This window comes from Paraburkholderia panacisoli, assembly GCF_008369935.1.
Classification (GTDB): domain Bacteria; phylum Pseudomonadota; class Gammaproteobacteria; order Burkholderiales; family Burkholderiaceae; genus Paraburkholderia; species Paraburkholderia panacisoli.
The window spans coordinates 56,672-113,835 of the sequence record NZ_VTUZ01000024.1; the positions used below are offsets into that span (position 1 = coordinate 56,672).

At 63.6% G+C, this 57,164-nt stretch carries 52 protein-coding genes, 1 tRNA gene and 1 pseudogene; 24 read left to right on the plus strand and 30 right to left on the minus strand.

Annotated features, from left to right (window positions below):
* Positions 1 to 223 precede the first annotated feature (223 nt).
* The 11 genes and pseudogenes from FVF58_RS30000 to mpl form a co-directional block, all read right to left on the minus strand.
* Positions 224 to 1,222, minus strand: a complete 999-nt coding sequence (locus tag FVF58_RS30000) for an arabinose ABC transporter substrate-binding protein (RefSeq protein WP_149673402.1) — start codon at positions 1,220 to 1,222, stop codon at positions 224 to 226.
* A gap of 133 nt (positions 1,223 to 1,355) precedes the next feature.
* The gene (locus FVF58_RS30005) at positions 1,356 to 2,132 is read right to left on the minus strand and encodes an SDR family oxidoreductase (protein WP_149673403.1); all 777 of its coding nucleotides are present in this window, start codon (positions 2,130 to 2,132) and stop codon (positions 1,356 to 1,358) included.
* A complete protein-coding gene (locus FVF58_RS30010) occupies positions 2,129 to 2,809 on the minus strand; it encodes a 2-dehydro-3-deoxy-6-phosphogalactonate aldolase (protein WP_149673404.1) in 681 nt (226 codons plus the stop codon). Before FVF58_RS30010 ends, FVF58_RS30005 begins: the two co-directional genes overlap by 4 nt.
* A gap of 36 nt (positions 2,810 to 2,845) precedes the next feature.
* Entirely contained in the window at positions 2,846 to 3,907 is a 1,062-nt protein-coding gene (locus FVF58_RS30015; protein WP_149673405.1) for a 2-dehydro-3-deoxygalactonokinase, read from the minus strand.
* Positions 3,904 to 4,863 (minus strand): IclR family transcriptional regulator, encoded by a 960-nt coding sequence (locus FVF58_RS30020; RefSeq protein WP_149673406.1) that lies wholly within the window; start codon positions 4,861 to 4,863, stop codon positions 3,904 to 3,906. Before FVF58_RS30020 ends, FVF58_RS30015 begins: the two co-directional genes overlap by 4 nt.
* A 445-nt stretch (positions 4,864 to 5,308) precedes the next feature.
* Positions 5,309 to 5,731: pseudogene (locus tag FVF58_RS30025) on the minus strand (citrate-proton symporter); the annotation flags it as partial.
* 23 nt (positions 5,732 to 5,754) lie between these two features.
* Positions 5,755 to 6,477, minus strand: coding sequence for a monofunctional biosynthetic peptidoglycan transglycosylase (mtgA, locus tag FVF58_RS30030; RefSeq protein ID WP_149673407.1), 723 nt, complete (start codon positions 6,475 to 6,477; stop codon positions 5,755 to 5,757).
* 49 nt (positions 6,478 to 6,526) lie between these two features.
* Positions 6,527 to 7,390 carry a shikimate dehydrogenase gene (gene aroE / locus FVF58_RS30035; RefSeq protein ID WP_149673408.1) on the minus strand — a complete coding sequence of 288 codons (864 nt, stop codon included), beginning with the start codon at positions 7,388 to 7,390 and terminating at the stop codon, positions 6,527 to 6,529.
* Complete coding sequence (locus FVF58_RS30040) at positions 7,387 to 9,504, minus strand: ribonuclease catalytic domain-containing protein (RefSeq protein ID WP_149673409.1); 2,118 nt, start codon at positions 9,502 to 9,504, stop codon at positions 7,387 to 7,389. The genes aroE and FVF58_RS30040 overlap by 4 nt, the downstream gene beginning before the upstream one ends.
* 211 nt (positions 9,505 to 9,715) lie before the next feature.
* Entirely contained in the window at positions 9,716 to 10,318 is a 603-nt protein-coding gene (locus FVF58_RS30045; RefSeq protein ID WP_149673410.1) for a YqiA/YcfP family alpha/beta fold hydrolase, read from the minus strand.
* On the minus strand, positions 10,315 to 11,709 hold the full coding sequence (gene mpl / locus FVF58_RS30050; RefSeq protein WP_149673411.1) for a UDP-N-acetylmuramate:L-alanyl-gamma-D-glutamyl-meso-diaminopimelate ligase: 1,395 nt from the start codon (positions 11,707 to 11,709) through the stop codon (positions 10,315 to 10,317). The genes FVF58_RS30045 and mpl overlap by 4 nt, the downstream gene beginning before the upstream one ends.
* 201 nt (positions 11,710 to 11,910) lie before the next feature.
* On the opposite strand from mpl, the gene FVF58_RS30055 reads away from it, so the two are divergent.
* The 10 genes from FVF58_RS30055 to FVF58_RS30100 all read left to right on the plus strand — a co-directional run bounded on the left by FVF58_RS30055 (position 11,911) and on the right by FVF58_RS30100 (position 20,180).
* Positions 11,911 to 12,564 carry a UDP-N-acetylmuramate--alanine ligase gene (locus FVF58_RS30055; protein ID WP_149673412.1) on the plus strand — a complete coding sequence of 218 codons (654 nt, stop codon included), beginning with the start codon at positions 11,911 to 11,913 and terminating at the stop codon, positions 12,562 to 12,564.
* 11 nt (positions 12,565 to 12,575) lie between these two features.
* A complete protein-coding gene (locus FVF58_RS30060; protein WP_149673413.1) occupies positions 12,576 to 13,124 on the plus strand; it encodes a TlpA family protein disulfide reductase in 549 nt (182 codons plus the stop codon).
* Between the two features lie 194 nt (positions 13,125 to 13,318).
* The gene (gene aroQ / locus FVF58_RS30065) at positions 13,319 to 13,774 is read left to right on the plus strand and encodes a type II 3-dehydroquinate dehydratase (RefSeq protein ID WP_149673414.1); all 456 of its coding nucleotides are present in this window, start codon (positions 13,319 to 13,321) and stop codon (positions 13,772 to 13,774) included.
* Positions 13,775 to 13,842: 68 nt separating this feature from the next.
* Positions 13,843 to 14,310, plus strand: coding sequence for an acetyl-CoA carboxylase biotin carboxyl carrier protein (gene accB, locus FVF58_RS30070; protein WP_149673415.1), 468 nt, complete (start codon positions 13,843 to 13,845; stop codon positions 14,308 to 14,310).
* Positions 14,311 to 14,425: 115 nt separating this feature from the next.
* Positions 14,426 to 15,793: an acetyl-CoA carboxylase biotin carboxylase subunit gene (gene accC / locus FVF58_RS30075; RefSeq protein WP_149673416.1), complete on the plus strand. Its 1,368-nt coding sequence runs from the start codon at positions 14,426 to 14,428 to the stop codon at positions 15,791 to 15,793.
* 3 nt (positions 15,794 to 15,796) lie between these two features.
* On the plus strand, positions 15,797 to 16,699 hold the full coding sequence (gene prmA / locus FVF58_RS30080; RefSeq protein ID WP_149673417.1) for a 50S ribosomal protein L11 methyltransferase: 903 nt from the start codon (positions 15,797 to 15,799) through the stop codon (positions 16,697 to 16,699).
* A 48-nt stretch (positions 16,700 to 16,747) separates the two neighbouring features.
* On the plus strand, positions 16,748 to 18,070 hold the full coding sequence (locus FVF58_RS30085) for a zinc-ribbon and DUF3426 domain-containing protein (RefSeq protein ID WP_149673418.1): 1,323 nt from the start codon (positions 16,748 to 16,750) through the stop codon (positions 18,068 to 18,070).
* 72 nt (positions 18,071 to 18,142) lie between these two features.
* Positions 18,143 to 18,643 (plus strand): thiol peroxidase, encoded by a 501-nt coding sequence (gene tpx / locus FVF58_RS30090; protein WP_149673419.1) that lies wholly within the window; start codon positions 18,143 to 18,145, stop codon positions 18,641 to 18,643.
* Between the two features lie 96 nt (positions 18,644 to 18,739).
* Entirely contained in the window at positions 18,740 to 19,678 is a 939-nt protein-coding gene (locus FVF58_RS30095; protein ID WP_149673420.1) for a carbohydrate kinase family protein, read from the plus strand.
* Between the two features lie 25 nt (positions 19,679 to 19,703).
* A complete protein-coding gene (locus FVF58_RS30100) occupies positions 19,704 to 20,180 on the plus strand; it encodes an outer membrane lipoprotein (protein WP_149673421.1) in 477 nt (158 codons plus the stop codon).
* Between the two features lie 322 nt (positions 20,181 to 20,502).
* On the opposite strand, the gene FVF58_RS30105 is transcribed toward FVF58_RS30100, so the two are convergent.
* From FVF58_RS30105 to FVF58_RS30135, 7 genes are all read right to left on the minus strand, one after another.
* Positions 20,503 to 21,135 (minus strand): histone H1-like DNA-binding protein, encoded by a 633-nt coding sequence (locus tag FVF58_RS30105; protein WP_149673471.1) that lies wholly within the window; start codon positions 21,133 to 21,135, stop codon positions 20,503 to 20,505.
* 30 nt (positions 21,136 to 21,165) lie between these two features.
* The gene (locus FVF58_RS30110; RefSeq protein WP_149673422.1) at positions 21,166 to 21,483 is read right to left on the minus strand and encodes a hypothetical protein; all 318 of its coding nucleotides are present in this window, start codon (positions 21,481 to 21,483) and stop codon (positions 21,166 to 21,168) included.
* 86 nt (positions 21,484 to 21,569) lie between these two features.
* The gene (locus FVF58_RS30115; protein WP_149673423.1) at positions 21,570 to 22,793 is read right to left on the minus strand and encodes a ribonucleotide-diphosphate reductase subunit beta; all 1,224 of its coding nucleotides are present in this window, start codon (positions 22,791 to 22,793) and stop codon (positions 21,570 to 21,572) included.
* A gap of 652 nt (positions 22,794 to 23,445) precedes the next feature.
* Positions 23,446 to 26,448: a ribonucleoside-diphosphate reductase subunit alpha gene (locus tag FVF58_RS30120; protein ID WP_149673424.1), complete on the minus strand. Its 3,003-nt coding sequence runs from the start codon at positions 26,446 to 26,448 to the stop codon at positions 23,446 to 23,448.
* Positions 26,449 to 26,977: 529 nt separating this feature from the next.
* Positions 26,978 to 27,574, minus strand: a complete 597-nt coding sequence (gene ampD / locus FVF58_RS30125) for a 1,6-anhydro-N-acetylmuramyl-L-alanine amidase AmpD (RefSeq protein ID WP_149673425.1) — start codon at positions 27,572 to 27,574, stop codon at positions 26,978 to 26,980.
* Positions 27,571 to 27,861: a PP0621 family protein gene (locus FVF58_RS30130; RefSeq protein WP_149673426.1), complete on the minus strand. Its 291-nt coding sequence runs from the start codon at positions 27,859 to 27,861 to the stop codon at positions 27,571 to 27,573. The genes ampD and FVF58_RS30130 overlap by 4 nt, the downstream gene beginning before the upstream one ends.
* A gap of 9 nt (positions 27,862 to 27,870) precedes the next feature.
* The gene (locus FVF58_RS30135) at positions 27,871 to 28,788 is read right to left on the minus strand and encodes a cytochrome C assembly family protein (RefSeq protein ID WP_149673427.1); all 918 of its coding nucleotides are present in this window, start codon (positions 28,786 to 28,788) and stop codon (positions 27,871 to 27,873) included.
* 81 nt (positions 28,789 to 28,869) lie between these two features.
* On the opposite strand from FVF58_RS30135, the gene ffh reads away from it, so the two are divergent.
* Positions 28,870 to 30,237 carry a signal recognition particle protein gene (ffh, locus tag FVF58_RS30140; protein WP_149673428.1) on the plus strand — a complete coding sequence of 456 codons (1,368 nt, stop codon included), beginning with the start codon at positions 28,870 to 28,872 and terminating at the stop codon, positions 30,235 to 30,237.
* Between the two features lie 140 nt (positions 30,238 to 30,377).
* Positions 30,378 to 30,929, plus strand: coding sequence for a hypoxanthine-guanine phosphoribosyltransferase (locus FVF58_RS30145; protein ID WP_042320806.1), 552 nt, complete (start codon positions 30,378 to 30,380; stop codon positions 30,927 to 30,929).
* A gap of 159 nt (positions 30,930 to 31,088) precedes the next feature.
* Here FVF58_RS30145 and FVF58_RS30150 read toward each other — a convergent pair whose 3' ends face one another.
* Entirely contained in the window at positions 31,089 to 31,688 is a 600-nt protein-coding gene (locus tag FVF58_RS30150; RefSeq protein ID WP_149673429.1) for a MarC family protein, read from the minus strand.
* 12 nt (positions 31,689 to 31,700) lie between these two features.
* Positions 31,701 to 33,437, minus strand: coding sequence for a proline--tRNA ligase (locus FVF58_RS30155; protein WP_149673430.1), 1,737 nt, complete (start codon positions 33,435 to 33,437; stop codon positions 31,701 to 31,703).
* A 302-nt stretch (positions 33,438 to 33,739) separates the two neighbouring features.
* On the opposite strand from FVF58_RS30155, the gene FVF58_RS30160 reads away from it, so the two are divergent.
* Both FVF58_RS30160 and FVF58_RS30165 read left to right on the plus strand, forming a co-directional pair.
* A complete protein-coding gene (locus FVF58_RS30160) occupies positions 33,740 to 34,480 on the plus strand; it encodes an RNA pyrophosphohydrolase (protein ID WP_149673431.1) in 741 nt (246 codons plus the stop codon).
* A gap of 76 nt (positions 34,481 to 34,556) precedes the next feature.
* Positions 34,557 to 35,114 carry a CNP1-like family protein gene (locus FVF58_RS30165; RefSeq protein WP_149673432.1) on the plus strand — a complete coding sequence of 186 codons (558 nt, stop codon included), beginning with the start codon at positions 34,557 to 34,559 and terminating at the stop codon, positions 35,112 to 35,114.
* 123 nt (positions 35,115 to 35,237) lie between these two features.
* Here FVF58_RS30165 and proB read toward each other — a convergent pair whose 3' ends face one another.
* The 4 genes from proB to rplU all read right to left on the minus strand — a co-directional run bounded on the left by proB (position 35,238) and on the right by rplU (position 38,390).
* Positions 35,238 to 36,356, minus strand: a complete 1,119-nt coding sequence (gene proB, locus FVF58_RS30170) for a glutamate 5-kinase (protein WP_149673433.1) — start codon at positions 36,354 to 36,356, stop codon at positions 35,238 to 35,240.
* A 71-nt stretch (positions 36,357 to 36,427) separates the two neighbouring features.
* Positions 36,428 to 37,549, minus strand: a complete 1,122-nt coding sequence (cgtA, locus tag FVF58_RS30175) for an Obg family GTPase CgtA (RefSeq protein ID WP_149673434.1) — start codon at positions 37,547 to 37,549, stop codon at positions 36,428 to 36,430.
* A gap of 240 nt (positions 37,550 to 37,789) precedes the next feature.
* Positions 37,790 to 38,053 carry a 50S ribosomal protein L27 gene (gene rpmA / locus FVF58_RS30180; RefSeq protein WP_149673435.1) on the minus strand — a complete coding sequence of 88 codons (264 nt, stop codon included), beginning with the start codon at positions 38,051 to 38,053 and terminating at the stop codon, positions 37,790 to 37,792.
* Positions 38,054 to 38,078: 25 nt separating this feature from the next.
* A complete protein-coding gene (rplU, locus tag FVF58_RS30185; RefSeq protein ID WP_007180329.1) occupies positions 38,079 to 38,390 on the minus strand; it encodes a 50S ribosomal protein L21 in 312 nt (103 codons plus the stop codon).
* Positions 38,391 to 38,629: 239 nt separating this feature from the next.
* Here rplU and FVF58_RS30190 point away from each other — a divergent pair, with 239 nt between their 5' ends.
* The 9 genes from FVF58_RS30190 to yacG all read left to right on the plus strand — a co-directional run bounded on the left by FVF58_RS30190 (position 38,630) and on the right by yacG (position 46,789).
* Positions 38,630 to 39,622 carry a polyprenyl synthetase family protein gene (locus tag FVF58_RS30190; protein WP_149673436.1) on the plus strand — a complete coding sequence of 331 codons (993 nt, stop codon included), beginning with the start codon at positions 38,630 to 38,632 and terminating at the stop codon, positions 39,620 to 39,622.
* Positions 39,623 to 39,670: 48 nt separating this feature from the next.
* Positions 39,671 to 39,747 (plus strand) — tRNA-Pro (locus FVF58_RS30195).
* A gap of 194 nt (positions 39,748 to 39,941) precedes the next feature.
* Positions 39,942 to 41,240 (plus strand): HlyC/CorC family transporter, encoded by a 1,299-nt coding sequence (locus FVF58_RS30200; RefSeq protein ID WP_149673437.1) that lies wholly within the window; start codon positions 39,942 to 39,944, stop codon positions 41,238 to 41,240.
* 147 nt (positions 41,241 to 41,387) lie between these two features.
* On the plus strand, positions 41,388 to 42,674 hold the full coding sequence (locus tag FVF58_RS30205) for a GspE/PulE family protein (protein ID WP_149673438.1): 1,287 nt from the start codon (positions 41,388 to 41,390) through the stop codon (positions 42,672 to 42,674).
* Positions 42,671 to 43,900, plus strand: a complete 1,230-nt coding sequence (locus FVF58_RS30210) for a type II secretion system F family protein (protein WP_149673439.1) — start codon at positions 42,671 to 42,673, stop codon at positions 43,898 to 43,900. Before FVF58_RS30205 ends, FVF58_RS30210 begins: the two co-directional genes overlap by 4 nt.
* A gap of 27 nt (positions 43,901 to 43,927) precedes the next feature.
* Positions 43,928 to 44,869 (plus strand): prepilin peptidase, encoded by a 942-nt coding sequence (locus tag FVF58_RS30215; RefSeq protein ID WP_149673440.1) that lies wholly within the window; start codon positions 43,928 to 43,930, stop codon positions 44,867 to 44,869.
* A 3-nt stretch (positions 44,870 to 44,872) separates the two neighbouring features.
* Positions 44,873 to 45,475: a dephospho-CoA kinase gene (gene coaE / locus FVF58_RS30220; protein WP_149673441.1), complete on the plus strand. Its 603-nt coding sequence runs from the start codon at positions 44,873 to 44,875 to the stop codon at positions 45,473 to 45,475.
* Positions 45,476 to 45,697: 222 nt separating this feature from the next.
* Positions 45,698 to 46,453: a cell division protein ZapD gene (gene zapD / locus FVF58_RS30225; RefSeq protein ID WP_042320771.1), complete on the plus strand. Its 756-nt coding sequence runs from the start codon at positions 45,698 to 45,700 to the stop codon at positions 46,451 to 46,453.
* Positions 46,454 to 46,591: 138 nt separating this feature from the next.
* Entirely contained in the window at positions 46,592 to 46,789 is a 198-nt protein-coding gene (gene yacG, locus FVF58_RS30230) for a DNA gyrase inhibitor YacG (RefSeq protein WP_149673442.1), read from the plus strand.
* Between the two features lie 74 nt (positions 46,790 to 46,863).
* Here yacG and mutT read toward each other — a convergent pair whose 3' ends face one another.
* The 5 genes from mutT to ltrA all read right to left on the minus strand — a co-directional run bounded on the left by mutT (position 46,864) and on the right by ltrA (position 54,326).
* Positions 46,864 to 47,286, minus strand: a complete 423-nt coding sequence (gene mutT, locus FVF58_RS30235; protein WP_149673443.1) for an 8-oxo-dGTP diphosphatase MutT — start codon at positions 47,284 to 47,286, stop codon at positions 46,864 to 46,866.
* Positions 47,283 to 48,152 carry an ATP-binding protein gene (locus FVF58_RS30240; RefSeq protein ID WP_149673472.1) on the minus strand — a complete coding sequence of 290 codons (870 nt, stop codon included), beginning with the start codon at positions 48,150 to 48,152 and terminating at the stop codon, positions 47,283 to 47,285. Before FVF58_RS30240 ends, mutT begins: the two co-directional genes overlap by 4 nt.
* A gap of 54 nt (positions 48,153 to 48,206) precedes the next feature.
* Positions 48,207 to 49,448 (minus strand): bifunctional glutamate N-acetyltransferase/amino-acid acetyltransferase ArgJ, encoded by a 1,242-nt coding sequence (gene argJ, locus FVF58_RS30245; protein ID WP_149673444.1) that lies wholly within the window; start codon positions 49,446 to 49,448, stop codon positions 48,207 to 48,209.
* Positions 49,449 to 49,600: 152 nt separating this feature from the next.
* Entirely contained in the window at positions 49,601 to 52,423 is a 2,823-nt protein-coding gene (gene secA, locus FVF58_RS30250; protein ID WP_149673473.1) for a preprotein translocase subunit SecA, read from the minus strand.
* Between the two features lie 202 nt (positions 52,424 to 52,625).
* Entirely contained in the window at positions 52,626 to 54,326 is a 1,701-nt protein-coding gene (ltrA, locus tag FVF58_RS30255) for a group II intron reverse transcriptase/maturase (RefSeq protein ID WP_149673445.1), read from the minus strand.
* Positions 54,327 to 55,544: 1,218 nt separating this feature from the next.
* On the opposite strand from ltrA, the gene FVF58_RS30265 reads away from it, so the two are divergent.
* Positions 55,545 to 56,030 carry a DciA family protein gene (locus FVF58_RS30265; RefSeq protein ID WP_149673447.1) on the plus strand — a complete coding sequence of 162 codons (486 nt, stop codon included), beginning with the start codon at positions 55,545 to 55,547 and terminating at the stop codon, positions 56,028 to 56,030.
* Between the two features lie 84 nt (positions 56,031 to 56,114).
* On the opposite strand, the gene lpxC is transcribed toward FVF58_RS30265, so the two are convergent.
* Complete coding sequence (gene lpxC, locus FVF58_RS30270; protein WP_149673448.1) at positions 56,115 to 57,032, minus strand: UDP-3-O-acyl-N-acetylglucosamine deacetylase; 918 nt, start codon at positions 57,030 to 57,032, stop codon at positions 56,115 to 56,117.
* Positions 57,033 to 57,164: the final 132 nt, after the last annotated feature.

Below are 57,164 nucleotides of genomic sequence, written 5' to 3' on the forward strand. Positions count from 1 at the left end.
GGAGTTAGCGCTTTAGCGCTTACTCCTGTCCCATGCAAGATAGTTGCTGCTTCATATGAACCGCGCCTCGCCGTGTCTCGTACCTCATCCCTCACGGACAGACGCAAAGCATGGCTTGCCTCTACTGCTGATCTTTTTTTTGCTGCCGCCGGCGCATCGCCCCCCGAATCGTTCGGAGAACCGCGCGCCGGCAGTTCACTTCATCGCACTGCGTCGCACACGCTTAATTCGCAGCGAGCCCCATCTTCTGGCGCACGTCGCTCACGTTCTCACGCGTGGCCAGCATGCCGGTCGTCAGCGTGAGCATCGGCGGTTCCTTGCCTTGCGTGATCCAGTCGTACATCAGCGTCGAGGTTTCTTCGCCGTGGCGCTTCGGGCTGATGATGACCGTGCCGTAGAAGCCCGTCGGCGTCGGCTTCTTGAACTCGTTCAACGCCGAGTCCGAACCGCCAATGCCGATACCGATCATGTTGTCCGCCTTGAAGCCGCGGCCTTCCGCTGCACGCACCGCGCCGAGCACGCCTTCGTCGTTCAGCGCGTAAGCAACCCAGTGTTTGTACTGCGGGTTCTTCGTCAGTGCGATGTTGGCGGCGTTGAACGCGTTTTCCGTGTCGGTCTTCGCTTGCGGCGCGGCGACGATGTTCGCCTTCGGGAAGCCGGCGGCCACCAGCGCGTCGGTCGCGCCGGTCGTGCGGTCATGAGCGGTCGGCAGCTGTTCGTAGGTCACGTCGATCGCGCCGACGTCCTTCATGTCCCAGCCGCGCTTCTTGATTTCCGCAGCCAGCCCGTCGCCGACCTGCTTGCCGATGTTGTACGCCGAGATGCCCATGTGCGGCACCGATGCGATCGGCTTGCCCGACCCATCGACCAGACGGTCGTCCACCGTCATCATCTTCAGGCCGTCGGCCTTCGCCTTCGCGACGATGCCCGGTCCGAGCTTGACGTCAGGGGTGCAGATCACGAAGCCTTGCGCCTTCTGCGCCGACAGATTGTCGATTGCGCTCATTACCTTCTCGCCCGATGGCGCGCCGATCTTCACCAGCGTGAAGCCCTTTTCCTTGGCGGCGATTTCGGCGAACTTCCATTCGTCCTGGAACCAGGGTTCTTCAGGCTGCTTCACGAGGAAGCCGATCTTGACCGGGTCGGCGGCTTGCGCGACCGGCGCGTTGAAGAGCACACCCGTCGCCGCTGCTGCCAGCGTGAGGAAAATTCTACGTTTCATGATGCGTGTCTCCTGACTAATTGATAACGAGAAGGTAAGCGGCCGCGTCTTCTTGTACCGGTGATGACACACGCGGCCAGCGCGTCGTCCGGTGTACTCTTTGCGCCCCTGCGCAACCTGCGTACTGCAAAAATCAGTCGTGATACAGCGCCGAGCGGCCGCCATCCACGGTGATGCAACTGGCGTTGATGAACGGTGCTTCGTCCGACGCGAGAAACACCGCGGTCATCGCCACTTCTTCCGGGCGGCCGATGCGCTTCATCGGTTGCAACTCGAGCGTCGCCTGCTGCGCGGCGGCCGGATCGGCTTGCTGGTCCCACCATTCGTGCGTCAACTGCGTTTCGATGTAGCCCGGCGCGATCGCGTTGACCCGCACGTTGCGCGGCGCGTATTCGATGCCGAGCGCGCGTGTCAGGCCGATCACACCGTGTTTGGCGACCGGATACGGGAAACAGCCCGGAATGATCTTGAACGCGTGTGTCGACGCGATGTTGATGATGCTGCCCGCACCGCGTTCGACCATGCCCGGCAACACCGCGCGGCAGCCGTTCCACACGCCGTCGAGATCGACCGCGAAGCAGCGGCGCCAGTCGTCGTCGGTCATGGTCAGCGGATCGCAGAACACGTTGATGCCGGCGTTGTTCACCAGCACGTCGAGCGCGCCGAAGGCCTGTTCCGCCTCGCTCACCGCCTGCCGAACCGACGCCGACTGCGTCACGTCCGTGTGCAGCGCGAGCACGCGTGCGCCGGTTTGCGCCTTGATGTGCTCGGCCGTCTGCTGCGCAGTGTCGATATCCAGCTCCGCCAGCAAGACCGACGCGCCCTCGCGTGCGAACGCGAGCGCGATCGCCGCACCGATGCCGCGCCCGGCGCCGGTGATCAACGCGGCTTTGCCGGCTAGCCGCTTCATTTCTTCACGCCCGCGCGGGCGATGCGCAAACCGTTGATGAACGCCTTCGCATGCGAGGCGGTCACAGCCGCGCTCTGACCCGGCTTGTACAGCGCCGAGCCGAGGCCGAAGCCGTTCGCGCCGGCGCTCAGGAACGGCCCCATGTTGTCCGGGTTGATGCCACCGACCGGCACCAGCGGCACCTGCGCCGCGATCACCGCGCGCCATGCCTTCACGACCTGGCAGCCGAGCTGTTCGGCGGGGAACATCTTCAGCACATCCGCGCCGTTCTTCAGCGCGATGAACGCTTCGGTCGGCGTGGCGACGCCCGGCGCGCAGGCGAGTCCCTGCGCTTTCGCGGCGATCACGACCTCAGGGTCGCTATGCGGCATCACGATCAGTTGGCCGCCCGCCTGCTTCACGTCGTTGACGAAACCCGGATGCAGCACGGTGCCCGCGCCGACGATCGCATCGGCCGGCAGCACCTTGCGGATCGCGGCAATGCTGTCGAATGGCTGCGGCGAATTCAACGGCACTTCGACGATGCGAAAGCCTGCTTCGTACAGCGCCTGACCGTGATCGGCCGCATCGGCGGGCGTCACGCCGCGCATGATCGCGATCAGCGGACAGACTTCGAACGCCGCGATCAGGCCCGCGTGCGGCATGTACGGGGCGGGCAGATTGATGTGAGGTTGCATGTCGGTTCCTTGTTTCGTGAGCGGCGGTGCGCCCGGTCAGCCCGCGCGCGCCGCGTGGGCGGCCGGATTGACGAGTCCCGCCTGCGAGGCGACGCGCCACAGGCCGCGCTCGGTGGCCTGCTTCACCAACGTCGCCTGGGTGCAGCCGAATTGCGCGAGCGCGAGACGATAACGCTCGCACAACGCTTCATTGCCGATCAGGCGCAGACTCTGCGCGGCAAGCGTGTTCTGCTGTTGCGTCAGCACGGCTTCGAGGCCGGCCAGTTCATGTCCGATCAGCAAGCCCGACAGATAGTCGGGCTGCGCGTCGCGCGCAAGCTGTCCGGTGAGGCCGAGCGTGCGCGTGCTGAAGACGGTCGCGAGCAGACCCGCCTGGCCCTTCTCGCGGGCAATGCTCACGCCATGCAGGAATGCTTCGGTATCCGGACGATCGGGCGTCACCATCGTGCGCCCTAGGATCGTATGCTCGCGCAGCGCCGCGAACACTTCGCCGGTCATGAACGTATGAAAACGCTCGATGCGCCCCGCCTGCACCACCGCCCATTTCGCGTGCGTGCCGGGCAGGCCGATCAGCGCGCGCTTGCCGATGTCGACGGCGTTCGCGTCCTCGCAGAGCGCACCGAAAATCTGCGTCTCTTCGCCGCGCATCACGTTGGGCAGTTCGCCGCGTTGCAGGACGCCCGGCACGATATGCAGCGTCGCACCGCACGCCGCCCTCACGCGGACGAGGCCGGCCACCAGCGCATCGGCGTTGGCCGGCGCGTCGACATACGGCGCCTCGACCCAGCCCTGCGCGCTGCCGACCATCCCCGCCGCGATCACCGGCACGGCCGGAGCGTATTGGAGCCACACGCCGCACGCGTCGTCGAAGGCCGCGTCGAAGCCGCCCTGTTCCGCGCGGCGCGGCAAATTCATGATGCCGGCCGTCGACGCACGCGTTGCCAGCACCTGGCCGTCGGCGTCGAAAAGATAGGCGCGCAGCGACGTCGTGCCCCAATCGAGCGCGATCAGCGCGGCGTGCGCAAAGTCAGCAGCGGCGTCGGCGACGCCTGCAACCGGGTGAACGCTTGCCGGTGTGGGAGAACCCGCTCGTTTCATCGCTTGATCCTGCGGGTGGTCGGTTGCGGAGCGCGCCAACCGAGTTCTTCCGAGATCGCGCGCGCTTCGCGCTGCACGACCGGAATCAGTTCGTCCATGCGTTCGAGCGGCATGTACGGGATCGTGCTCGCCACCGACAGCGCCGCCACCACCGAACCCGACGCATCGCGCACCGGGGCCGCGACGCAACGGATGGCCGCTTCGTTCTCTTCGAGGTCGAAGGTGTAGCCGCCGGCCGCGTAGTTGGTCATGCGCTGCATGAAGGTCGGCGCGTCGGGACGGTTGTCCGGCTTGAACGTGACACTGGCGAGCGCGCGACGCGACGCGTCGAAAAGCGACTGCCAGACATCCGGCGTGAGGTCGAGCATCATCGCCTTGCCGATTCCCGTCGACGCCAGCGGCATCCGGTGACCGACGCGCGAGCGCATTTCAAGGCCACGGGTGCCGGGAATCTTGTCGATGTACAGCACGTCGTCGCCGTCGCGCACGCCGAGGTGGATCGTGTCGAGCGTCTGCTCGGCAAGCGACTCCAGATGCGGACGCGCAACCGCGGTCAGCGGCATCTGTTCGAGCGCGATGGTGCCGAGCTCGATCAGCTTCGGGCCGAGCAGGTAGCCGCCTTGCACCTGACGCAGATAACGCGCCTGCACGAGGCTGCTGACCAGCCGGTGCGTGGTGCTGCGGGTCGTGCCGAGCGCGGCGCCGAAGGTGCGCAGATCACGCACGCCGGCGGCAGCGGCTTCGAGAATCGCCAGGCCGCGCAGCAGCGTTTGCGTGCCGGCCTGTTGCGGCGTGACGTCCAGCAGCGTGCTAGGCAGCGCGATGCCGTCGACGGCGGGCGGTTGAGCGCCGGCGCGCGGCGTCCTGGCCGCGGCGGGAGCCGGATGCGGCGCGGCGCTGGTCGCTTGATCGGCTTCGGACGTGCTCTCGGCGTGAGGGGGCATCGCTTTGTTCATGGCGATTGGCTGTGGGTGGTTTTTGCGCTTACAGCGCGGGGCCGGAGGAAAGGCCGTGAAGGTTCGTGCTGCTGCGGGCGCAACGGCGCCGCCTTTGGCTGGTAGGCATGGTTTGGCCTCGTCTCCGGTTTTTTTGCTTGTCGCTGTTCGCGTGGTCAGATTGCTGGGTTCTCTGACTCGCGTTGCATAGTGGTTTGGATTGTAGGGCTGTTTTTGAGAAATCTCCAATATGTGAATGTGAGATTCATATAATGGGATTTGGTGATTTTGAGGGATTCAGGGCCGCGAATTCCGGCATCGTGCGAGCGCCGTTGGTTTGTCCGTCTGGAACGCAAAAAAGCCCGCACGGAAGGCGGGCCGGCTTGGCTGGCGGCGCAGTTGCAGCAGAAGCTGCCGCCGGATTGGGGTGGTCCGCTGGCGCGGCCGTCGACGTGGATTTCGCGGGTTACGTCGACCTCACACCACCCCGCCAGCTGCTTCCCACCCCACCCCGCCGATAAAGCACCACCGTTGCGACCAATCCGCACACAGCCGCGAAGCTGAGCCAATACCCAGGCGCTGCCCAGGCGCCCGTCACCTGAATGAGATAAGTCGACACCGCCGGCGTGAAGCCACCAAAGATCGCCGTAGCAAGACTGAACGCGAGCGAGAAGCCCGCCACACGAACGTTCTCCGGCATCACCTCGGTGAGCGCGGCAACCATCGCGCCGTTGTACATGCCGAAGAAGAACGAAAACCACAGCAGCACGATCAGCATGCGCACGAAGCTCGGCGCCGCCAGCCACCACAGCGCCGGATACGCGGTCAGAATCGCGAGCACGGTAATGGCGATCAGAATCGGCCGGCGACCGATGCGATCCGACAGCGCGGCGCGGCCCGTGCAAAAGACGTTTATTCCGGCAGTTCGGCCGCGCCCATGCGCCGCGCGATCACGCGCGCGCGTTGGGCCAGATAGGCGGATCCCCGGTGCTCGTCGAAATATTTGGGCCGCGGCAGCATCACCGCGAGGCGCGCGGACTGCGCCGCGTTCAGCTTGCTCGCCGATGTCTTGTAGTAATACTGAGCGGCGGCCTCGGCCCCATACACGCCGTTGCCCCACTCGACGGAGTTCAGATAGATCTCGAAGATGCGTTCCTTATCCATCAAGGTTTCGAGCATCCACGTGATGATCAGCTCCTGGCCCTTGCGGATATAACTCTTCTCACGCGACAGAAACAGATTGCGCGCGAGCTGCTGGGTGATCGTCGAACCGCCGCGCACGATCCTGCCCTTCGCCTTGTTGCGCTCCCACGCTTGCAGGATCGCGTCGGTCTCGTAGCCGTTGTTGTTGACGAAATTCGCGTCTTCGGAAGCGATGATCGCGCGCTTCAGATTGCGCGAGATCTGCTCGTAGGGCACCCACGTATGCTGCACCGACAGATCCGGCCGATCCTGCGACAGGCGCCACGCGTCCGAGCGCATGAACGCGGTCGAGCGCGGATTCACGTAATTCCAGACCGCGATCTGTGTGAAGTAGAACGCCTGCGTCGCGAGCCACGCGATCACCAGCACGGCGCCCAGATAAACCATCCATCGCACCGGACTGGGCCGGCTTGCGCGCCGCGTTGCTGTCATCGTGCGTCCAGTCTTCGAGTGAGTGAGTTCCGCCAGGCGCCGCGCCGGTCTAGGGGTGCGACGGCGCCGTCAGCAGCGCCCGCAGTTCGGCCAGCACCGGCGCGCCGTCCGGCCGCACGCCGCGCCACACGTAAAACGATTCGGCGGCCTGCTCGACCAGCATGCCGAGACCGTCGGCGCTGCGCGCGCCGAGCTTGCGTGCGTGTTCCATGAAGACCGTCGGATGCGCGCCGTACATCATGTCGTACGCGAGCGTGCCGGTGCCGAACGCACGGTCGTCGCACTCGGGCAACGACGCGTCGAGGCTTCCCGCCGTCGCGTTGACGATCACGTCGTAGCTGCCCGCTTCGATCGCGCGCGCGCTGCCGCCCGTCAGACGGCACGCGGTGTCGCGCGCGGCCTGCGCGAACTGATCGACCAGCGCTTCGGCCTTCGCCGCAGTGCGGTTGACGATCGTCAGCGTGTGCGGCGTGCGCTCCAGCATCGGCAGCACCACGCCGCGTGCGGCGCCGCCCGCGCCGAGCAACAGAATGCGTGCGCCCTTGAGCGATACGCCGAGATTCACCTCGATGTCGCGCACCAGACCGAAGCCATCCGTGTTATCGCCGTAAACGCCGTGCGCGTCGATGCGCAACGTGTTCACCGCGCCGGCCGCCGCCGCGCGCGGCGAAAGCGTGTCGGCGAAAGCGTGCGCGTCGAGCTTGAACGGCACGGTCACGTTCAGGCCGCGCCCGCCCGCTTCGATGAACGCGCGCACGTGCGGCACGAACGCGTCCACCGGTGCGAGCAGGTGCCCGTATTCGACCGGCTCGCCGGTTTGCGCGGCGAAGCGGCCGTGAATGAACGGCGACTTGCTGTGGCCGACCGGGTTGCCGATGACCGCGTAGCGGTCGAGGGTTGCGGTGGTGCTCATCGTCCCGGCTCCGCCATGTGCTGATCAGCGGCGGCGCTGCCGCCGTCGGCGGCGTCCGCGGCGGTTGCGGCGGCGGCGGTGCCGTCCAGTTCGGCTTCGGCCTGGGCCTCGGCTTCGCCTTCGGCGCTGGCATCGGGTGCGTCGATGATTTCCTCGTCGCCTTCATCGCCCTCGTCGGCTTCCTCGGCTTCGCCGCCGCTCGTCACGGTCGGCGCGTCGAGCACGTGCAAGAGACGCACGGACGCTTCGACCGTCAGCTCGTCGAGCGACATCACTTCCATCTGCAAACGCGTGCCGCGTGCGTGCACGCCGAGACCCGGCACATGCAGCAGCAACGGAATCTCTTCGAGGCGCACCAGATCGCCCTTCACCACCGACGCCACCACCTGCTTGCGGTTCTCCTGCTTCAGCCAGCGCAGACACCAGAAGTACTCCATGCGGCGCTGATGATCGGCGTACGCGGTGTAGGTGTCGTCGAAGCCTTGCACGACGGCGAACAGATCGGCGTCTTTCGGCTTGAACGGCGCGGCCAGCTTCGCGGTCACGCCGTGCTGCACGCAGGCGATCAGCTGCCACTGGTTCACCAGGTCGACGTAACGGCGCAGCGGCGACGTGCTCCACGCGTATTGCGTGACGCCGAGGCCTTCGTGCGGCGCGGCGTTGGTCTGCATGCGCGTGCGCTTCGGCCCGCTCGGCGCGCCGAACGCGCGCTGCGTGCGGTAGATGCCCGGCACACCGTGGTCATGCAGGAACGCGCCCCACGACGAGTTCGCGAGAATCGCCAGCTCGGCGACGATCGTGTCGAGCGGCGAACCGCGCCGGCGCGGCGTGATCGTGATGTGCTCGCCTTCCACGTAGAAATTGAAATCCGTATTGCGCTGCACTTCGCGGCGCAGACCGTAGCCGGCGCGCGCGGCCTGGCGCTTTTCGAACAGCGCCTGCGCGAACGGCCACAGCACCGCGATGTCGTCCTTGTGCGGATAGTCGCCGGTGCCGGCGGCGAGCGCCTCTTCGGTGACGAGTTCGTCGAGCGTGTTGTGGCGCAGATTGTTCTTCACGAACACGCGCTCGGCGCGCGTTTCGCTCGCGACGATCTCCTGCGTCTCGCGATTGACGATCACATACAGCGAGAGCGCCGGCCGCAAGCCGCCTTCAGCCAGCGTGAACGCTTCGACGACGCTGTCGGGCAGCATCGTGATCTTGTCGCCCGGCATGTAGACGGTGGACAGACGCGTGCGCGCGATCGCGTCGACCTCGTCGCCACGCTGGATGCCGAGCGCCGGCGCGGCGATGTGCACGCCGATCCGCACGCGGCCGTCGGCCAGGTGCTCGACGGAGAACGCGTCGTCGATTTCCGTGGTGGTGATGTCGTCGATCGAGAACGCCTCGACGTCCGCTTGCGGCAGATCTTCCGGCAAGCCGCCGACGCTGACCGGCGCAAAGCCGGTGCCGTGCGGGAAGAATTCGGCGAGGAACTTCGCCTCGTGCAGCGCACGCGCCGACGGAATCGCGCCGCATTCGAGCATCAGGCGCGCCTGCGAAATGCCGCGCGACGCCGCCGCGCCTTCGAGCGCCTTGTATTCGATCGTGTTCTTGTCGGGCTTGGTGAGCAACGCGAGCGCGGTCTTGCCGATAAAGGCTTCGGGCAGCCGGCCGGCTTTCAGTTCGTCCTCGTAGCCCTGCTGCACCAGCGCCTGCTGACGCTTGCGCTCCAGACCGGCGAGCGCCATCTTCAGCTGTTCCTGCGGCGCGCGCTGATACATTCCGCGGCCCTTACGGCGGAAGTACACCGGCGCGCCGTGCATGCGCAGCACCAGCGCGGCGCGTTCGATCGAACCGAAGCTTTCGCCGAAGTACTCGGCGCCCAGCGTGGCGAACGGGAATTCGTCGTCAGGCGCGCATTCCCACAGGAAATCCAGGTCGATGTCCTGCGCGGCGGCGTCGGCCTGCTGCATCAGTTCGGCCGCGCTCGGCTTGTCGAATTCGATCAGCACGTCTTTGGCGCGCACCTTCGCGCGCCGCCCGCCCGGCAATTCGACCTGAAACGCGTCGCCCTGGCGCGACAGCACGCTGCCCGCCTTGAAACTGCCCGATTCCTCGAAGAAAACGTTCACTCAATACTCTCGTTCTGACTTGCATCTGCCGGCGCGCCCGATCCGTTTCAGCGATCGGTCACTGCGTGCGCGGCACGGCAACGTGTTCGTGGTAGTGGATCCGCGGCGCGATACGCGCGCGCCGGCGGGTTGAATCTGGTGACGGGCTGCAGCCTGCGAGGACCGCTCGCCTTAGTTTGCGTCTGTTTGCGTCTAGTTGCGTCGCTTCGCCTCAGGCCGCCTCGCACGGCGCCGGCGGCTCGACGTCTTCGGCGTCGCAAAAGGCCAGCACTTCGTCGACGTACTGGGCGAACTCGCTGATCGCGTGGTCGCTTCCTTCGATCAGCGTAGTGCGTGCGCCCGGATAATGGGCGAGCATTTCGCGGTAGTCGAGCACTTCGTCGCCGGTGGCGGCCAGCAAATAATACCGTTCGGGCCGCGTGATCGACGCGACGCCGAGCGCGCGCAGCTCGTCCAGATGATATGGCTCGACGACGATGCTGCCGCCGCCGTGCCACAGCGGCTGCTCGCCGAGATACGCGCTCAGATCGCGCTGCGGTACGACCGCCGGGTTCAGCAGCACGGCCGGCCAGCCGTGCTTCTCCGCCAGATGCGTGGCGAAATAGCCACCGAGCGAGCTGCCGATCAGCGTCACGCGATTCGTACCGGCAGCAGCCACCAGCGATTCGGCGAGCGCCACCGTCTCGAACGGCGAGACGGGCAGCAGCGGGCAACACCATTCGTCGGCGCGGCCCAGTTCGGCCAGACGCGCCGCCAGCAGGCGCGCCTTGAACGAATTGGGTGACGAGCGGAAACCGTGCAGATAGAGAATCACGAAGTGCCTCGCGCGGAAAGGGCGTCGAGCAGTTTCTGATGCACGCCGCCGAAGCCGCCGTTGCTCATCACCAGAAGCTGATCGCCGGGGCGCGCTGCGTGGACCACTGCTTTGACGAGCGCGTCGAGATTGTCGAAGGCCTGCGCCTTGCCGCCGAGCGGCGCGAGCGCTTCGCCAAGATTCCAGCCGAGCGCGTCGCGTCCGCTCGGCGCGCCGTAGCCGAACACGAGATCGGCGTCGGCGAGGCTGGCGGGCAATTGCGCTTTCATCACACCCAGCTTCATCGTGTTCGAGCGCGGCTCCAGCACCGCGAGAATCCGCGTGTTGTCGCGGCCGACGCGCGCGCGCAGGCCGGCTACCGTGGTGTCGATCGCGGTCGGGTGATGCGCGAAATCGTCGTACACAGTCACGCCGTCGACGCTGCCGCGCACTTCCATGCGGCGCTTCACATTACGAAAGCTCGCCAGCGATTTCGCGGCCTGCGCCGGCGGCACGCCGACGTGACGCGCGGCGGCGATCGCGGCCAGCGCGTTCATGCGGTTGTGCTCGCCCTGCACCTGCCACTCGACCACGCCGACGCGCTCGCTGTTGTGATACACCGCGAAGCGCTCGTCGACCGGCACGCCGGTTTCGGCGGGCAAGGTTTCCCAGCCGCCCTGCACGCCGAAGCGCTCGACTCCGCTCCAGCAGCCGCGCGTCAGCACGCGCTCCAGCGCGTCCTCGCGGCCGTTCGTCACCACCCGGCCGATGCTTGGCACCGTGCGGACCAGGTGATGGAACTGCGTTTCGATCGCGGCCAGATCCGGGAAGATGTCGGCGTGATCGAATTCGAGGTTGTTCAGCACCGCGGTCTTGGGCCGGTAATGGACGAACTTCGAACGCTTGTCGAAGAACGCGGTGTCGTACTCGTCGGCTTCGATCACGAAGAAGCTCGAATCGGTGAGCCGCGCCGACACGCCGAAATTCAGCGGCACGCCGCCGATCAGGAAGCCCGGATTAAGGCCGGCGTCTTCGAGCAGCCAGGTGAGCATCGAACTAGTGGTGGTCTTGCCGTGCGTGCCGGCCACTGCCAGCACCCACTTGCCGTTCAGCACGTGCTCGCCGAGCCACTGCGGGCCGGACACATACGGCAGACCGCGGTCGAGGATCGCTTCCATCAGCGGGTTGCCGCGCGAGACCACGTTGCCGATCACGAACAGATCCGCGTTCAGGCCGTTCAACTGGTCCGCGTCGTAACCCTCGATCAGACGGATGCCTTGCGCTTCGAGCTGCGTGCTCATCGGCGGATAGACGCCGGCGTCGCAACCCGTCACGGTGTGGCCCGCGCCGCGCGCGAGCACCGCGAGACCGCCCATGAACGTGCCGCAGATGCCGAGGATGTGGATGTGCATAAGCCTGTCGTGCCGCGCGGGCGTTTTTTTGCGAGGGATGGAGGTGCAAAAACGGCCGGAACGACCGTCTGCAAAGGACGCTATTGTAACCGACAGCTCCCGCTCGCCCATGAACGCGCGCCCGCGCCGCGCTGCCCCGGCGCTCGTCCCGTCCCGCCCCGCCCAGAAAGGCGCATCGTCAATCTCTAGTATGATTGACGGATGATTCGCAAATCACATTTCGATCCGCAGCGCGTGCGCGAGGAAATCGCTATCGCGGCTGCGCGCATGATCGCCGAAGACGGTCTGGACTACGCTACGGCCAAGCGCAAAGCGGCCCGGCAAGTCGTCGGCGAGACTCGTGTTGCCGGCGAATGGCTGCCGGATAACGACCAGATCGAGGAAGAAATCCGCGAGTATCAGTCGCTCTTCCAGGGCGACAGCCAGCCGGCGCTGTTGCGGCGGCTGCGCCTCATCGCGATCGACTGGATGGAGCGGCTCGCGGCGTTCAACCCCTATCTGACCGGCGCGGTGCTGGGCGGCACGGCGGGCGAACACTCGGATGTGCATCTGCAGGTGTTCTGCGACAACCCGAAGGAAGTCGCCATCTATTTCCTGAACGCCAACATTCAGTACGACGTGTCGGAAACGCGGCATTTCGCCGGACGCGGCTATGTCGAGACGCTGAGCTTCCTGTGGCGCCCGGAGAACGAAGGGCGTGATGCGGAATCGGCCGGCATTCACGTCGCGCTGTACGAAACCGACGACCTGCGCGGCGCGGTCCGCGCCGACGCGCGCGGCCGCACTGCCCGGGCAAACCTGCAGGCGGTCCAGGCGTTGCTCAACAGCGGCGAAGTCACCCCTTCAACTAATTAGACAGACCAACAATGAACACGAGACGGATTCTGGCGGGCGCGCTGGTGGCAATCGTCGCTGCGGGCGGCGGCGTGCTGGCCAACCATTGGCTCAACGGCGGCACCGAAGTGGCCCACGCGGCCCAGGCCGGTTCGCAGCAAAGCGCGGTCGAGCAACTGTGGAGCGCGCCAGTCACGAGCGTCGACGGAAAGGCGCAGTCGCTAAGTTTGCTCAAAGGGCACCCAATCGTCGTCAACTTCTGGGCGTCGTGGTGCGGTCCTTGCGTCGAGGAAATGCCTGCCCTGTCGCAACTTCAACGCGAGTACGCGAAAAAAGGCATCCAGTTCGTCGGACTTGGTGTGGATTCCGGCAAGAACGTGCAAGCCTTCCTGCAGAAAGTGAAGGTGGCCTACCCGGTCTACGTGACCGGCTTCGGCGGCGCCGACCTCGCGCGCGCGTTCGGCAACAATGCGGGCGGCCTGCCGTTCACGGTCGTGATCGACGCCAAAGGCAATGTGCGCTCGACAAAATTAGGCCAGATCGACCCCGCAGCCCTCAGACAGACGCTCGACGCGCTTTAAATTCCACATTCTATTGACGTTCAAATCCGCGCGGAACGCGCAAAAATACGCGCACTTCAAGCGAAATTGAGAGAAGATGGGCGCCCCGACTGATGGCGGTCGGACGCCAGAATCGCTCCACACGTGCGGGAAACTAGACAAGTTTCTCTAATCAGCGCTAAAGTGCGCCCAATTCCACGGAAAAAGAAGCGACCATGACGCGACTGCTGGTACTGCACGGACCCAACCTCAACCTTCTCGGCACCCGGGAACCCGAGGTCTACGGTCACGTGACCTTGCCGCAGATCGATCAAGCGCTGGCCGACCGCGCGACGGACGCCGGCGTCGAGCTCGCGTCGTTCCAGAGCAATCACGAAGGCGCTCTGGTCGATCGCATCCAATCCGCGCGGACTGAAAAAACCGATTTCATACTGATCAATCCCGCCGCGTACACGCACACGAGCGTGGCCATTCGGGACGCACTGGCGGGGGTCGGCATCCCGTTCGTCGAGATTCACTTGTCGAACGTGCATCGTCGTGAACCGTTCCGGCATCACTCGTATTTCTCCGACCAGGCTGAAGGCGTGATTTGCGGCCTCGGCTGGAAGGGATATCTGTACGCGCTCGAATTCGCGCTCGACCGGCTCGCGGCCGGCTCGTCGCGCGGCTGAATCCAAATACGTCTAATTTGAGCCGGCTCTCGCACGTGCCGGCACTACGCATTGAAAGGGGCTTCCTGATGGATCTACGTAAACTGAAAACTCTGATCGACCTCGTCTCGGAGTCCGGTATTTCCGAACTCGAAGTGACCGAGGGCGAAGGCAAGGTGCGCATCGTCAAGAACGCGCCGCCGGTTTACGTGCAGCCGTCCGCCTCCTACGCGCCGCAATACGCGCAGCCGGCTCCGGCCATGGGCGCTGAAGCGCCGGCTGTCGCCGCCGCCCCGGCTGCGCCGGCGGTTGCCGCGCCGCAGGGCCATGTGGTGACCTCGCCGATGGTCGGCACCTTCTACCGCGCGCCGTCGCCGGGCGCGGACCCGTTCGTCCAGGTGGGCGACACCGTCAAGGAAGGCCAGACGATCTGCATCATCGAAGCGATGAAGCTGCTCAACGAAATCGAGTCGGACAAGTCCGGCGTGGTGAAGGAAATCCTCGTCGAAAACGGCCAGGCGGTCGAGTACGGCCAACCACTGTTCGTGGTCGGCTAACGCGGCACTTATTGTTCGCCGCCCGCGCGCCGCTGTCGAGAGGCGCGCGACCGATCCTCTGAGGCGGCCGGTGTTGTGAGCAACCCGGCGCCCATTGATGAGTCGAAAACCCGCTATGTTTGAAAAAATCCTCATTGCCAATCGTGGCGAGATCGCGCTTCGTATTCAGCGCGCCTGCCGCGAACTCGGCGTCAAGACGGTCGTCGTCTATTCGGAAGCCGACAAGGAAGCCAAGTACGTCAAGCTCGCCGACGAGGCGGTTTGCATCGGCCCGGCGCCGTCGAATCTGAGCTATCTGAACATGCCCGCGCTGATCAGCGCGGCTGAAGTCACCGACGCCGAAGCGATCCACCCCGGCTACGGCTTCCTGTCGGAGAACGCCGACTTCGCCGAGCGCGTCGAGCAGTCCGGCTTCACCTTCATCGGCCCGCGCCCGGAAACGATCCGGATGATGGGCGACAAGGTTACGGCCAAGCAGACCATGATCAAGACCGGCGTGCCGTGCGTGCCGGGTTCGGAAGGCGCGCTGCCGGACGATCCGAAAGAGATCGTGAAGATTGCCCGCCAGGTCGGCTATCCGGTCATCATCAAGGCCGCCGGCGGCGGCGGTGGCCGCGGCATGCGCGTGGTCCACACCGAGGCGGCGCTCGTCAACGCGGTCAACATGACGCGTGAAGAAGCCGGCCGCGCGTTCGGCAACCCGCAGGTCTACATGGAGAAATTCCTGGAGAACCCGCGGCACATCGAAATCCAGGTGCTGTCCGATTCGTTCAGGAACGCGATCTGGCTCGGCGAGCGCGACTGCTCGATGCAGCGCCGTCACCAGAAAGTGATCGAAGAAGCGCCGGCGCCGGGCATCGCGCGCCGTCTGATCGACCGTATCGGCGATCGCTGCGCGGACGCCTGCAAGAAGATGGGCTATCTGGGCGCGGGCACGTTCGAGTTCCTGTACGAAAACGGCGAGTTCTACTTCATCGAAATGAACACGCGCGTGCAGGTCGAACACCCGGTGACCGAACTGATCACGGGCGTCGACATCGTGCAGGAGCAGATCCGCATCGCAGCCGGTGAAAAGCTCGCGTTCCGTCAGCGCGACATCACGTTCAAGGGTCATGCGATCGAATGCCGGATCAACGCCGAAGATCCGTTCAAGTTCATTCCGTCGCCGGGCCGTTTGACCTCGTGGCATATGCCGGGCGGCCCCGGCATCCGTGTCGATTCGCACGCGTACAACGGCTATTTCGTGCCGCCGAACTATGATTCGATGATCGGCAAGCTGATCGCTTACGGCGCCACGCGCGAACAGGCGATCAAGCGGATGCGCATCGCGTTGTCGGAAATGGTGGTCGAAGGCATTCAGACCAACATCCCGTTGCACCGCGAGCTGATGCTCGACGCGAAATTCGTCGAAGGCGGCACCAGCATTCACTACCTCGAAAACCGGTTGGCCGCGAAGCTGCAGGCCGCGCCGGAAGAAGCGTAAGTCATGAGCTACCGGGAATTGATCGCCGAGCTGGCACGCGAGCACGCGGAGGAGTTTTCCGACGCGTTGCTCGAGTTGGGCGCGTTGTCCGTATCGGTCGAAGACGCGGACGCCGACACGCCCGACGAACAGCCGCTGTTCGGCGAGCCCGGTCTCACGCCGGATCGCACGGCGTGGCAGCGTTCGCGCGTGATCGCGCTGCTCGCGCCGGAACACGAGCCGGCAGTGCTGCTGACCGCCGCGGCGAACGAGGTCGGGCTGGATGCCGCGCCGTCGTTCACTGTGCGGGAAGTCGAAGAGCAGGACTGGGTGCGGCTCACGCAGTCGCAGTTCGATCCGATTCCAATCGGCGAACGGATCTGGGTCGTGCCGTCATGGCACGATGCGCCGGACCCCGAAGCATTGGTGCTGGAGCTGGACCCGGGCCTCGCGTTCGGCACCGGCAGCCATCCCACCACGCGCCTGTGCATGGAATGGCTGGAGCAATCGGTCAAGCCCGAGCAGTCCGTGCTCGACTACGGTTGCGGCTCCGGCATCCTCGCGATCCTCGCGAAGAAGTGCGGCGCGAATCCGGTGTATGGCATCGACATCGACCCGCAAGCGGTCGAATCGGCGCGTCACAACAGCGAGCGCAACCGCGCCGAGGTGACGTACGGTTTGCCCGACGAATGTCCCACCGGCGAATTCGATATCGTGGTCGCCAATATCCTGTCCAATCCGCTCAAGCTGATGGCGTCGATGCTGTCGTCGAAGGTCAAGCCGGGTGGCCGGATCGCGCTGTCCGGCATTCTGGCGCGGCAGGCGGAGGAAGTCGCGCAGGTGTACGCGCGCTGGATCGATATCGGCGTATGGCGCGAACACGAAGGTTGGGTGTGTCTGACGGGAACACGTCGCGAAAGCCATTAGAATAAGGCGTATTGTCTAACCAACGGCCTACCGGCTTATCGGCTCAATATGCTCCTGGCGACGCGTTGCCCCTTCTGCGAAACCGTCTTCCGTCTTCAGCCGGCGCAGCTCGCACTGCGCCGCGGCCTCGTGCGCTGCGGGCATTGCCACGAAGCTTTCGACGCATCGAGCAGCCTGTTCGACATCACCGAGGGCGGTGACTTTTCCACCGCCAAACCGGTGGCCGCTGCCGCGGCGATCGAGGCGCTGTCGGGCGTGCGTCAGACAGGCCCCGACTTCAGCGCGGAAGGATGGAACCCCGGGGCGCCCACGCCCGACGCGGCCATCGACAATCGTCTGCTGCACAACGCCGGCAATGTGCCGCTAACGCCGGTCTCGACCGACGCGGGCGTCGCGCTTACGCCGGGCCACGCCGCCGAGCCGGAATTGCCGCCCGGCGCTTTCACGACGCTGCTGCCTCCCGACGACGAACCCGTGCTGGCCGACGCGCCGCTCGAACCTTTTGCGTATCAGCCCGAGGAAGAGCCGACGGTGGAAGAAGCGCCGCAGGTTTGGCACAAGACCGAACGCTCCTCCGAACCCGCTGTGGGCCAGACAGCGCGGGCACATGGCATCCCTGATAACGAACCGCATTTTGGCACGGCCGGTCTAGGCACGGCCGGTGTCGGAGCCGCTGGTTTGGGCGCGACGGCTGCAGGCTCGGCTGCGAACTCGGCTCCCTTCGGTGCCACCGCCGCCGCCGGCGGCTCGGGCACCGGCGGTCCCGGTGGTCGCGGCGTCGGCGGCCCGGCTTTCGCCGCTGCCAGCGGCGAGCCCTTCTCCGTCAATCCCGTGAACGACGGCAACGATCCGTTCCCCGTGATGCGCGAAAGCCGCCCCGGCGAAGCACGGCGCACCGGCTGGGCGATCGCCGCGTCGGTGGTGGGACTGCTGTTGGTCATCGGGCTGCTCGTGCAACTCGCGTGGTGGCAACGCGAAACGGTACAGGTGTACTTCCCGCGCTCGCAGACGCTGTATGCGAAGGCCTGCGCACAGCTCGGCTGCGAGGTGATGCCGCCGCACGACATCGACGGCTTGCAGGTCGAGCCGTCCGATCTGCGGCAGATCGACGGCCCGCACAAGCTCGAACTGAAGATGCCGCTGCACAACCGATTCAACATCGCGCTGGCCTACCCCGCCATCGAACTCACGCTGCTCGACGAACAGAACAACGTCGCGGTGCGGCGCGTGCTGTGGCCTCAGGATTATGTGCCGCCCGGCACGTCGATCGCGGCCGGGCTGCCGGCACACACGACGCAGACCATGATCGTGCATCTCGACACGGGCACGGCGATCGCATCCAATTTCCGCGTACAGATTTTTTATCCGTAACGCGCCCTCGCGCGCCCGGCCATGACCGGGCGCTTCACCGTCATTTCTGACGATTTTTCGGAGCACAACAACATGAGCCAAGTCACTCTGGGCGGCAACCCGATCGAAGTAGCCGGAACGTTTCCGTCAGTGGGCCAGAGCGCGGCCGCTTTCTCGCTGGTCGGCAAAGATCTGAAGCCCGTGTCGCTCGCCGATTTCGCCGGCAAGCGCAAGGTGCTGAACATCGTCCCGAGCCTCGACACGCCGACCTGCGCCACCTCGACCCGCAAGTTCAACGAAGCGGCCGCCAAGCTGACCAACACCGCCGTGATCGTCGTGTCGGGCGACCTGCCGTTCGCGGCCTCGCGCTTCTGCACGACCGAAGGCATCGAGAACGTCGTCACGGCCTCCACGTTCCGCGGCCACGAGTTCGCCCAGGCTTACGGCGTCGACGTGACGAGCGGTCCGCTGACCGGCCTGACGGCGCGCGCCGTGGTGGTGATCGACGAGAACGACAAGGTCGTGCACGCCGAGCTGGTCGGCGAAATCAAGAACGAGCCGAACTACGACGCAGCACTCGCCGCGCTGAAGTAAGCCTTTTGCGCACGAGCGACGGCGCCTCGCCTCGTGCGCGGCGCCGTCGCATCGTCACGCCCCCTCTCTCCAACGCTTTTTACAGGAACGCTCGCCTTGGCTACGCTCATTTGCGGCTCGCTCGCCTACGACAACATCATGACTTTCGAGGGACGCTTCCGGGAGCACATCCTGCCGGAGCAGGTCCACATCCTGAACGTCAGCTTTCTCGTGCCGACGATGCGCCGCGAGTTCGGCGGCTGCGCGGGCAACATCGCTTACGCGCTGCATCTGCTCGGCGGCGACGCACGCATCATGGGCACGCTCGGCTCGGTCGACGCGCAGCTTTACCTCGACCGCTTCGAGCAACTCGGGCTGTCGACGCAAAGCGTGCTCGTCGTGCCGGACGCCTACACGGCGCAAGCGATGATCACCACCGACCTGGAAAACAATCAGATCACCGCGTTCCATCCGGGCGCGATGATGCAGTCGCATCTGAACCGCGCAGACGAAGCGAAGGGCATTACGCTCGGCATCGTCGGACCGGACGGCTACGACGGCATGATCCAGCATTCGGAACATCTGGCGGCCGCCGGCGTGCCGTTCATCTTCGATCCTGGCCAAGGTTTGCCGCTCTTCGACGGCGATACGCTGCGCCGCATGATTGAACTTGCCACGTATGTAGCTGTCAACGATTACGAAGCCAAGCTGGTGAGCAACAAGACCGGCTGGTCGATCGAACAGATCGCCGGCAAGGTCGAAGCGTTGATCGTCACGCTCGGCGAACAAGGTTCGCAGATCCATCATGCCGGCGGTATCGAAGCGATTCCGGCGGTCAACGCAAAGCAGGTGCTCGACCCGACAGGCTGCGGCGATGCCTTCCGCGGCGGCTTGCTCTACGGCATCGAGAACAAGCTTGGCTGGGCCACCACGGGGCGCCTGGCAAGCCTGATGGGTGCACTGAAGATCGAGCATCAGGGCCCGCAAAACTATGCGCCCAGCCGGGCGGAAATCAACGAGCGGTTCGAGGGGGCATTCGGCTACAGCCTGCCTTAACACCGCGAGCCATGGGAGCTAGGGAATGAGGACAACGAATCGCCTGATAGTCGCCGCCTTGATCGCCGGGTCGCTGGCGATGTCGGGATGCGCGAGCAACAGTAGTTCTCCCAACGTCTTCACGGCGTCGCAGGCACAGCGCGAACAAACGGTCCGCATGGCTACGGTCGACAGTGTGCGCGCAGTGCGCATCAGCTCGAACAACGGCCAGCCGAGCGGCCTGGGTGCGGTTGGCGGCGGTGCCCTCGGCGCGCTGGCTGGCAGCTCGATCGGCGGCGGCCGCGGCTCGGTCGCCACGGGCATCATCGGCGGTATCGGCGGTGCGGTCGCCGGCAATGCGGTCGAGAACCGCGTTGCGATGCGCGACGGTGTCGAGATCACCGTGCGGCTCGACAACGGCGACATGCGTGCGATCACACAAACCACCTCCGGCGAAATCTTCCGCGCCGGCGATCGCGTGCGGCTCCTCTCCAGCGGCGGCGTCACGCGCGTCACGCACTAAAATTTCCCCTCTCGCGCGGCAGCCTACGGGTCGCCGCGACGACCTCACACGCATGCCCTCCCCTGTGCATGCGTGTTTTTTCGTCTGCATCTCGTCTGCATCTCGTCTGCATCTCGTCTGCCTGCTCGTCTGCCTGCTCGTCTGCCTGCTTCCAGCCAAACCGCTTTCAGCCGGTCGCGCACGCCCGCGCAAAAACCGCGGGCAAAAAAAATCCCGTCGCCGAGAACCGGCCACGGGATTCTGAACGAGTAGCGCTCATCACTGCCTGAGCGCTACCCGATCATCGGACACATCGTGCGACGTGTCGAAGTACTGCTACTGCTTACGGACGGCTGCCCGTCGGGAACGGCCATGCCGCTGCCGGGTTCAGCGCGGTCTTCACCGTCGCCGCCGGTGCGCTCGAGACAGCAGTCGCAGCGGGTGCAGGCGCAGCCTTCTTGGCGACAGCCTTCTTCGCAGGCGCAGCCTTCTTAGCAGGAGCGGCGGCCTTCTTCGCGGCAGCCTTCTTGGCAGGCGCAGCCTTTTTAGCAGCAGCCTTTTTCGCAGGCGCAGCCTTTTTAGCAGCGGCCTTTTTCGCAGGCGCAGCCTTCTTCGCTGCGGCCTTCTTCGCCGGTGCTGCCTTCTTCGCCGCGGCCTTCTTCGCCGGTGCTGCCTTCTTCGCTGCAACCTTCTTCACTGCAGCTTTCTTGGCCGGCGCTGCCTTCTTGGCCGCGACCTTCTTCACAGCGACTTTCTTCGCTGCGACTTTCTTGGCTGCAACCTTCTTGGCCGGCGCAGCTTTCTTCGCTGCAACCTTCTTAGCCGGCGCTGCCTTCTTCGCTGCAACCTTCTTCACTGCGACCTTCTTGGCAGCGACTTTCTTCGCCGGAGCAGCCTTCTTTGCCGGAGCAGCCTTCTTGGCTGCGACCTTCTTCGCTGCGGGTTTCTTAGCGGCGGCTTTCTTTGCGGTTGCCATCATTTTCTCCTTCAGGTTTTCAGATGAGAGTCAGTTCAAACTACACCCTTCGTCAAAACCCGCTTCCCGCGGACGCTTCTCAGGGCGCGCGCTACGAAGCGGGCTATTCATCGGCGTACGCAGGTGCTGCGCGCTTACGCTAATGAATGCGGTAAGGCGCGCCGTGCCAACAGGCACCGCGCGCCAGATCTGGTCGGCGTTGCACCGCAACGCCGGCAATTGCTTGATCGAGCCGCTGGCGGTGACGCCAGCGGCTTTTTCCGGGGGGAAGTTTGCCCATCCCACTGAAGGGTCCGCAAAGTGCCTGTCATGTTTGTGGGCCGCTAAGGCACCGGGCACGCTTTGCATCAGGCGGTTCTGCTCCTAACCAAATTTGCCGCGACCGAAGCCGGCGGCATCCCCATCGATGAATGCATCTGCGACACGAACCCGGCTTACTCCCAGGTCAGCGCACCGCCAGTTTGATATTCGATCACTCGCGTCTCGAAGAAGTTGCGCTCCTTCTTCAGGTCGATCATCTCGCTCATCCACGGGAACGGGTTTTCCTCGTTCGGGTACAGCGGATCGAGACCGATCTGCTGGCAACGGCGGTTGCAGATGAAGCGCAGATAGCTCTTGAACATCGACGCATTGAGGCCGAGCACCCCGCGCGGCATCGTGTCTTCAGCGTAACGATATTCAAGTTCGACCGCTTGCTGGAAGATCTCGCGGATTTCCGCGCGGAACTCAGCCGTCCAGAGTTGCGGGTTTTCGAGTTTGATCTGGTTGATCAGGTCGATGCCGAAGTTGCAGTGCATCGACTCGTCGCGCAGGATGTACTGGTACTGTTCCGCCGCGCCGGTCATCTTGTTCTGGCGGCCGAGCGCCAGGATTTGTGTAAAGCCGACGTAGAAGAACAGGCCTTCCATCACACAGGCGAACACGATCAGCGAGCGCAGCAGGGTCTGGTCTGCCTCGAGCGTACCGGTCTTGAAGGCCGGGTCGGTCAGCACGTGGATGTACGGAATCAGGAATTCGTCTTTCGCGCGGATCGAGGAAACCTCGTGATACGCGTTGAAGATTTCGCCTTCGTCGAGGCCCAGCGATTCGACGATGTACTGGTAAGCGTGCGTGTGGATCGCCTCTTCGAACGCCTGGCGCAGCAGAAACTGGCGGCATTCGGGCGCCGTGATATGGCGGTAGGTGCCCAGCACGATGTTGTTGGCGGCCAGCGAGTCGGCCGTCACGAAGAAGCCCAGGTTGCGCTTGACGATGCGGCGCTCGTCTTCGGTCAGCCCGTTCGGGTCTTTCCACAAGGCGATGTCGCGCGACATGTTCACTTCTTGCGGCATCCAGTGGTTGGCGCAACCAGCCAGATACTTTTCCCAGGCCCACTTGTACTTGAACGGCACCAACTGATTGACGTCGGTCTGGCCGTTGATGATGCGCTTGTCGGCGACATTGACCCGCGCTTCGGAAACGGCAGCCGTTCCAGCAGCGTGAGTGACGGGAGCGACAGCGATGTCGTTCGCGAACACGTCTTGAGCCGAGGGAGCATGAGGAGCGGAACGCGTTCCGATTTGCGAACCGACAGCCGATCCCGCTGCGTTGCGCAACGCATTCTGTTGCGCGCCGCTCGAGGGAGTTACGGCAGTGATCTCGTCATCCCAGTTGAGCATAAATGTCACCATCAATTTAGAACGGTTTGTACCATCTTTTCACGAGCGATAAAAGAGTTCGCTGATGAAAAATCCTGTTTTCGATTCGCGTTGCTACGTTCATACAACACTTTGTTCAACGGACTCTGTGTCACGCATGAAGTGACGCGTGTTGAACGTGTGTTGTCGGCGTGCTTCGCGATCTCGAAGAGCAACGTGTCGAAGTGACATTTCGCTGCTCTATCTATCTGTATTGCGGAGCGAGTCTGCAGCGTCTTGCGGTTGCTGACTGTGTTGCCTCGCGTGGTTCGTCGCTGTGCTTCGCGCAGCGCCGCGTTAGCCGCGCTGTCTGCTTCAACGGCGCTCGCGAGGTGAAGCCCGATGCGATGGCGAGCGATGCATGCGGCCGGTCAGGTTGATCGGCCCATCGATCGAAGCGTTTGCTACGCGCACTGTGTCGCGCGCTTCGTCTGGTGCTGCTGACGACTCCTGCCTGGCTTCGCTGCTGTCGATGAGCGGCGCGACTTCAGATCCCATCGCTTGCTTCGGTCCCACTCGCCGCTCACCGGCTCTGCTTCACTTCTGCCGCATCTATATAGATACGCGGATCGCTGCATGCGGGTCATCACCTACGACCCGTCAGCAAGCAGCGATCCTGCTGCTTGCCGCGTGCTTACTGGCAAGCCTCGCACTCTTCAAAGCCAGGGTCGCCCGGGCGCATCATGCAGACCGGACCATCCGCTTCGGGCGCTGCTTCGACCGCGACTGCCGGCGCTGCCGCGGCAGCCTGGATGCCGCCCACCGCGCCACCCGCTGCGCCGCCGCTGACGCCGAAGCCACCGGCCGCGCCGCCTGCGTCGCCACCCGAGCCCGCGCCACCTGCGCTCACCGCGTTCAGCGCGCCGTGCGCGACCGTCGACTTCTCGACGTGCGTCGCCGCCATCGTGCGCAGGTAGTAGGTGGTCTTCAGACCGCGCACCCATGCGAGCTTGTAGATCTCGTCGAGCTTCTTACCCGATGCGCCGCCCATGTAGATGTTCAGCGACTGCGCCTGGTCGATCCACTTCTGACGACGCGAGGCCGCCTCGACCAGCCACACCGGATCGAGTTCGAACGCGGTCGCGTAGATCGCGCGCAGGTCGGCCGGGATGCGGTCGATGCGCGAGAGCGTGCCGTCGAAGTACTTCAGGTCGGCGACCATCACCTCGTCCCACAGGCCGCGCGCCTTCAGGTCGCGCACCAGGTAGTCGTTGACCACCGTGAATTCGCCCGACAGGTTCGACTTCACGTACAGGTTCTGGAACGTCGGCTCGATGCAAGCCGACACGCCGATGATGTTCGAGATGGTCGCCGTCGGTGCGATCGCGACGCAGTTCGAGTTGCGCATGCCGTAGGTGGCGATGCGCGAACGCAGTTCGGTCCAGTCCATCGACTCGCTCGAATCGACTTCGACATAGCCGCCGCGTGCGTCGGCGAGCAGCTTCACCGAGTCTTGCGGCAGGATGCCGCGATCCCACAGCGAGCCGCGGTAGCTCGAGTAGCGGCCGCGCTCTTGCGCCAGTTCGGTCGACGCGTAGTAAGCGTAGTAGCACACCGCTTCCATCGACGTGTCGGCGAAAGCGACCGCCTCTTGCGACGCGTACGGCGTGCGCAGCAGATGCAGGCAGTCCTGGAAGCCCATGATGCCGAGGCCGACCGGACGGTGCTTCAGGTTCGAATTACGCGCCTTGGCGACCGCGTAGTAGTTGATGTCGATCACGTTGTCGAGCATGCGCATCGCCACGCTGACGGTGCGCTTGAGCTTGTCGTGGTCGAGCGCCAGCGTGCCGTCGGCCTGTTCCTTCAGGTGCGCGACGAGGTTCACCGAGCCCAGGTTGCAGACGGCGATTTCGGCGTCGCTGGTGTTCAGCGTGATTTCCGTGCACAGGTTCGACGAGTGGACGACGCCGACGTGCTGTTGCGGCGAGCGCACATTGCACGGGTCCTTGAACGTGATCCACGGATGGCCGGTTTCGAACAGCATGCCCAGCATCTTGCGCCACAGTTGCGCCGCCGGAATCTTCTTGAACAGCTTGATCTCGCCGCGTGCGACCTTGTCTTCGTAAGCCGTGTAAGCCGCTTCGAACTCGGCGCCGAACTTGTCGTGCAGGTCCGGGCACGTGGACGGCGAGAACAGCGTCCAGTCGCCGCCTTCCATCACGCGCTTCATGAACAGGTCGGGAATCCAGTTCGCCGTGTTCATGTCGTGCGTGCGGCGCCGGTCGTCGCCGGTGTTCTTGCGCAGCTCGAGGAATTCTTCGATGTCCAGGTGCCACGTTTCCAGGTACGCGCACACCGCGCCCTTGCGCTTGCCGCCCTGGTTCACGGCGACCGCCGTGTCGTTGACGACCTTCAGGAACGGCACGACGCCTTGCGACTTGCCGTTGGTGCCCTTGATGTGCGAGCCGAGCGCACGCACGCGCGTCCAGTCGTTGCCGAGGCCGCCGGCGAACTTCGACAGCAGCGCGTTTTCCTTCAGCGCTTCGTAGATGCCGTCGAGGTCGTCGTCGACCGTGGTCAGGTAGCACGACGACAGTTGCGAGCGGCGGGTGCCCGAGTTGAACAGCGTCGGCGTGGACGACATGAAGTCGAAGCTCGACAGCACGTTGTAGAACTCGATCGCGCGCGCTTCGCGGTCGATCTCGTTGAGCGACAGGCCCATCGCGACACGCATAAAGAATGCCTGCGGCATTTCGATACGCACGTTGTCGTGATGCAGGAAGTAGCGGTCGTACAGCGTTTGCAGACCGAGGTAGCCGAACTGCAGGTCGCGGTTGTTGTCGAGCGCGGCGCCGAGGCGCTTCAGGTCGAACTGCAGCAGCTTGTCGTCGAGCAGCTCGGCTTGCACGCCGCGCTTGATGAACTGCGGGAAGTACTCGGCGTAGCGCTCGCCCATCTCGGCTTGCGTGACTTCTTCTTCGAGGATCTCGCGGCGGATCGTGTGCAGCAGGATGCGCGCGGTGACCTGGCTGTACGCCGGGTCCTTTTCGATCATCGTGCGCGCGGCCAGGATTGCCGAGTCGTAGACCTGGCTCATCGGCACGCCGTCGTACAGGTTCTTCACCGTTTCAGCGATGATCGGGTCGGCGCTCACGGCGTCGCCCAGGTTCGCGCAAGCGGATTCGATGATGCCGCGCAGCGCGGCCAGATCCAGCGGACGCGTGACGCCGTTGTCGGTGACGTTCAGACCCGGCGCGCTGGCCGCGACCTGCTCGTCATGACCGCGCGCCTGCGTGCGCTTCTCGCGATACAGCACGTAAGCACGCGCGACGTTGTGCTCGCCGCCGCGCATCAGCGCGAGTTCAACCTGATCCTGAATGTCTTCGATATGGAAGGTGCCGCCGTTCGGGCGGCTGCGCACGAGCGCGCGCACCACGTTCTGCGTGAGTTGCTCGACCAGTTCGCGCACCCGCGCCGATGCCGCACCTTGACCACCGTTGACGGCCAGGAATGCCTTCGTCACGGCGATGGCGATTTTCGACGGTTCGAACGACACCACGCTGCCATTACGACGGATCACCTTGTAGTCGGCATAGGTGGTCTGCGGCGCGAGCGCTTGTGCGCCTTGTGCCTGGCCGAAAGCCTGGCCAGTCGGTGAGCCCTCATACCGGGTCGTCGCGTTGTCGGTGGTTTGCATGTGCAAAGCTCCTGGTCCTGGAAATGTTGCGGGAAGATCCGCGGATTAAATCGAGCGCTGCGCTAGCGCGTGCGCAAGCGATGAGGTGCAGGAAAAAGGCCGGCCGGGCCGGTTGGCGGGATGCGACTGCGATGAAGCCTGGTTCGAATTCGTAACGGTCTTCATCGTGCGTGTCGCGATCACTTGCTATGCCCCTTTCCTGAATGCTTCTGGATGCCGCCGGTGGTCCTACCGGCTGCGCCACAGGAATTTTTTTCGCTGCCTGGAATGCTTGCGGCGCCATGCTCGAAGAGCGGGGCGCCGCATAACTTATGCACTCAGTTATGCACAGAGTTATGCACACCAAACACAAGATATAGTGCAAAACTGAATTTGTGGCACCAAGTATAGTGTAGTTTCAAGACAGATCAAATCGATTTATTTGCCTTCAAAGTCTTGACATCCGGATCTGGCAGCGCACGGCCAACTCCCCGGAGAACAAGACGGCGCCTTGCTCTCCTCGCATCACGCGAACTCGCGCGAAGGGTCGTTACGGCGTTTTGGAAAACTTGAGATAGGGGAAATACCGATCGGCGAGGGACGTGTCGCTTTGCAGACGATGCCACTCGAAATGAGGCCCTGGATCGGTCTTGCGGCCGGGCGCGATGTCCGAGTGACCAGCCAGCGCCTGGACCGGATAGCGCGCCTTCAGCGCGCTCACCAGCGCCCCGAGCGTGCGGTATTGCGCCGCTTCGAAGGCAGTGGTGTCGCTGCCCTCCAGCTCGATGCCGATCGAAAAATCATTGCAACGCTCGCGGCCGAAAAAATTCGACGGCCCCGCGTGCCACGCGCGCTCGTTGCACGACACGAACTGTTCGAGTGCGCCGTCGCGATGAATCACGAAATGCGCGGACACCCGCACGCCACGCAGGTGCGAGTCGTAGTACGGGTGAGCATCGCAGTCCAGCGTGTTCTGGAACAGTTCGGCGATCGCCGTGCCGCCGAACTCGTTGGGCGGCAGGCTGATGTTGTGGACGACGATCAGCGTCGGCACGGCCCCTGCGGGCCGCGCTTCGAAATTCGGCGATGGCAGTTTGCGTGCGGCGGCGACCCAACCGTCTGCGTCGACGGTGAACTCGACGCTCATCGGGCGTCGCGGCCCGTGGGTCGTGCGGCGTGGCGCTGCGCGTGCGCGGCGCTGCAGAACGGCTGGCCGGCAACCATCACCGAGTCGCTCTTCGGCGCATGCACGCCGCACTCGGCGCAACGGATCATCGGCTCGGCGAGTTGCGGGGCGTCGGAGGGACGCGCGCCGCCGTTCGCGCCTTTGGCGCCGGCGCCGCGCTGGGTTGCTTGCGCGTCATGACGACGCAGCGCCTTTACCAGCCATTGACCAACGATGAACAACAGGATCAGCAGAAATATTTGTCGCATGGGACACGCTCACACTACGGCGCGGTGCAACAGCACCTCGAAAACAAAACGGCTGCCGACGTACGCCAGCAACAACGCGACGAACGACGCCAGCACCCAGCGCAATGCCGCACGGCCGCGCCAGCCGGATACCTTGCGCGCGGTCAGCAGCGCGCCGAACATCACCCACGAAAGAATCGCGAAGACGGTCTTGTGATCGAGCCGCAACGCGCGGTCGACCAGTTGCTCGCTGAACAGGATGCCCGACACGAGCGTGAGCGTCAGCAAGATGAAACCTGCGCCGATCAGACGGAACAGCAGCTTCTCGAGCGTCAGCAGCGGCGGCAGTGTATCAAGCCAGCTGACCAGCCAGCCGTTGGCCGCCGCGCCCGGATGCCGCTGCGCCATGCCGCCGCGCATCGCATGCAGGCGGCGCTCGACGAGCAGCATCAGAATCGCGTGCAGCGCCGCGATCGCAAACAGACCGTAGGCGATGTTGGCGATCAGGAAGTGCAGCTTGAACAGCGGCGCCGCCGAATACGGCAGCACACGCACGCCGTTGAACGCGAGCGGCATCAGCGACGCGACGCACGCGAGCGGCAACACCAGCAGGCGCAGGCCGTCGAGCGGAAAGAAGAAGCTCTCGATCCAGTAGATGCCGGCGCCGAGCCAGAACATCGCCGACAGCGCGAACGCGAAGCCGAACACCATCGCGTTCTGCGGAAAGATAGTGGTATGCAGCAGCACGCCGTGCGCGAGCAGCGCGACGAACAGCAGCGCTCGGCCCGGCGTGCTCATGCCCGAAGCGGCCGACGCACTCGCGGCGGCGGGCATCGGCGGCACGCTCTCGAGCATGGGGCGCGCGGTGGCGTGCCGGTGCGAGCGCCAGCCGGCCACGGCGAGACCGCCGTAGAGGAGCGCAGTGAGGGCATACAGTACAATATCCATATTCGAAGTTTACACTAGGCCCCAACTCCGCGACGTCTTCCACGTCGCGCGCCGCCCGGGCCGCCCTCTCCATCGCTCCCCATGCTCGACAATCTGACTCAACGGATGGCGCGTGTCGTCAAGACGCTGCGCGGCGAAGCCCGGCTCACCGAGGCTAACACTCAGGAAATGCTGCGCGAAGTCCGCCTCGCGCTGCTCGAAGCCGACGTGGCGCTGCCCGTCGTGCGCGAGTTCATCGCCAAGGTGAAGGAAAAGGCGCTCGGCGAGGAAGTCATCAGCAGCCTGTCGCCGGGTCAGGCGCTGGTCGGCGTGGTGCAGCGCGAGTTGACCGCGATCATCGGCGGCGACTATGAAGGCAAGGCGGTCGAACTCAATCTCGCCGTCACGCCGCCGGCCGTCATCCTGATGGCGGGTCTGCAAGGCGCGGGTAAGACGACCACGGTCGGCAAGCTCGCCAAGCTGCTGCGCGAAAAGTACAAGAAGAAGGTCCTGACCGTTTCGTGCGACGTCTACCGCCCCGCTGCTATCGCGCAGTTGAAGACGGTGACCGAGCAGGTCGGCGCGGACTTCTTCCCGTCGGAACCGGACCAGAAGCCAGTCGATATCGCCCGCGCCGCGGTGGATTGGGCCAAGCGCCACTATCACGACGTGCTGCTGGTCGACACGGCCGGCCGTCTCGGTATCGACGAAGCGATGATGCAGGAAATCGCCGCGCTTCACCGTGAGCTGAAGCCGTCGGAGACGCTGTTCGTCGTCGACGCGATGCTCGGCCAGGACGCGGTGAACACGGCCAAGGCGTTCAGCGACGCGCTGCCGCTCACCGGCGTGGTCCTCACCAAGCTCGACGGCGACTCGCGCGGTGGCGCGGCTCTGTCCGTGCGTCACGTGACGGGCAAGCCGATCAAGTTCGTCGGCGTCGCGGAAAAGCTCGACGGCCTCGAAGTGTTCTACCCGGATCGGATGGCGAACCGGATTCTCGGCATGGGCGACATTCTTGCGCTCGTCGAAGAAGCGCAACGCGGCGTGGACGTCCAGGCCGCGCAAAAGCTCGCCGACAAGGTCAAGAAAGGCGGCGACTTCGACCTCAACGATTTCCGCGCGCAGCTCACGCAAATGAAGGGCATGGGTGGCCTGTCGTCGCTGATGGACAAGCTGCCCGCGCAGTTCCAGCAAGCCGCCGCCGGCGCCGACATGAGCCAGGCGGAAAAGCAGATGCGCCGCATGGAAGGCATCATCAATTCGATGACCCCGCTCGAGCGCGCCAAGCCCGATCTGATCAAGGCCACCCGCAAGCGCCGCATCGCCGCGGGCGCGGGCGTACAGGTGCAGGAAGTCAACCGCATGCTGAACCAGTACGACCAGATGCGCACGATGATGAAAAAGCTCAAGGGCGGCAATCTGCAGAAGATGATGCGCGGCATGAAGGGCATGTTGCCCGGCATGCGCTAAGCTTGACCATAACGGCGGCTGCACTTACGCGCAGAAATCACGGAACGCGCGGCTGACTTAGGGTTCGTGCGGGTTTATTCTGTACCGCAGGCTGCCGTTCTCACCCCCACCATGTACACAGTTATCGCCCGTCAGACGTCATGAACCGCGAAGAAGCCCTCCACATTTTCAGCCACTCCGAAGAAATCGTTTCGGCCAGCGACGTCAACGCGTCGATCAGCGGCATGGCTGCCGCCATCCGCGACGAGATGAGCGAGGACTTCCCGCTCGTGCTGTCGGTGATGGGCGGCGCCGCGGTGTTCACCGGCATGCTGCTGCCGCACCTCGATTTCCCGCTCGAGTTCGACTACATCCATCTGACCCGCTACCGCAATACCACCAAGGGCGGCAACGAGATGCAATGGCGCGTCGCGCCGGCCGAGTCGGTGAAAGATCGCGTCGTGCTGGTGCTCGACGATATCCTCGACGAAGGCGAGACGATGGCCGCGATCCGCGACCGCATTCTCGCGATGGGCGCCAAGCGCTTTCTAAGCGCGGTGTTGTGCGAGAAGATTATTCCGAAGGCCAAGCCGCTGCGCCCGGATTACTGCGGCTTCGAAGTGCCAGACCGCTATGTGTTCGGTTGCGGCATGGACGCGAAGGGTTACTGGCGCAACCTGCCGACAATTCGCGCGTTGACGGAAGGCGCTTGAATGGCGCGTTTGGAGTGGCCGCGGTTACACGGCGTGGCGGTTGAGAAACCGGCGTAAAGAGAGAGCGGCCCGCATGGGCCGCTTTTTTGTTGGTGCGATTCGAACAGGAACGCGAGAGCGCGCAACTCTCGCGCTGAAACCCGCTAGCCGCGCTCGGCCTCACAACTGATGCACGAAAGCCCGGATACCGCCCAATATCATCTCGACCGAGATCGCCACCAGCACCAGCCCCATCAGCCGTTCGAAGGCCGTCATCGTGCGTTCGCCTAGCCACTTCTGAATGCGCTCGGCCAGCATCAGCACGATCGCGCAGACGATCATCGTGACGGTCAGCGCGCCGATCCATTCGAACGTCTTGCCGGGCGCCTGAGACGTCAGCAGCATCACCGTTGCCAGCGCCGACGGCCCCGCCAGTGCGGGAATCGCGAGCGGCACGATCAGCGGCTCGCCGCCGCGCGCGTCGCCGCCGAATGGACCGTCCGGATGCGGGAACACCATTCTGAGCGCGATCAGAAACAGCACGATCCCGCCGCCGATACGCATCGACTGGTCGCTCAGACTCATCATGCGCAGGAAGCCCTGCCCCAACACCATGAAAAGCAGCAGGATCGAGAAGGCGATCGCCACCTCGCGCAGAATGACCACCGTGCGACGCTCGGGCGACACGCTGCGCAGGCAACTGATGAAGATCGGAATATTGCCGAGTGGATCGGTGATCAGAATCAGCAGGACGGTCGCAGACAGGAAGGTGTACTCCACTGTCCGCTCCGCTTAGTGCGCCAACGCTGCGCGAACTTTCCCGATGACCGTCTGCGCCGCTTCCTCGACCGGCAGCAGCGTCGCCTCTGCGTCGCGGCGGCCCTGGTATTCGAGCTTGCCTTCCTTCAGGCCACGGTCGCCGATCACCAGACGATGCGGTACGCCGATCAGCTCCCAGTCGGCGAACATCACGCCCGGCCGCTCGCCACGGTCGTCGAGGATCACGTCGATGCCCGCTTCGACCAAGGCCGCGTACAGCTTGTCGGCCTGCTCGCGCACGGCTTCGCTGCGGTCATAGCCCATCGGGCACAGCACGACTTCGAACGGCGCGATCGACTCCGGCCAGATGATGCCCTTCTCGTCGAAATTCTGTTCGATCGCGGCACCGAGAATACGCGTGATGCCGATACCGTAGCAGCCCATTTCCATCGGCTGCGGCTTGCCGGTTTCGTCGAGGCAGTTCGCGTTCATCGCTTCAGAGTACTTGCGGCCGAGCTGGAACACGTGGCCCACTTCGATGCCGCGGCAGATGTCGATCTCACCCTTGCCGTCCGGCGACGGATCGCCCTTCTTCACGTTGCGAATGTCGGCAACGACCGGCTCCGGCAGATCGCGGCCCCAGTTCACACCGGTGGTGTGGTAATCCACTTCGTTCGAGCCGACCACGAAGTCGCTCATGTTCGCGACCGTACTATCCGCGACGACCTTGACCGGCTTCTTCGTGTCGATCGGACCGAGGTAGCCCGGCGGCGTGCCGAAGGTCTCGATAATCTCGGCTTCGGTCGCCATGCGGAAGTCGGCCAGACCGGGCAGCTTGCTCGCCTTGATCTCGTTCAGATCGTGGTCGCCACGCAGCATCAACAGCCAGATGGTCGGCTCGGCGCCTTCGTTTTCCGTTGCCAGCACGATCGACTTGATCGTGCGTTCGAGCGGAATGCTCAGCAGTTCCGCGACGGCCTCGCACTTCGCCTTGCCGGGCGTGGCGGTCTTCTTCATCTGTTCAGCAGGCGCCGCGCGTTGCGCGTAGAGCGGCAGCGCTTCGGCCGCTTCGACGTTCGCCGCGAAGTCCGAGGTCGGGCAGTAGGCGATCGCGTCTTCACCGGTGTCGGCAATCACGTGGAATTCATGCGAGCCGCTGCCGCCGATCGAACCGTTGTCCGCCGCCACCGCGCGGAAGTCCAGACCGAGGCGCGTGAAAATCCGCACGTACGCTTCGTACATCTTGCGATACGACTCGCGCAGACCTTCGGCGTCCTTGTCGAACGAGTACGCGTCTTTCATGATGAACTCGCGGCCGCGCATCACGCCGAACCGCGGACGGATCTCGTCGCGGAACTTCGTCTGCACCTGATAGAAGTTCACCGGCAACTGGCGGTAGCTCTTGATCTGGTTGCGCGCGATGTCCGTGATCACTTCTTCGTGCGTCGGTCCGAGCACGAAGTCCGATTGCTTGCGGTCCTTGAAACGCAGCAACTCGGGGCCGTACTTTTCCCAGCGGCCCGATTCCTGCCACAACTCGGCCGGCTGCACCGACGGCATCAGCAACTCGATCGCGCCTGCCCGGTTCATTTCTTCGCGCACGATGTTTTCCACCTTGCGGATCGAGCGCAGGCCGACCGGCAGGTAGTTGTAGATACCGCCGGCGATGCGGCGGATCATGCCGGCGCGCACCATGAGCTTGTGGCTGACGATCTCGGCGTCGGCGGGAGCTTCTTTCAGCGTGCCGATAAAGAAACGGGAAGCTTTCATTCAGATTATCCAAAAGCGGCGGCACCGGAGGGACCGCCCGAAAGGTGAAAACAGTGGGGAATCGACACAGATCCGGCGCAGAGCCGGCACGGTTTGCGTGACAACCGCCAGCGCTGCCGGCTCGCGGCCCCGAAGCCGCGGCGCCAAGCTTTTTGCACAACGGATAAGGCACGGAAAGACTGACAGGCTACCGCAAACGCGGGCCTTTTGCGGCGAATCGCACCATTCTGGGTCGATTCGGTGCGTCGGGCCCGTTATCTGTTTATAATCAAAGCAATTTTAAAGGATTCGAAGGTGGTTGTATGCTGGATCGTGAAGGCTTTCGCCCGAACGTCGGCATCATCCTCTTGAACGCGCACAACGAGGTGTTTTGGGGCAAACGGCTCCGTGAACATTCCTGGCAGTTTCCGCAAGGGGGCATCAAGTACGGAGAGACCCCCGTGCAAGCGATGTATCGGGAGTTACACGAAGAAACCGGGTTGCTTCCTGAGCACGTCAAGGTGATCGGTCGCACGCGCGACTGGTTGCGTTATGAGGTGCCTGACAAGTTCATCAAGCGCGAAGTACGCGGTCATTACCGCGGCCAGAAACAAATCTGGTTCCTGCTTCGGATGGTAGGACGCGACTGCGACATCTGCTTGCGCGCCACCGACCACCCTGAGTTCGATGCGTGGCGCTGGAACGAGTACTGGGTGCCGCTCGACTGTGTGATCGAGTTCAAGCGGGATGTGTATCAGTTGGCGCTGACGGAGTTGTCCCGTTTCATGCGCCGAGCTGCGCCGCGTGCGGAAAAACCTGGCGGGCACCATGTGTCGCGTTATCCACGGATAGCGTCGACAATGGAAAGTCCACCGGATTCCACGGTAATGACGGTGACTTCCGTAACGTCCGTCAGCATCGAAACATCGGTTCACGTCACGATCGCGTCCGATTGCGGTTCGGGCTCCAGGTCAGCGGCCGAAGTGGGCGCCGGTCCGGAGCACGAAGACGAATCGGCTGGCGAAACCGCCGGCTCGCTGTTCCGCCCGGGCGTGCGCAATTAACAACTCTGTGCGGCTGTCCACGCCGCCTCTACTGGCGCGGCTCCTCGAGTCGCGCCAGTGTTTCGAGGAAACCATATTGAAAGCACTTGCACTCGTCGTGGCGTGCGTCGCCACCGGCGCCCTGCTGGCTGGCTGCTCGAGCGCCGGCAAACCCACCAATCAGGACGACAGCACGTTTGTCTACCTGCTGGACCGCAAGGGCAACTGGGTTGAAAACAAGGTGGATACCTTGCCGCCGCTGCCGCAAGACTCGAGTCTGTTGCCTTTCGAAGTGTCGGGCAATACACCGCTGCAGTTCGCGATCGATCGGAACTCGCTCAGCGTGGGCACCGACGGCGTGGTTCGCTACACCGTGGTCGTGACGAGCCCGAGCGGCGCTCGCAACGTGAACTACGAAGGGATCCGCTGCGACACCTATGAATGGCGTCTGTATGCGGGCTTGAATGCGGATCATGACGACTGGGACAGGACGGTCGCGAACGAGTTCTCGCGCATCGAGAACGGCGCGCTGAATGCGTATCACGCAGCGCTCTATCAGGATTACATGTGCGCGAACAAGATACCCACGGGCAATGCCCAGCAGATTGTCGAGAACATCCGCTACAAGCGCACTGCGACTTCGTTGGTTCACTGAGACGCGTCTCGGTAGCGCGTGCTTCGAGTCTGACGCGTCGCGGATATGAGATATGAGAAAGCCGTTCCAGCCAACGCTGGAACGGCTTTTTTCATAGGCCGCGCGCTCTTGCCGGTCAGCGAATCAGACCAGCACCAGGTTGTCGCGATGGATCAACTCGGGCTCCAGCATGTAGCCGAGCACCGATTCGATTTCGCCGCTGGGCCGCCGCTGAATCAGCTTGGTTTCAGCACTGCTGTAGTTCGTCAGGCCGCGCGCCACTTCACGCCCTGCGGCGCTCAGGCAAGCGATCACCTCGCCGCGCGCAAACGCCCCCTGCACACCGACAATGCCGATGGGTAACAAGCTCTTGCCGCCAGCAGTCAGCTTTTCAACCGCGCCGTCGTCGATCACCACATGGCCTCGCACCTGCAGATGGTCGGCCATCCACTGCTTGCGCGCCGCCATCCGCGCGGTGCGCGCGATCAACTGCGTGCCGATCGCCTCGCCCGAGGCCAGGCGCGACAGCACATCCGCTTCACGCCCGCTCGCGATCACCGTATTCGCGCCGCTGTGAGCCGCGCGCTTCGCGGCGAGAATCTTGGTCAGCATGCCGCCGCGACCGAGGCTCGAGCCCGCGCCGCCCGCCATCGCCTCGAGATCCGGCGCACCGGCATCGGCCTGCTGAACGAGCGTGGCGTTCGGGTCCTTGCGCGGGTCGGCGGTGAAGAGGCCCTGCTGATCGGTAAGGATGACGAGCGCGTCGCCTTCGATCAGATTGGCGACCAGCGCGCCCAGCGTATCGTTGTCGCCGAACTTGATTTCGTCGGTAACGACCGTGTCATTCTCGTTGATGATCGGCACGACGCCCAGACGCAGCAGCGTGAGCAACGTGGAGCGCGCGTTCAGATAGCGCTCGCGGTCGGCCAGGTCGGCGTGAGTCAGCAAAATCTGCGCGGTCTGAATGGAATGCTCGGCAAAGCGGCTTTCGTACACCTGCGCAAGGCCCATTTGACCGACGGCCGCGGCCGCCTGCAATTCGTCGATTTCGCGTGGCCTTTTGGTCCAACCGAGCCGCTGCATTCCTTCGGCGATGGCGCCCGAACTGACCAGCACCACTTCCTTGCCTTGCGCGCGCAGGGCCGCAATCTGCGCGGCCCAGCGGCCGATCGCAGCATGATCGAGGCCGCGCCCGTCATTCGTGACGAGGCTCGAACCGACTTTCACTACCAATCGCCGTGAATCTGCGATGACGGAACGCATTGTGCGCGGTCTCCCAAGATGACGCGTGATGCAAGCCGGCAGCCCGCCCAGGCGCCGGCGCTCAAGCTTTACTATTCCTGCGGGTCGGCGCCGGAGCCGTCGGCCGCGGCCGGTGCTTGCGGCTTCTCGCGGAAACGCACGTCGGCGGCGAGATCTTCGGCTTCAGCCGCGCGTTGCGCGTCCGAATGCGCGGCGATGTAGTCGAACACCGCATAGCAGAGATTCTCGCAACCCTGGCCGGTCAGCGCCGAGATTTCGAACACCGGGCCGTCCCAGCCGAAGCCTTCGAGGAATGCCGAAACACGCGCTTCACGCTCGTCTTCGGGCACCATGTCGAGCTTGTTGAGCACAAGCCAGCGCGGCTTTTCAAACAGCAGCTCGTCGTACTTGCGCAATTCGTTGACGATCGCCTTGGCTTCCGCGACCGGATCGACCGCTTCGTCGAACGGTGCGAGGTCGACGATGTGCAGCAACAAGCCGGTACGTTGCAGGTGACGCAGGAACTGATGACCGAGGCCAGCGCCTTCAGCCGCGCCTTCGATCAAACCGGGAATGTCGGCGATCACGAAGCTGCGACTCGGCCCGACGCGCACCACGCCGAGATTCGGCGCGAGCGTGGTGAACGGGTAGTCGGCGATCTTCGGCCTGGCGTTCGATACCGACGAGATGAACGTCGACTTGCCGGCGTTCGGCATGCCGAGCAAACCGACGTCGGCCAGCACCTTCAATTCGAGACGCACCATGCGGCGCTCGCCCGGCTTGCCGTCGGTCTTCTGGCGCGGCGCGCGGTTCGTGCTGGATTTGAAATGCAGATTGCCGAGACCGCCCGCACCGCCCTGCGCGATCTGCACGCTCTGATTGTGCTCGGTCAGGTCGGCGATCAGCTCGCCGGTTTCCATGTCGGTGATCGTGGTGCCAACCGGCATGCGCAGCGTGATGTCGTCGCCCCCCTTGCCGTAGCAATCCGAGCCGCGGCCGTTTTCGCCGTTGCGCGCCAGATGCTTTTTCGCGTAGCGGTAGTCGATCAGCGTATTGATGTTGCGGTCCGCGACCGCGATCACGCTCCCGCCCCGCCCGCCGTCGCCGCCATCGGGGCCGCCGAACGGAACGAATTTCTCGCGGCGCATCGACGCGCTGCCATCCCCTCCGTCGCCGGCGATGACTTCAATCCTCGCTTCGTCAATGAACTTCATGCGTAACTCCGTCCCGTGGTGTGCTGCCAGATGGTGCTGCCAGATGGTGCTGCCAGATTTGTTGCTATCGGATGCTGCTATTTTGCCGCGCCCGCCACGCGTTGATCAATCGACCGAACGGCATAGCCGTGCCGGCATCGACGATCGACTCCGCGCCCCCGGCGAAAGCGCTGCAATAAAAAAAGCCCCGCGAACTTCGCGGGGCCTTTTCCGGTCCTGAAGCCCGTGCCAGTCTAAAACTCAGACTGCTGCCGGGACGACGTTGACCATATGCTTCTTCGCTGCGCCTTTCGTCGAGAACTGGACGTGGCCGTCCGTCAGCGCGAACAAGGTGTGATCCTTGCCGATACCGACGTTGTCACCAGCGTGCATACGCGTGCCGCGTTGACGCACGATGATGCCACCAGCGTTGATAGCCTGGCCGCCATAAACCTTCACGCCGAGACGCTTCGATTCAGAGTCGCGGCCGTTGCGGGATGATCCGCCTGCCTTTTTGTGTGCCATTTGATTTGCTCCTTAACCGGTGCGCTTACGCGTTGATCGCGTCGATGCGCAGTTCGGTATAGTTCTGGCGGTGGCCGCCATGCTTCTGGTAGTGCTTCCGGCGACGCATCTTGAAGATGGTCACTTTTGCGTGACGACCTTGCGACACGACGGTAGCCTTGACGGAAGCCCCACTGACCAGCGGCGTACCGAACTTAATCGATTCGCCTTCGCCCACTGCGAGAACCTGGTCGAGCGTGATTTCAGCGTCAATGTCTGCCGGTATCTGTTCTACTTTAAGTTTTTCGCCGACGGCAACTTTATACTGCTTGCCACCGGTTTTTATGACCGCGTACATTGAGAACCTCACTCTGTATTCATTTTTTCCACGCACCGCGCGCGGAAACCCGTGATTATACATAGAGTTAGCTGCTCGGTCAAAACTCATTGAGAGGCACCCTGCGCAGCGCCCGGCACCTTGTCGCAGCGCTTACGCGCAAGGCCCGGCCGCTGCCCCGAATTCGCCGCGCCGCAGCCTGCGACCCGGAACTGCCGCGATTCGCCTTATAATTCGCCGCACTACCCAATTCAGCCATCATGTCGTCGACTGCCACCCCCTCCTCCAACGCCGCCAGCCTGCTCGCTCCGATCGCCGAAGACATGCAGCAGGTCAATCGCGTCATCCGGCACCGCCTTGCGTCCGACGTGATGCTGATCAACCAGATTTCCGAGTACATCATCAGCGCCGGCGGCAAACGGCTGCGGCCCGCGCTGCTGCTGCTGGTGGCGGGCGCGCTGGGCGAAACCACGGGACACCGGCACGAGCTGGCTGCGGTCGTCGAATTCATCCACACCGCGACGCTGCTGCACGACGACGTGGTCGACGAATCCGATCTGCGGCGCGGCCGCCAGACCGCCAATGCGCTGTTCGGCAACGCCGCGAGCGTGCTGGTGGGCGATTTTCTCTACTCACGCTCGTTCCAGATGATGGTCGGCGTGGGCAAGATGCGCGTGATGGAGATCCTGTCGGAGGCGACCAACATCATCTCCGAAGGCGAAGTGCTGCAGTTGCTGAACATGCACGACGCGGACGTCGACGAAGCCCGCTACATGCAGGTGATCCGCTACAAGACCGCCAAGCTGTTCGAGGCGGCCGCGCAGCTCGGCGCGGTGCTGGCCGGCGCGGACGCGAAGACCGAAGCAGCCGCCGCGGAATTCGGCCGCCGCATCGGCACCGCGTTCCAGATCATGGACGACTGGCTCGACTACACGGGCACGGCCGAGTCGATGGGCAAGAACGCGGGCGACGATCTGCGCGAAGGCAAGCCCACGCTCCCGCTGATCTATCTGATCGAACGCGGCACGCCGCAGCAGGCGGCGCTCGCGCGCGAAGCGATCGAGCAAGGCGGCACGGACCGTTTCGACACGATTTTCGAGGCAATCACCCGCTCCGGCGCGCTGGATCACACGCTCGAATGCGCGAAGCAGGAAGCTCAGGCAGCAGCAGCAGCAATTTCTTCATTTCCTGGTTCCATTTTCAAAGATAGCCTGCTAGAATTATGTTCTTACTCGACGGCAAGACAGTCTTGAACGAGACTGAAACGCCGGATTAGTCTGAATCGAGTCCGCAGTACAAATCGGGGTGTAGCTTAGCCTGGTAGAGCGCTACGTTCGGGACGTAGAGGCCGGAGGTTCGAATCCTCTCACCCCGACCAGATTTTCCTTGTTAGTTCAAGGCTCGAAAAACCGCCCAGCTTGCTCGGCGGTTTTTTGTTTTGGGCGCGATTTTCCTGCTTCTTGCGCTGTGCTCCCCGCCGTTATGGTATTTGGCGTAACGCCATCCCGCTGGCGGCTCACGCGCCCCCCTCTGCTATATTCTGTTCATCCTCTCCCCTATTCTTCACGACGCGTGGAACAACTTCCCTTATGGGCGCAGATTGGCGCCGTCTTTCTGCTGCTTATCTGCTCCAGCTTCTTTTCCATTTCCGAAACGGCGATGATGGCGCTCAACCGTCATCGGTTGAAACATCTTGCCAACCAGAACGCGCTCGGCGCGAAGACCACCCAGGGGCTGCTCGCACACACCGATCAACTGCTGAGCGTCGTGCTGATCGGCAACAATCTGTTCAACACCATCATCCCGGTGCTCACCACGTCGATCGCGCTGCACACGTTCGGCCGCAACAACCTCGTGCTGTCGATCGCAACCGGCATCGTCGCGTTCCTGATCATCGTGTTCGCGGAAATCACGCCGAAAATCGTCGGCGCGACGTTCCCCGAGAAGATCGCGCTGCCGGCCAGCCTGCTGATCGCGCCGATGATGCGCGTCGCCAAGCCGCTCGTCTGGTTCGTGAATCTGTTCGCAACCGGCATCCTGCGGGTGCTGCACATCAACACGAAAGGCGCGCGCGATATGCGCCTGTCCACCGAAGAACTGCGCACTATCGTGCTGGAGTCGGGCAGCTTCATGCCGACCAAGCACCGCAGCATTCTGCTGAACCTGTTCGACCTCGAAAACATTTCCGTCGACGACGTGATGATCCCGCGCCGCCGCATCGAGTCGCTCGACTTCGAGGCGCCGTTCGAGCAGATCCTGCATCAACTGGAAACCTGCTATCACAACAAGCTGATCGTCTACCAGGGCGACATCGACCGCGTACTGGGCGTGCTGCACGTTCGCAAGACGCTCGCGGCCCTGCACAACCAGGAGCTGGAGCGCGAGACGCTGCGCGAATTGCTGGCCGAGCCGTACTTCGTGCCGACCGGCACGCCGGTATTCCAGCAGCTCCAGTACTTCCAGGAGAGCCGTCACCGCACCGCGCTGGTCGTCAACGAATACGGCGAACTGCAAGGTCTGGTCACGCCGGAAGACATCATCGAGGAGCTGATCGGCGAATTCACCACGTCGATTCCGCGTAGCGCCAACTCGCGTGGCGGCTGGAACGAGCACGGCGAATGCATCGTCGCAGGCAGTATGCCTCTACGCGAACTGAACCGCTGGCTGCAACTCACGCTGCCCACCGACGGGCCGAAAACCCTCAACGGCCTGATCCTCGAAATTCTCGAAGACATTCCCGACGGCGACGTGTGCGTGCAAATTCGCGACGTCAAACTCGAAGTCATGCGCAGCGACGATCAGGCGATTCGCACGGTCAAGCTGTTCAGGCCGCCGTCGCGCGCGAAAGCCGGCAAAGCCGTGCTGCGCTGAACGGCGCGCCGTCTGGTTGCGAGACGCCGCCAGAATCGCACACCCGCACGGCGCGCGCCATTAGCCGAATGGCTGAATGGCGGCGCCGGCCGCGTTACCGGAAGATGAAGCCGTCATGTTCTACAGGCGGCTCATCCCCGGTCTCTTATGCAAACTTCCACTCAGGCGCCGCCCCGGCCCGTCGCATTCGACAGCGAGGGCATGCCACGGGCGAAGCCCAATCCCTTCGCCGCCGAAGGCAGCGCGGCCCTTCTCACCGATCCCGACAGCGCGCCCGCCGTGCGTCTTTTGACCGACACCTTGCAGGAAGCGACCCGGCGCAACGCGTCGGACCTGCATATCGAACCGGCCGAGCGCGGCTGGCGCATGCGATTGCGAATCGATGGCGTGCTGCATGAAATCGCGCCGCCGCCCGCTCATCTGCGCGACGCATTCGTTACGCGCGTGAAGGTGCTGGCGCGCATGGATATCGCCGAACGACGCGTGCCGCAAGATGGCCGGCTGCGCATCGCGACGACGCCTGGCCGGGTCGAAGACTATCGCGTCAACTCGCTGCCCACGCTGTTCGGCGAAAAACTGGTCCTACGCCGGCTCGATGCATTGCCCAGCGATCTTTCGCTCGACTCGCTCGGCCTCGATCCGCGTCAACGCTTGACGGTCGATGCGGCGATTCGCGCGCCGCACGGTCTTGTGCTCGTGACCGGACCCACTGGAAGCGGCAAAACGCTGTCGCTGTACTGCTTCCTGAATCTGCTGAATGGCGAGGCGCGCAATCTGTGTTCGGTGGAAGACCCAGCGGAAATTCAGCTGGCCGGTATCAATCAGGTGAGCGTGCGCGAAAAGGCAGGGCTGACGTTCGCGGTGGCGCTGCGCGCCTTCTTGCGACAGGACCCCGACGTGATCATGGTCGGCGAAATCCGCGATAACGAAACCGCCGATGTCGCCGTGAAAGCCGCACAAACCGGCCACCTCGTCCTGTCGACCTTGCACACCAACGACGCGCCTGCGGCCGTCGCGCGCCTGATCGACATCGGCGTCGAGCCATACAATCTCGCGGCTGCGCTGCGGATGGTCACGGCGCAGCGGCTGGTGCGGCGCCTGTGCGTCGCATGCCGCGCGCCCGCGCCGCAATCGGCAGCGGCGCTGCGCGCAGCGGGCTTCGACGAGCATCAACTCGACGATTGGCAGCCCTACGCGCCGACCGGCTGCGCGGCTTGCCATGGCATCGGCTATCGCGGCCGCGTCGGGGTTCATCAAGTGATGCCCGTCTCCGATGCGATGCGCGAGCTGATCGTGGCGAGCGCCGGCACGCACGAGCTTGCGCGGCTCGCGCAAACCGAACAGGTAGCGACCTTGCGCGACGCGGCGTTGGCGCGTGTGCGCGACGGCACCACCAGTCTCGCTGAAGCGCTCGCCGCTACCGAACTCACATGAACACTGGCACGACTCACCAGCTCATTGCGGCCGACATGCGCTTCGCGTGGCGCGGCGTCGACGCCGACGGCATCCACAAAAACGGCACGCTGGTCGCGCCGGACGCGAGCGCTGCGCGCGCCATGCTCAAGCGCGAGAGCCTGTTCATCGTCGAACTCACAGCGCGCGGGCCGGCGCCGCGCCCGACAGCGCGCGCCGCCGACGTCACACTGTTCACCCGGCAGCTCGCCAGTCTGCTGCGCGCCGGCTTGCCGCTCGCGCCCGCACTGGACCTGCTCGCACAAGCGCAGGCGTCGAGCCGGCAGGGCATGCCGCGCATCGTCGGCGCAGTGGCGCGCGATATCACTGCGGGCCTGCGTTTCTCGGCGGCACTACAACGGCACCCCGCGCAATTCAATGCGCTGTACTGCCAGCTCGTCGAAGTGGGCGAGACGGCCGGCGCCCTGGCCGCCGTCCTCGCCAGAATCGCCGACGATCGCGAGCGCGCCGCCGCGCAACGCGCCAAGGTGCGCGCGGCACTGACCTATCCGGGGGCGATCCTGTTGCTGGCCATCGCGATTACCGCGGCGTTGCTGGTGTGGGTCGTGCCGACCTTCAAGCAGATCTTCGACGGCTTCGGCGCGACGCTGCCCGCGCCAACGCGGTTCGTGCTGGCGCTATCGTCCGGCGCGGCGCGCTGGAGCATACCGGCGCTCGCGATGACCTTCGTATTGACCTCGGCTGCGACGTTTCTGCTGCGGCGTTCCGAAACGGCGCGCATCCGGTTCGCACGTTTATCGCTAGGATTGCCGGTCGCCGGTCCGCTGCTGGGCACGCTGTGCGCGGCCCGCTGGAGCCGCGCGCTCGGCACCTTGCTATCGGCCGGCACGCCGCTCGCGGACGCGTTCGATTCGCTGACCCACGCCACGGGCAACGCCTTCTTCGATCGCGCCACCGCCGGGATCGCCGAGCGTCTGCGGCGCGGCGAACGGCTCGCCGCAGCGATGCGCGCTTCGCGCTGCTTCCCACCTGAGGTCGTGCAACCGGTTGCGGTTGCCGAGGAGTCCGGAGCACTGGACACCATGCTGATCGACGTGGCCTCGCTGGCGGATCGCCAGGTAGATGAAAAGATCGGCACGCTTTCGAGCCTGTGCGAGCCGCTCGTGATCGTCGTGCTGGGGACGCTGGTCGGCGGCCTTGTGATCGCGATGTATCTTCCCATTATTCAACTCGGCAACGTGGTGTAGGATCGCAGCCGAATCCATCCCTTATCCATGCAGGCTCCGCTTTCACTCGTGCCAGAAACTTCATCCAGTCTGCTCTCGGGACTACTGCAGGGGCGCTTCGCGGCCGGCCTCGGCCTGGCATTCGGCAGCTTGCCCGCCAGCGTGCAGATCACGTTCGCAATCGTGTTCGGCCTCGTAATCGGCAGCTTCCTGAACGTGGTCGTGCATCGGCTGCCGATCATGCTGGAGCGTGCATGGCGCGCGGAAATCAGCGACGCCATCAATGAACCGCCGCAAAACGACGGTCTGCCAGCGCGCTACAACCTGTGGGTGCCGCGCAGCGCATGTCCGCATTGCGGCCACGTTCTGAGCGCGTGGGAAAACCTGCCGGTGCTCAGCTACCTGCTGTTGCGCGGACGCTGCTCTGCGTGCAACGCGCACGTGAGCCTGCGCTATCCGCTGCTCGAAATTGCCAGCGCCGCATTCGCGGCAGGCGCACTCGCGCTGTTCGGCCCGACCCTCACGGCGCTCGCCGCGTTCGGACTGTGCGCGGCGCTGCTCGCGATGAGCGCGATCGACATCGACACTCACTTGCTGCCGGACTCGATGACGCTGCCGCTTTTGTGGGCGGGCATCATCGTCAACTTCAACGGTATGTTCGCGAGCCTGCACGATGCCGTGCTCGGCGCTATCTTCGGCTATCTGGTGCTGTGGGTCCTGTATTGGCTGTTCCGGCTGGTGCGCGGCGTCGAAGGCATGGGTTATGGCGATTTCAAACTGCTGGCGGCACTGGGCGCATGGCTCGGCTGGGCCGCATTGCCACAGATCGTGTTGATCGCGGCGGTCACCGGCGCGGTGGTTGGCCTCGCGGCCACGTGGCGCGGCCGCATGCGCTTTGAAGAGCCGCTGCCGTTCGGACCGTTTCTCGCAGCGGGCGGCGCGCTCACGCTGTTTCTCGGCACACCGCTCTATCGGGCTCTGGGAGGCTGAAGCATGTTCGTCGTGGGACTGACCGGCGGCATCGGCAGCGGCAAATCGACCGTCGCCGATCTGTTCGCCGCGCACGGTGTGCCGCTTGTGGACACCGATCTGATCGCGCACCGCATCACCGCGCCACACGGCATGGCGATGCCGCAGATTGCCGCTGAATTCGGCGCTGCGTTCGTCGCCGCCGACGGCTCGCTCGACCGCGCCCTCATGCGCGAACTGGTGTTCAGCGACGACGGCGCCCGCAAACGGCTCGAGGCCATCACGCATCCGTTGATTCGTGCCGAGACCAAACGCGAGCAGCGCGAAGCGCAGGGCCCGTACGTGATTGTCGTCGTACCGCTGCTGGTCGAATCCGGTAGCTGGAAGGGCCGCGTGAATCGCGTGCTCACCGTCGACTGCAGCGTCGAAACGCAGATCTCGCGCGTAATGAGCCGCAACGGCTTCAGCCGCGACCAGGTGCTCGCGATCATCGCCCGCCAGGCCACGCGCGAAGCGCGCCTCGCCGCTGCCGACGACGTGATCGACAACGACAATGCGCCACTCGACGCGCTGAAGGCGCAAGTCGACAGGCAGCATCGAGCGTACCTGTCGCTCGCGGGCACGTGAACCGCAGGCGCACCCGCGTGCACCGCGCTAACCCAGAGCGCCAGTCTTCGCCCATCCGTAGCCCCTTTGCGGCACCGCGTTTGTCGATGCGCGCAGAAACTACCCGAAACACATGAAAAAAGTTGCGAATGCGTGCTGAAAAAGTGCGTGATTGCTAGGGTAGTCTCACGGCATTAGAATGTTCTGCATTCCCGTCACCGACCACGCCCGAGGCGAGCCCGCTTGATCCTTTACGAGTATCCCTTCAACGAGCGAATCCGGACGCTGCTGCGCCTCGAAGATCTGTTCGAGCGCTTCACGTTCTTTCTGACTCAGGAAGACGCCAGGGAACATCACGTCGCACTGACAACGTTGTTCGAAATCTCAGAGGTTGCGGGTCGCGCGGATCTGAAGTCGGATCTGATGAAGGAACTCGAACGTCAACGGCAAACGCTGGCGCCGTTTCGCGGCAATCCGGGCATCGAACAGAACGCGCTGGAAGCCGTGCTCGGCGAAATCGAACAGACCCTCGCGGGGCTTGGGCAGATGCAGGGCAAGACCGGCCAGCATCTTGCAGACAACGAGTGGCTCGCCAGCATTCGCAGCCGCGCAATCATTCCCGGTGGCACCTGCAAATTCGACCTGCCGTCCTACTACGCGTGGCAGCAGCTTCATCCTGATCAGCGCCGCCAGGACATCGCCAAGTGGGTCACGCCGCTGCTGCCGCTGCGCGACGCGGCGACCATCGTTCTGCGGCTCGCGCGCGAGTCCGGCCAGGCGTCGAAAGTCATGGCGATGCAAGGCAGCTACCAGCAGATGCTGTCAGGGCGTTCGTATCAATTGATGCAGGTTCGCGTGGCACCTGAATTGCGGGTGATTCCGGAGGCGAGCGCCAACAAGTACATGCTGTGGGTACGCTTCACAGTGCAGGACGGCGATCTGCGTCCGCGTGCAGTGGATGTCGACGTGCCGTTTCAGCTCACGCTTTGCAGCCTGTAAACTGGCTGACAACCCGGACCGCACCCGGTCCGCAAGGGTTCGCCGGCTAGATCCAGATCGAGGGGCGCGCCTTTGAAGCGGCGCGAAATACCCCTATATTCCTTACTTGTTCCGTTTTGCGATTGACTGCCTGACCGTATGCCTACCGTCGTCAAATGCCCCACTTGCGGCAAGGATGTCCGCTGGACCCCTGAAAACCGCTTCCGCCCGTTCTGCTCCGACCGCTGCAAGCAGATCGACCTCGGCGCCTGGGCCGCTGAGAAGTACAAGATCGGCGGGACCGATCAGGAAGCGGCGTCGGACGAAGCGCCTGGCGGGGACTACAACCCGCATTGAGCGAGGAGCCCACTGCGGCAATGACGCGGGCGGGCGCGGCTGGTGCAGCGCCCGCTACTGCGCATATCCCTCTACTAGTTCTTTTCAGCCGCGAGCCATTCGAGCACAGGAATGGTCGCCGGCAACAACGGCGCGACATCAGCCGGCAACGTCTGCCAGACAAACGCCTGGCCTTCGCGGCCGTGCGGCTCGCCGGACCACTGCGTGACTTTGCAGAAGAAGAGCCGCACATAGGCATGCGGGTAATCGTGTTCGAGCGTGTGCCAAAGTTGACTCGCCTGAACGTCGATCCCTAGTTCCTCGTGCAGCTCACGTGCAAGCGCAGCCTCGACCGACTCGCCCGCCTCCAGCTTGCCGCCAGGAAACTCCCAGTAGCCCTCATACGGCTTGCCCGCCGGACGCTGCGCCAGCAGATAGCGCCCGTCCGGCTGAATCAGCACGCCGACGGCAACTTCCGTCACCGAACGACCAGCGGCGTTCTTCTGCGCGTCACTCATGCCGATGTTTTCCGGCCGGACCAGTCACGCGCGAACTGCCACGCCACCCGTCCCGAGCGCGAGCCGCGTTCGAGCGCCCACACCAGCGCGTCGCCGCGCGCCGCTTCGACTTCGGCGTCGTCGCAGCCGAAATGCCGCAGCCAGTGGCCGATGATCGACAGGTAGTCGTCCTGCTTGAACGGATAGAAGCTGACCCACAGCCCGAATCGCTCGGACAGCGAGATCTTTTCTTCAACCAGTTCGCCCGGGTGAATCTCGCCGTCGGACGTGTGCTTGTACGTCTCGTTGTCGCTCATGTACTCGGGCAGCAGATGGCGGCGGTTCGACGTCGCGTAAATCAGCACGTTGTCCGACTGCGCGGCGATCGAACCGTCGAGCGCCACCTTCAGCGCCTTGTAGCCCGACTCGCCGTCTTCGAACGAAAGGTCGTCGCAGAACACCACGAAGCGCTCCGGACGCTTCGCGATCAGATCGACGATATCGCCGAGATCGTGCAGATCGTCCTTGTCCACTTCGATCAGACGCAGGCCATCTTTCGCATAGGTGTTCAGGCACGCCTTGATCAGCGACGATTTGCCGGTGCCGCGCGCGCCCGTCAGCAGCACGTTGTTGGCCGGCTGCTGGCGCACGAACTGGCGCGTGTTCTGCTCGATCAACCCTTTCTGGCGATCAATGTTTTTCAGGTCGTCGAGCGTGATCGACGAAATAGCGGGCACGGGCTGCAGGTAACCGCGCCCCTGGCGCTTGCGCCAGCGATAGGCGATCGCGCCCGACCAATCGATCTCAGGCGCGGCGGGCGGGAGCATCGCTTCCAGGCGGACGAGCACGGCTTCGGCCCGGGTCAGAAACTGTTCGAGTTTGTCCATGACGGTGAAGTAAGCGGCCAGATACGCGGCCAAGGGGCCGCGCAACGAACCTGATTACGAACGATAGTCGGCGTTGATGCTCACGTAGTCGTGCGACAGATCGCAAGTCCAGATCGTGGCTTGCGCATTGCCGCGGCCGAGTACGACGCGAATGCCGATCTCGCTCTTTTTCATGACGCGCTGGCCGTCTTCTTCACGGTAGGCCGGATTGCGGCCGCCGGCAGTCGCGACCAGCACGTCGTCCAGATACAGATCGATCTTGCCGACGTCGAGATCGTCCACGCCGGCATAGCCGATGGCCGCGAGGATGCGGCCGAGATTCGGGTCCGATGCATAGAAGGCCGTCTTCACGAGCGGCGAATGGCCGATCGCGTACGCGATCTGGCGGCATTCGCCGATGCTCGAGCCGCCTTCGACATGCACGGTCATGAATTTGGTCGCGCCTTCGCCGTCGCGCACGATCAGTTGCGCGAGGCTCTGGGCGACTTCGGTCACCGCGTCGCGCAGCGCTGCATAAGCGGGCGAATCGGTGGACGTGATCGCCGGCAGGCTCGATTTGCCCGACGCGATCAGGATGAACGAATCATTGGTCGACGTATCGCCATCGATCGTGATGCAGTTGAACGAGCGGTCCGCGACGTGCCTGACCAGCGCATCGAGCACCGGTTGAGCGACGGCCGCGTCGAATGCGAGGAAGCCGAGCATGGTCGCCATGTTCGGCTTGATCATGCCGGCGCCCTTGCTGATGCCGGTCAGCGTGACCGTATGGCCGTCGATCGCGACCTGGCGCGAGGTGGCCTTCGGCAGGGTGTCGGTGGTCATGATCGCCTGCGCGGCGTCGTACCAGTTCGCCGTCTTGCGGTTGGCCAGCGCGGCCGGCAGACCGGCCTTCAAACGATCGACCGGCAGCGGTTCGAGAATCACGCCGGTCGAAAACGGCAGCACCTGTTCCGGCGAGATGTCCGCGAGTCGCGCGAGTTCGGCGCATGTTTCGCGCGCAGCCACGAGACCCGGCTCACCCGTGCCTGCATTCGCGTTGCCGGTGTTGATGACCAGCGCGCGAATCGGCTTGCCGCCCGCGCGCACGCGCGCCAGATTCTCACGGCACACCGTGACGGGCGCCGCGCAAAAACGGTTCTGCGTGAACACGCCGCCAACCGTCGCGCTTTCGTCCACGGAAATGACGAGCACGTCCTTGCGGTTCGGCTTGCGGATATTCGCCTCCGCCCAGCCAAGCGTAACGCCGGCTACCGGATGGAGTTGAGCGGGATCAATCGAGGGGAAATTGACAGCCATGGTCGCGACCTGTCGAAGAAAATGCCGGCAGGCGCCGGCATCGAGGGGAACGAAACTGATGGATCGGGCGGGTTGCGCGAACCACCGCGAAATCAACGGCGAAGCCCAGCGTAAAACAACGCGGCGCGCTCAGGAGCGCGCCGCATTCGGTCTTACGCGATCTTGCCGTGGCACTGCTTGTACTTCTTGCCGCTGCCGCACGGGCACGGATCGTTGCGGCCGACCTTCGGCACGCTGTCCGCGCTCACGTTCGACGCCGCTTGCGACGACGAGCCGTGGCCGTGGCCGTGGCTCATCGCGTCGCCGATCATCGCGGCGGTGGCCGCTTCGGCTGCGACGGGCGCCGCGGCAGCGGCCTCGGCGAATTCGGCGTGGCGAAACTCGACGTTCTCGAGATGGCTGCCCTGCTCTTCCAGTTGCTCGGCGGCTTCTTCCAGTTGTTCCGGCGACTGGATCTGCACGTTCATCACGATGCGGGTGACTTCGAGCTTCACGGCGTCGAGCATCGCGGCGAACAATTCGAACGCCTCGCGCTTGTATTCCTGCTTCGGGTTCTTCTGCGCATAGCCGCGCAGATGGATGCCCTGACGCAGATGGTCGAGCGCGGCCAGATGTTCGCGCCAGCTGCGGTCAAGCGTTTGCAGCATGATCGAGCGTTCGAACGCGCTGAACGACTCGCGGCCCACCAGCTCGACCTTTGCCTCGTACGCTTCGTCCGCGGCGACTTCGACCGCTTCGAGAATCTCGTCGGAGTTGATCGAGTTCGACTCGTTGATCATTTCCTGGATAGCGAGGTCGAGCTGCCATTCGTTGCGCAGCACTTCTTCCAGCTCGGGCACGTCCCACTGCTCTTCGATGCTGCCCGCCGGCACGAACTGGTGCACGATGTCGGCGATCACGCCATGACGCATTGCGCCGATGGTCTCCGTGATGTCGTTCGCCTCGAGCAATTCGTTGCGCTGCTGGTAGATGACCTTGCGCTGATCGTTCGACACGTCGTCGTATTCGAGCAATTGCTTGCGAACGTCGAAGTTGCGCGCTTCGACCTTGCGCTGCGCCGACTCGATCGAACGCGACACGATGCCCGCCTCGATCGCCTCGCCTTCCGGCATCTTCAGACGGTCCATGATCGCGCGCACGCGGTCGCCGGCGAAAATGCGCAGCAGCGGGTCTTCCAGCGACAGATAGAAACGCGACGAACCCGGGTCGCCCTGACGGCCGGCACGGCCGCGCAACTGGTTGTCGATCCGGCGCGACTCGTGACGCTCGGTGCCGATGATGTGCAGACCGCCCGCGGTCTTCACCTGATCGTGCAGCGCCTGCCATTCGTCGTGCAGCTTCTGGATGCGGCGCTGCTTGTCGTCGTCGGCCAGCGTTTCGTCCTGCTCGATGAACGACGCCTGCTTTTCCGCGTTGCCGCCGAGCACGATGTCGGTACCGCGGCCGGCCATGTTGGTGGCGATCGTGATGCGCTTCGGACGCCCCGCTTCAGCGACGATCTCGGCTTCACGCGCGTGCTGCTTCGCGTTCAACACTTCGTGCGGCAAACCGGCCTGCTTGAGCAGATGCGACAACAGTTCGGAGTTTTCAATCGACGTGGTGCCGACCAGCACCGGCTGACTGCGCTCGAAGCAATCGCGGATGTCGCGGATCACCGCGTCGTAGCGTTCCTTGGCGGTCTTGTAGATCTGATCCTGCTTGTCGATCCGCTTGGGCGGACGGTTGGTCGGGATCACGACCGTTTCGAGACCGTAGATCTCATTGAATTCGTACGCTTCGGTGTCGGCCGTGCCGGTCATGCCGGCCAGCTTCGCGTACATGCGGAAGTAGTTCTGGAACGTGATCGATGCGAGCGTCTGGTTCTCGCTCTGAATCTTCACGTGTTCCTTCGCCTCGACGGCCTGGTGCAAGCCGTCCGACCAGCGGCGGCCCGCCATCAGGCGGCCGGTGAATTCGTCGACGATCACCACTTCGCCGTTCTGCACGACGTAGTGCTGATCCTTGAAGAACAGCGTGTGTGCGCGCAAAGCCGCGTACACGTGGTGCATCAGCGTGATGTTCTGCGGCGCATACAGGCTCTCGCCCTCGCCGATCAGGCCCCACTCGGCGAGCAGGCGCTCGGCCTTTTCGTGGCCCGACTCGGTCAGGAACACCTGACGGCCTTTTTCGTCCAGCGTGTAGTCGCCCGGCTTTTCGACACCGGTGCCGTCCGCCTTCTCTTCGCCGATCTGGCGTTCGAGCAGCGGCGGCAGCGCGTTCATGCGCACGTAGAGTTCGGTGTGGTCCTCGGCCTGGCCGGAAATGATCAGCGGCGTACGCGCTTCGTCGATCAGAATCGAGTCGACCTCGTCGACCACCGCGAAGTTGAGTGCTCGCTGCACGCGCGCCTCGGTCTCGTAGACCATGTTGTCGCGCAGGTAGTCGAAGCCGAATTCGTTGTTGGTGCCGTACGTGATGTCGGCGGCGTAGGCTTGCTGCTTCGACTCGTGATCCATCTGCGACAGATTGATGCCGACCGACAGACCGAGGAAGTTGTACAGACGCGCCATCCATTCGGCGTCGCGCTGCGCGAGGTAGTCGTTGACCGTAACGACGTGGACGCCGCGGCCCGACAGCGCGTTCAGGTACACCGGCAGCGTGGCGACGAGCGTCTTGCCTTCGCCGGTGCGCATTTCGCCGATCTTGCCGTAGTGCAGGACCATGCCGCCGATCAGCTGCACGTCGAAGTGGCGCATTTTCAGCGTCCGCTTGCTGGCCTCGCGGCACACCGCGAAAGCGTCCGGCAGCAGCTTGTCGAGCGACTCGCCGCTCGCGACGCGCTGGCGGAATTCACCCGTTTTCGCGCGCAGTTGATCGTCCGTCAATTGCTCGATCTGCGGTTCGAGCGCATTGATCGCCGCGACGGTCTTTTGATATTGCTTGACTAGCCGCTGATTGCGGCTGCCAAAAATCTTCTGTAGAAAACCGGTGGTCATCGGATCGGTGTCTGCGTCGCGGCTTCGGCTGGGTTGCGGCGTACGGTTCATGCACGCGCGCTCCGGGGTCGGAAGGGCCTCGGCGGCTTAGTCCAAGAGTGAATTGTCGGGTAGCCCGACCTTCTTGCGAAGATCGGGCCCCCCGAGAACCGTACGTGCGAGTTTCCCCGCATACGGCTCAAATCTACAAACAAAGTTCTGTCTACGACAGAACCGGCTTAGTTACTACAAGTTTACCAACGTGTACCTGCTGGTGACAGTGCGGGTGAAGCAAGACCCGGTTGGACAACTTGTCTGACCCGCCATGCATCCGATATTCCAGATGATGGTCGTGCCAGCCTGTTTCGTCCGTCAAGGCACAGCCGCAGTGCGCACACAACCCGCTCTGCGACATGTACAGCTTTGCCCACTGTTTCCGGTAGCGCATCGAATCCCACAGACGCGTCTGCCGCAGTTGCTCGCCATATTGCTCCCACTTCGGATCAAAGGGATTAAATTCTCCTTGGATCTTCTTGTGTCTCCTGATCGCCGTACCGCTGAGTTGGTACAACTCCATCAGGCCCCAACTGCCATCGTCTCGAACCGTCCGGACCGCAAACACCCACTGTCGAGCGTCGATTGAGTGGAAGTACTTCTGTCGCACCCAACTGCTGCTCTTTCGCGGATGTCGCCGCTTGGACCACCACCAGAGCCTCCGGAACACCAGATGCTCCATGCGGGTGTACGCCTTTTTGGCCGTAACCGGATGGTGATACTGCGCCCATCCGCGCAACATTGGGTTTAGCAGTCGGATCATCTCCTCCTGCTTCACCGTCTTGTTGCTGCTAATCGTTTCCGCCACCTTACTGTAGAACGCTTTCGCGTTCTTTTTGCTCGGTTTGATGAGCATCTTTCCCGAGTACTTCCGGAAATTCCACCCAAGGAAATCGAAGCCGTCGTCAATGTGAGTGATCCGCGTTTTTTCCTCCGATAACTGCAACCCTCGAACCGCAAGGAATGCCTCTACCCAAGGTCGGACCTCTTGATCCAGTATCTCTTTCGAGTCACCGGTTATCACGAAGTCGTCCGCGTACCGCACCACATTCACCTTCAGCCTTCTGGCTTTCATGATCCCTAGTTTTGCACCGAGATGCACCGCCAGTTCTCGTTCCAGCCCGTTCAGCGTTACGTTAGCCAACGTCGGGGAGATGATGCCTCCCTGCGGCGTACCGGCCTCAGTCGCCCGTAGCTGGCCTTGATAAATCAGGCCAGCCTTCAACCATTTCCGGAGGATTCCTGTGTCCATCGGGACATTGGTTTCCAACCAGTCATGACTGATGTGGTCGAAGCACCCCTTGATATCCGCTTCTAGGACCCACTTGGCCGAGGCCTCTTGGGACATACAGACGCGGATTTGGGACATCGCGTCGGCTGTCGAACGATTCAACCTGAACCCGTAAGAGTTCAGGTCGCTCATCGATTCCGACACTGGCTCCAAGGCCAGCAGATACAGAGCTTGCATCGCCCTGTCCCGCATGGTCGGAATGCCCAGTGGACGTTCCTTCCCATTTGCCTTGGGGATAAAGACTCTCCGTAATGGCAGAGGCTTGTATCCGCGCCGCTTCAGCCTGCCGACGGCTTCCCATCGGCTTTCAGGCGAATCCCATAGCTCGCGATCGACTCCAGCCGTTCGCGCACCCTGGTTTTGCGTAACACGTCGTACCGCATACAGCTTTGCAGACAACGTGCGAGTAAGCATCCGTTGCAGGGCTTTCACCCTGCGCCAGTCACCTTCCCGCGTCGCCTTCGCAATTCGAATCTGCATCCCTCTCACATTCCGCTCAACCCGTCGCCAATCTATGGCGTACCAGTTGTCCGGCGCATGGGAAAGCGCAGATCTGGTCGTTCGACCAAATACTTTCATGCTGCTCTCCTACCTGGAAAAGTCTCCAGACAGAAGGCGCATCTCCCCCAGCGGGGCAGATACACCCCGCTGGGGAACAACAAAACTCAACACAGGCGCATGCACCTGCATCTAACCAAGTTTACAGAGGGTAGTCAGCCGTCTTGCGACGGTAGACCAGACGGAAGTCTGCCCGCTTTCGCGTGAGGTGATGTCTCAACCCCTATCCGGTCCATTACAGCCCGGCCTTCGCTTTTTCCGTCCTCCCATACCTGCACAATCAACAGCGTCCCTCACGGTTCGCCTGCCAGCCCGACTGCGCTGGCAACCATACAGGCTTACCACGTTCCCGGCATGTCACACGACTGACTTAGGTTCTGCCTATTCCCCGGCGGTATCACTAACGACGTAACCCGAGATTCGAGCGGGCTATCCGACCGCATACCTTTTGGTTAGTGCCTATCAGCAGCTTAGGCACACAATGCTAACGAGGTTTATCAGCAGTTCACTTCCGTTAACCCTATCAGCCAGCCTAGCGCCTTACCCCCTTGCTGCTAGGAGTATCCAGACCGCCTCCTCGCGGAACCGACCTGCCCGAAACGTCCGGGGGCTACATTGTCAGAAGAGCTTCACACCCCACCGTTGCCAGTGACGCATGTCCTCCTAGGCTACTGCTGGTCGTACAGCAGGTTCACTACCCTCGTCTTCCAACAAACGAGGTCGAACAATGACACACCGAGCTTTCGCTCGTATCGTTTAGCGAAACCCTTGCCTGAAGGCTCGGGAATTGCAAACATCAACCCGCCCTGTCGGCGGTGATGAAGCCGCTGACTGGGCGGGACCTGACGGTAATCAGGCCAATGCAACAAGGTCCCCGGCTGGCTGCTCCGGTCACCAATTTCACTACAAGGACGCACCTCACTGAGATGCATCTACAGCTTAAAGTGCAGCCCACAAGGGGGCCGCCTGCGGAGGGCATGGTGAGTCGCCTCAATAACCCTCTAGTCGATGCTCCGTAACGTGGAGCCACCGGACACGAGCGTGCGTGTCGCACCGAATCGGGCATTTTAGCACGCGCCCCCGGCAGCGCCTGTGTCAGAGGCGCGACGACGGCCGGGCGTCCGAAGCCCGCCGCTGCGAGCTTTGACACTACGCATTGAGGCGGACCCGCGTGCATCCCGCACGGTACAATCGCAGCGTGAACGCGCATTGGGTGCGAACACGCCGTCACCATCAAACATGAGCCGTATTCCGTCCTTTTCAAGGCCGCCGTCCAAGCAGTTTGTCGCGCGCCGCCCGCAGCCGGTCGCCGAGGTGCTCAATCGCACGGACGCGTTCGCGGCGCTGCGCGCGGGCGTCGAGCAGATTGCGGCGCTGGAAAAGGATCTGCGCGCGCTGTTGCCGGATTATCTGGCGACGAGCGTGGAGCCGGGCTTTATCAAGGACGGCGTGCTGGCCCTGTTTGCCGCGCACAACGCGCTCGCGGCGCGCTTGCGGCATCTGGAGCCGCGCCTGCTGGCGGACCTGCAGCAGCGCGGCTGGCCGGTCAATGCGCTGAGAATTCGCGTGCGGCCGCAGCCGGCCAAGGAGCCGCCGCCGGTCAAACAGGCACGCATGACGCCGGTCGGCGCCGACGCGCTGCACGCGCTGAGCGAATCGCTCGCGCCGTCGCCGCTACAGGAAGCGCTGGCGAGAATGGCGGCCCGGCATCGGAGAACTCGCTGAACGAAAAAAAACGGCCCGTGTGGGCCGTTTTTCATGTGTCTGCCTGGGCTCATCTACGTCAACCCAGCCAATCAACCACACGCGTCAAGCAAAAGCCGTCTGCGTCTCGTAGGCGAACCCGCGTGGCGCTTTCTGCGTGTCGTCGAAAGTGACGACTTCGTACGAATCTTCATGCGCCAGCAACTCGCGCAGCAGCGCGTTGTTCAGGCCGTGACCCGACTTGTACGCGGTGTACGAAGCCAGCAACGGATGGCCGACCACATACAGGTCGCCGATCGCGTCGAGCATCTTGTGCTTCACGAACTCGTCGTCATAGCGCAGGCCGTCGTTGTTCAGGATGCGGTACTCGTCGAGCACGATCGCGTTGTCCATGCTGCCGCCGCGCGCCAGACCCAGTTCGCGCATCATTTCCACTTCGTGCGCAAAACCGAACGTGCGGGCACGCGCGATTTCCCGAACGTACGACGTGTTGGCGAAATCCACTTCCAGCGCCTGGCCGGTTTTGTCCACGGCGGGGTGACGGAAGTCGATCGTGAATTTGAGCTTGAAACCGAAGAACGGGTCGAGCCGCGCGAATTTGTCGCCGTCGCGAATTTCGACCGGCTTGGTGACCTTGATGAATTTCTTTGCCGCGTTCTGCTCTTCGATACCGGCAGACTGGATCAGGAACACGAACGAACCGGCACTGCCGTCCATGATCGGGATCTCTTCGGCCGTGACATCGACATACAGGTTGTCGATGCCAAGACCGGCGCAAGCGGACATCAAGTGCTCGATGGTCGAGACGCGCGCGCCGTCTTTCTGCAACACGGAAGCGAGACGCGTATCGCCAATCGCCATCGCCGACGCGGGAATGTCCACCGGCGTGGGCAAATCCACGCGCGAAAACACAATGCCGGTGTCCGGCGCCGCCGGACGGAGCATCAGATTGACCTTACGGCCGGAGTGCAGGCCGATGCCAACTGTCTTGACGATTGATTTGATAGTGCGCTGCTTCAACATGGTGATCTTCTGGTCGATTGAAAATCCCAATCGGGACTTTTTATTTCATAGCACGAATTATACTCCAATCCCCTAGGGAGCGTTGCCGCACGGAAGGTATCAATCTGTTTCGCTGCATTACCCATCGGGCAC

Coding starts and splice junctions, on each gene's coding strand:
- FVF58_RS30190 (WP_149673436.1), top strand. CDS start 38,630: ATGTCGTCGACTGCCACCCCCTCCTCCAACGCCGCCAGCCTGCTCGCT.
- FVF58_RS30000 (WP_149673402.1), bottom strand. CDS start 1,222: ATGAAACGTAGAATTTTCCTCACGCTGGCAGCAGCGGCGACGGGTGTG.
- FVF58_RS30145 (WP_042320806.1), top strand. CDS start 30,378: ATGAACCGCGAAGAAGCCCTCCACATTTTCAGCCACTCCGAAGAAATC.
- FVF58_RS30055 (WP_149673412.1), top strand. CDS start 11,911: ATGATTCGCAAATCACATTTCGATCCGCAGCGCGTGCGCGAGGAAATC.
- FVF58_RS30215 (WP_149673440.1), top strand. CDS start 43,928: ATGCAGGCTCCGCTTTCACTCGTGCCAGAAACTTCATCCAGTCTGCTC.
- FVF58_RS30015 (WP_149673405.1), bottom strand. CDS start 3,907: ATGAAACGAGCGGGTTCTCCCACACCGGCAAGCGTTCACCCGGTTGCA.
- ltrA (WP_149673445.1), bottom strand. CDS start 54,326: ATGAAAGTATTTGGTCGAACGACCAGATCTGCGCTTTCCCATGCGCCG.
- aroE (WP_149673408.1), bottom strand. CDS start 7,390: ATGAGCACCACCGCAACCCTCGACCGCTACGCGGTCATCGGCAACCCG.
- FVF58_RS30110 (WP_149673422.1), bottom strand. CDS start 21,483: ATGCAAAGCGTGCCCGGTGCCTTAGCGGCCCACAAACATGACAGGCAC.
- accB (WP_149673415.1), top strand. CDS start 13,843: ATGGATCTACGTAAACTGAAAACTCTGATCGACCTCGTCTCGGAGTCC.
- ampD (WP_149673425.1), bottom strand. CDS start 27,574: ATGAGCGTCGAGTTCACCGTCGACGCAGACGGTTGGGTCGCCGCCGCA.
- FVF58_RS30060 (WP_149673413.1), top strand. CDS start 12,576: ATGAACACGAGACGGATTCTGGCGGGCGCGCTGGTGGCAATCGTCGCT.
- mpl (WP_149673411.1), bottom strand. CDS start 11,709: ATGCACATCCACATCCTCGGCATCTGCGGCACGTTCATGGGCGGTCTC.
- FVF58_RS30265 (WP_149673447.1), top strand. CDS start 55,545: ATGAGCCGTATTCCGTCCTTTTCAAGGCCGCCGTCCAAGCAGTTTGTC.
- ffh (WP_149673428.1), top strand. CDS start 28,870: ATGCTCGACAATCTGACTCAACGGATGGCGCGTGTCGTCAAGACGCTG.
- FVF58_RS30020 (WP_149673406.1), bottom strand. CDS start 4,863: ATGAACAAAGCGATGCCCCCTCACGCCGAGAGCACGTCCGAAGCCGAT.
- secA (WP_149673473.1), bottom strand. CDS start 52,423: ATGACCACCGGTTTTCTACAGAAGATTTTTGGCAGCCGCAATCAGCGG.
- FVF58_RS30100 (WP_149673421.1), top strand. CDS start 19,704: ATGAGGACAACGAATCGCCTGATAGTCGCCGCCTTGATCGCCGGGTCG.
- yacG (WP_149673442.1), top strand. CDS start 46,592: ATGCCTACCGTCGTCAAATGCCCCACTTGCGGCAAGGATGTCCGCTGG.
- FVF58_RS30160 (WP_149673431.1), top strand. CDS start 33,740: ATGCTGGATCGTGAAGGCTTTCGCCCGAACGTCGGCATCATCCTCTTG.
- accC (WP_149673416.1), top strand. CDS start 14,426: ATGTTTGAAAAAATCCTCATTGCCAATCGTGGCGAGATCGCGCTTCGT.
- mtgA (WP_149673407.1), bottom strand. CDS start 6,477: ATGACAGCAACGCGGCGCGCAAGCCGGCCCAGTCCGGTGCGATGGATG.
- cgtA (WP_149673434.1), bottom strand. CDS start 37,549: ATGAAGTTCATTGACGAAGCGAGGATTGAAGTCATCGCCGGCGACGGA.
- aroQ (WP_149673414.1), top strand. CDS start 13,319: ATGACGCGACTGCTGGTACTGCACGGACCCAACCTCAACCTTCTCGGC.
- mutT (WP_149673443.1), bottom strand. CDS start 47,286: ATGAGTGACGCGCAGAAGAACGCCGCTGGTCGTTCGGTGACGGAAGTT.
- FVF58_RS30085 (WP_149673418.1), top strand. CDS start 16,748: ATGCTCCTGGCGACGCGTTGCCCCTTCTGCGAAACCGTCTTCCGTCTT.
- rplU (WP_007180329.1), bottom strand. CDS start 38,390: ATGTACGCGGTCATAAAAACCGGTGGCAAGCAGTATAAAGTTGCCGTC.
- coaE (WP_149673441.1), top strand. CDS start 44,873: ATGTTCGTCGTGGGACTGACCGGCGGCATCGGCAGCGGCAAATCGACC.
- FVF58_RS30210 (WP_149673439.1), top strand. CDS start 42,671: ATGAACACTGGCACGACTCACCAGCTCATTGCGGCCGACATGCGCTTC.
- argJ (WP_149673444.1), bottom strand. CDS start 49,448: ATGGCTGTCAATTTCCCCTCGATTGATCCCGCTCAACTCCATCCGGTA.
- FVF58_RS30115 (WP_149673423.1), bottom strand. CDS start 22,793: ATGCTCAACTGGGATGACGAGATCACTGCCGTAACTCCCTCGAGCGGC.
- lpxC (WP_149673448.1), bottom strand. CDS start 57,032: ATGTTGAAGCAGCGCACTATCAAATCAATCGTCAAGACAGTTGGCATC.
- FVF58_RS30240 (WP_149673472.1), bottom strand. CDS start 48,152: ATGGACAAACTCGAACAGTTTCTGACCCGGGCCGAAGCCGTGCTCGTC.
- FVF58_RS30105 (WP_149673471.1), bottom strand. CDS start 21,135: ATGGCAACCGCAAAGAAAGCCGCCGCTAAGAAACCCGCAGCGAAGAAG.
- FVF58_RS30120 (WP_149673424.1), bottom strand. CDS start 26,448: ATGCAAACCACCGACAACGCGACGACCCGGTATGAGGGCTCACCGACT.
- FVF58_RS30130 (WP_149673426.1), bottom strand. CDS start 27,861: ATGCGACAAATATTTCTGCTGATCCTGTTGTTCATCGTTGGTCAATGG.
- FVF58_RS30135 (WP_149673427.1), bottom strand. CDS start 28,788: ATGGATATTGTACTGTATGCCCTCACTGCGCTCCTCTACGGCGGTCTC.
- FVF58_RS30205 (WP_149673438.1), top strand. CDS start 41,388: ATGCAAACTTCCACTCAGGCGCCGCCCCGGCCCGTCGCATTCGACAGC.
- FVF58_RS30010 (WP_149673404.1), bottom strand. CDS start 2,809: ATGCAACCTCACATCAATCTGCCCGCCCCGTACATGCCGCACGCGGGC.
- rpmA (WP_149673435.1), bottom strand. CDS start 38,053: ATGGCACACAAAAAGGCAGGCGGATCATCCCGCAACGGCCGCGACTCT.
- tpx (WP_149673419.1), top strand. CDS start 18,143: ATGAGCCAAGTCACTCTGGGCGGCAACCCGATCGAAGTAGCCGGAACG.
- FVF58_RS30155 (WP_149673430.1), bottom strand. CDS start 33,437: ATGAAAGCTTCCCGTTTCTTTATCGGCACGCTGAAAGAAGCTCCCGCC.
- prmA (WP_149673417.1), top strand. CDS start 15,797: ATGAGCTACCGGGAATTGATCGCCGAGCTGGCACGCGAGCACGCGGAG.
- proB (WP_149673433.1), bottom strand. CDS start 36,356: ATGCGTTCCGTCATCGCAGATTCACGGCGATTGGTAGTGAAAGTCGGT.
- FVF58_RS30005 (WP_149673403.1), bottom strand. CDS start 2,132: ATGAAGCGGCTAGCCGGCAAAGCCGCGTTGATCACCGGCGCCGGGCGC.